This window comes from Streptomyces niger (assembly GCF_000718305.1).
GTDB lineage: Bacteria > Actinomycetota > Actinomycetes > Streptomycetales > Streptomycetaceae > Streptomyces > Streptomyces niger.
Genome location: NZ_JOFQ01000006.1, coordinates 113,972 through 170,809, shown reverse-complemented (window position 1 = coordinate 170,809; position 56,838 = coordinate 113,972). Strand labels below are relative to the sequence as shown.

Genomic DNA, 56,838 nt, shown 5'->3' with positions numbered 1-56,838 from the left:
GAGATCCCGGCGACGGGAGGAGAGCGCGAAGGGTGACGACCCGGCGGTACGGCCTCGCGCGGCACAGCGCGGCCTTCCGCCTGGTATGTGTTCGCCGACCCGCCCTCGAGGTCACCGGGATGTCCGCGCACGAATCGTCCGTACGCGGGCAGTTGGCAGGTCTTCGGACTCATGGGCACGCCTGCCGGATCGTCTCCGGCGGACACCTACTGGCCGTCGCTTCCCACGCCCTCCCGGGCCCAGTGCGTATGACGGCGGTCGTTCCCACTCACCGCTGCGGGGCAGTCCCGGATTCCCACCGGGTTCCCTCTTACGACGCATCCCGCCTGGCGGACGGGGCGAACCAGCTGCACCGGACACCCTACGGGGCGTCCCCGCTCGCCGGCGGATCACGTCCGTCATTCGGATGGTGAGCTGAGACACACGGCAAAGGCAGTGGATGGCACACGGCAAAGGCGCTGGATGACACGAGGCAAAGGCACTGGATGACACGCGGTGAATACGCCGGGCGACGAGGCCGCGCTGTTCGTCGACGGCGCCGCGGTAATGGTCAATCACTCAGTACGACACATTACGTCTTGCGTCACATCACGTCCTCGCGCCATGTCAGGCACCCGAATTGACGCGAACCCGACCTAACATGGCGTCATGGCCGTCGATCTCTTCGCAGGCATCCCCGTGAGTGACTACGCAAGGGCGCTGACCTGGTACGAGCAACTGCTCGGCGCCCCACCGGCGTTCATTCCGAACGACACCGAGGCCGTGTGGGAGCTGGCGGAACACCGGTACGTGTACGTAGAGCACCGGCCCGGCCATGCGGGCCACGCCTTCCACACCGTCTTCGTCGACGACCTCGACGCGCGCGTCGCCGGCATCGCCGGTCGGGGGCTGAACCCCAGGGACCGCGAGACCTACTCCAACGGCGTCCGCAAGGTCACGTACCAGGATCCGGACGGCAACGAGCTCGGGTTCGGCGGCGCGCCGCTCTGAACGCTCCGAATGCTCTGCCTGATGGTGGGTCGCAAGGCAGCGGAAGACATCGCAAGGCAGCGGAAGGCATCGGTAGGCATTCCCCGTTGCTCTTCCACTGCACCGCGGGCAAGGCATCGGAACGTCACTCGCCGCCGGACGCGGCACAGTACGTTCGGATGCCATGCGGATAACCAAATACACCCACGCCTGCGTAAGGCTGGAGCATGCGGGTCGGGTGCTGGTCATCGACCCCGGGACGTGGAGCGAGCCGGCGGCACTCACGGGCGCGGACGCCGTGCTGGTGACGCATGAGCACGCCGATCACGTCGATGTCCTACGCCTGGCCGGGCTCGGCGTCCCGGTCCATGCCCCGGCCGAGTCGGACGTACCGGGGCTGGAGGTGGTCCCGGTGTCGTCCGGCGCGGAGTTCCTGGCCGCGGGCTTCCGCGTGCGGGCGGTGGGCGGCCGGCATGCGCCCATTTACGGCGGTCAGCCTGCCTGCGCCAATCTCGGGTACGTCATCGACGAGGCGCTCTACCACCCCGGTGACGCGCTGCACGTGCCCGACCAGCCGATCGACACCCTCCTGGTCCCGGTCCACGGCTCGTGGATGAAGATGGCGGAGGCGATCGACTTCGTCAAGGCGATCGCCCCGCGGCGGGCGTTCGCCATACACGACGCGCAGCTCAACGACCGCGGCCTCGGCAGCGTCAACGGTTGGCTCGCCGAGGAGACCGACACCGACTACCGGTATCTGAGGCCCGGCGAGTCGGTCTGAGCGCTGACCGGGGCCTCGTCGACACCTCGGTCAGCCGCCGTGTGCGGTGAGGGCGTAGCCCTCGGGGCCTTCGAAGGAGAACTTCGGCCCGAAGGGGCTGTCGGCGAGGGGCTCCAGGATCTTGATCCCGGCGGCGACGAGCCGGTCGTGGAGCTGTTGGGCATCCGAAGTCCGGAACCAGAGCACCGTGCCGAGGCCGGGCCGTGCGGTCTCGGCGAGGTCCACGCCCGGAAGCGGCTCGCGCACGGCGAACGGGACCGGCTCGGTGTCGAAGACGACGGCGTGCGGCGGCGAGACCGCGGCTCGGCGCAGCCCCAGATGCCGTTCGCAGAAGTCCGCCGCCGCTGCCAGGTCGCGAACCTGGATGGCGACGAAGTCAGGGCCGTCGATGGTGACAGTCATGGGTTCTCTCTCCTCGGTGCGGCATTTTTATGTCAGGACTTTGACATGCCTGAGGCTAGATCGCCGCGCTGGCTATGTCAAAATGCTGACATGACAGAGAGTAAGCCGCCCGAGCCGCACGATCACCCGGAGGACGTCACTCAGCACGTGGGATACCTGCTGAAGCGCGCCCAGGCCGCCCTGCGCGGGGCCATGGACAAGGTCTTGCGTGAGCACGGGCTGACCGTTCCGCAGTACGCCACCCTCGAACTCCTGGCGCTGCACCCCGGTATGTCCAACGCCGACCTCGCCCGCGCGACCTTCGTCACCCGGCAGTCGGGAAACGTCGTCCTGCGGGGCCTGCAGGAAGCGGGGCTGATCGCCCGCCCCGACACCGCCGACCACGGCCGCGCCCGGCCCGCCCGCCTCACGGAGGACGGGCACGCGCGCCTGGCCGCGGTCCAGACCGCCGTCTACGCCGTCGAACAACGCATGGTCGAGGCGATCCCGCCGAAGCGGATGGCCGCGCTGCTCACCGACCTCGACCACATCGCGGCCGCCCTGGAGGAGTGACGCTGAGCGTCGCGTCCCACTGAGATCGCCGGGTTACGTGCTCAACGCCTGCCCGCTCGGGGTGACTTCGGGAAGGCGGCCCGCAGTCGGGCTGCGTTGAGGGGGAAGGCGGCTGCGGCGACGGCGAGGGCGCAGGCGGACTGCAGCAGCACGAACCACGTCGGCAGGGTGCCGGGGAGCACGTCGATGGCGATGATCACGGGCGGCATGACGATCGAGATGATGCGTACGCGCAGGTATGCCCAGCGTGCTCCGCGCCCGGCGAGGACGGTCAGCCAGTACGTGACGGCGGCGCTCGCCAGCACGCCCAACGACCGGCCCCACATGAACGAGGTCACCGGTCGTTCGGTCAGTGCGAGGACGACGACCGTGGCGAGGACGGCGATGCTGAGCGCGCCGTAGGCGGCGACCAGGGCCTTCGCCCTTCCGAGGGCCTGTTCGGCATACGGGGTGTGGTCGAGGTGGCCGAGGGGCTCGGAGGGGGCGAGGCGGTCGGAGTCGGCTGTGGCGTGTGTGTTGTTGTCCATGCTCACTGAAGCTAGGGAGCGCAGGATCGGCGCGGTATCGGTCTGGGCGCACTGGTGGGTGGGGCCAGCCCCACTCCTGGGCTGACCAGGGCAGTAACGGGCTCCGCACGGTGCAGAGTGGGGACACCGAACGGCAAGCGGAGGAAGAGGAAGAGACATGGGACAGCTGGGTTCGTGGGTGGCACGCGCCGGCGTGGGGTTCGTACGGGCGTGTGCCGTGACGGTCGTCAGCATGCTGGTCCCGGCCGTGTGGGCCGTCGCCGTGGCCTGGGGCATCTGGTGGGGTGCGGGCAACCCGTGGTCATGGGTGGGGCCGTTCGTGCTGGTCTGCGTGGGCACGCTGCTCCTGTCCCGGCCGGTCTGCAGGCTGGTCCGCTCTCTCGTGGCGAGGTGGACGGCCACCGTCATCCCGGCCGGATACCGGGAGGCCGGGCCGGTGACGCGAATGTCCACCGGGTACTGGTGGAACGGCTTCTCCTACGAGCGCACACGCCGCGACGCCCTCCTGGACCAGAAGTGGCGGGTCCGCTGGCGTGACCCCGCCAACTGGCGTGACCTGCGGTTCACCGCGGTCGTGCCGTTCACGGCGGGTGCGGTCGCGTGCCTTCCGCCGGCCGGCGTGGCCGTGGCGGTCCTCGGGCTGAGCCAGTCGGAGCCGGTCGCCCGCGTCGTCGGGGTGCTCGGCCTGGCGGTGGCCGTCGGCACCGCCCCGTACGCCTGGCGGCCCACCCGGGCGGTGGCCGTCCGTTTCCTGCGGCCGTCACCCGCGATGGCACTGGCGGACCGGGTGGACGAACTGTCCACCCAGCGGGCGGACACGACGGTCGCGCAGGCCGCCGAGATCCGCCGGATCGAACGCGACCTGCACGACGGGGCGCAGGCCCGCCTCGTGGCGCTCGGATTGTCCCTCGCCACCGCCGAGAAGCTGATGGAGACCGACCCCGACCAGGCCCGCGCGCTGATGCGGGACGCCCGGGCCGGCGCCACCGCCTCACTGACCGAACTCCGCGAACTGATCCGGGGCATCAGCCCGCCGGTGCTGAACGAGCGCGGGCTCGTCGACGCCGTCCGCGCCCTCGCCCTGGACGTCCCGCTCGAAGTCACCGTCAGCGCCGAAACCCCACTCCACGTGGAGGCGCCGGTCGAGACCGCCGTCTACTTCGGCATCACCGAGCTGCTCACCAACGCGGTCAGGCATGCCCGGGCCACCCGGGCCCGCGTCTCCCTCACGCAGGACGACGCCGGCCTCCGCGTCGAGGTCGAGGACGACGGTCGGGGCGGGGCCGATGCCCGGGATGGCGGCGGACTCGACGGGCTGCGTCGCCGCCTCGCGGTCTTCGACGGAGCAGTGGAGATCACCAGCCCCTCGGGCGGCCCGACCCGTGTCAGGATGACGGTGCCATGCGAATCGTTGTAGCCGAAGACCTCTACCTCCTGCGCGACGGGATGGTCCGCCTGATCGAGGCCTACGGACACGAAGTGGTGGCCACGGCCGCCACCGGACCCGAGACGCTCGACGCGCTGCGGACGTGGCGCCCGGATGTCTCCGTGATCGACGTCCGGATGCCGCCGACCCAGTCGGACGAGGGCCTGAAGGCGGCGCTCGCCGCCCGCAGCGAGATACCCGCACTGCCGGTCCTCATCCTCTCCCAGCACGTGGAGCAGCTGTACGCGCGGGAACTGCTGGCCGACGGCTCCGGTGGCGTCGGCTACCTCCTCAAGGAGAGCGTGTTCGATGCCGACCAGTTCATCGGCGCCCTGGAGCGCGTTGCGGGCGGCGGCACCGCCATGGACCCGGCCGTGATCGCGAAACTGCTGTCCACCAGCTCCCCGCAACGGGGACTGGAGCAGCTCACCGAACGCGAGCACGCCGTGCTCGGCCTCATGGCCGAGGGTCTGTCCAACCAGGCGATCGGCCGCCGCCTCTTCCTCAGTGAGAGCGCCGTCGGCAAGTACACGACCTCCATGTTCGGCAAGCTCGGCATCACCGACGACGACAACGGCAACCGTCGCGTCCGCGCCGTCCTCGCGTACTTGAACAAGCCCTGACCACCGCTTACCCGAACAAGCCCTGATCACCGCGGTACGGGCGGGGGCGCGTGCGGCCACCCGCCCGGAGACCGCCGGATCAGCGCAGCCGATACGCGCGCGTGCGCGCGTCGGTACGCGTGATCAGGCCGCGGTCCGCCAGCTGCCGCAGCTGGTACAAGGCCGACGACGGGCTCGACAGCCCCACCCGCCGGCCGATCTCCCGCACGGTCGGAGCCTCACCGTGCTCGGCGATCCACTCCCGGATGCAGGCCAGCATGCGCTCCTGCCGCTCGCTCAGCTCCTCCCGCACGACTCCGCCTCCCGCTCCTCACGGGCGCGAGCCTGTCTGCGCAGCTCAGCGCGGGTGGCCGCCGAGCGCCGCTCGGTCGCCGTCCAGAACGGATGAGCCGCGATACGGGCGGAGAGCAGCTGCAGGCGACGGCGCAGCGCCGCCGTATGCGCCGGCCGGGCGGCCAGGGCGGCGTACGTGTGGTTCCAGTCGCGCTGCGCGTCGATCAGGTCCTGGGGGAAAGGGGTGGTTCGCGCCATGGCTCGAATTAGACCATGTGTTCGATTTCCGATGCACGCGGCACCCACCCGTGCCGCCCACTGCCGCCGTGTCACGGCGTCCGGCGCCGCCGCCCGCGGCCACGCCGCCCGTGCCCGTACTGTCCGCGCAGCCCGCGCCCGCGCCGGGACACCCGCAGCGCCAGCAGTACCAGGGCCGCAAGGGCCACTCCGTGCACAGCCCGGCCGGGGACCGACCGTGATCACCGCGGAGCTGCCGTGCGGGTGGTGGTCGCCGAGGACTCGGCGTTGCTGCGTGAGGGCCTGGCCCGGTTGCTGGCCGACGAGGCGCACGAGGTGACGGCCGCGGTCGGAGATGCCGAGGCGCTGCTGACGGCCGTCGCCGCCGCTGCCCCGCTGCCGTTCCCGTCGGCCCGGGTCCCAGGGGCCCGGGCTGCGTGTGGCGTGCCCCGCGGTCCGGATCGGCTTCGGCTTGACCAGACCTCGACAGGGACTTGACAGGACTCGACCAGAATTCGACGAGGAACGGCACTCGGGCCCCTTTTCCCGTGATCGGGGCCCGATGCTCACACTCGTCCGCCGACACCTGTGCGGTGGGCTTAACGCCCGGTGATCCGGTGCGGAGACACCCACGTAATGCGCGGTTCGTACGGTCACCAGGAGTGACACCGGATCGAGCACAGCAAGGGAGGCGCCCGTGGCCGCGCCGCGCACGCGGAGTGAGGACACGACGAAGGTGCGGACGGTCTGCTCGTACTGCGGGGTGGGCTGCGGCCTGGTCCTCGACGTCGGCAGGGGACCGGACGGGCGGCGGACGGTCCTGAAGGCGACCGGGGACAAGGAGCATCCGGCGAACTTCGGCCGGCTCTGCACCAAGGGCGCGACCACCGCGGACATGCTCGCCGCTCCGGGGCGGCTGACCACTGCCCTCGTCCGGCCGGACCGCGGCGAGGAGCCGCAGCCCGCGCCCGTGGCGGCCGCCGTCGCCGAGACCGCCCGCCGCCTGCGCGCGATCGTCGACGAGCACGGCCCGGACGCGGTCGCCCTGTACGTCTCCGGACAGCTGACCCTGGAGGCGCAGTACCTGGCCAACAAGCTGGCCAAGGGCTTCCTCCGGACCAACCTGATCGAGTCCAACTCCCGACTGTGCATGGCCAGCGCCGGTACCGGCTACAAGCTGTCGCTGGGCGCCGACGGGCCACCCGGTTCCTACCAGGACTTCGACCGGGCCGACGTCTTCTTCGTCATCGGTTCCAACATGGCCGACTGCCACCCCATCCTTTTCCTGCGGATGATGGACCGGGTGAAGTCGGCGGGCGCGAAACTCATCGTCGTCGACCCGCGACGCACCGCCACCGCTGCCAAGGCAGACCTGTTCCTGCAGATCAGGCCGGGTACGGACCTCGCGCTGCTCAACGGGCTGCTGCACTTGTTGCACGCGAACGGCGACACCGACGCCGCATTCATCGCCGCGCACACCGAGGGCTGGGAGGAGATGCCCGCCTTCCTCGCCGACTACCCGCCCGCCACCGTCGCCGAGATCACCGGCATCCCGGAGGACGACATCCGGCAGGCGGCGCGGTGGATCGGTGCGGCGGGGGAGTGGATGAGCTGCTGGACGATGGGCCTGAACCAGTCCACGCACGGCACCTGGAACACCAACGCACTGGTGAACCTCCACCTCGCGACCGGCAAGATCTGCCGCCCGGGCAGTGGGCCCTTCTCCCTCACCGGCCAGCCCAACGCCATGGGCGGCCGGGAGATGGGCTACATGGGGCCCGGACTGCCAGGCCAGCGGTCCGTGCTCGCCGACGCGGACCGGGCTTTCGTCGAGGAGCTGTGGGGCCTGGCGCCGGACACCCTGCGTGCCGACGGCGTGGGCCGGGGCACCGTCGAGATGTTCCAGCGGATGACCGCCGGTGACATCAAAGCGTGCTGGATCATCTGCACCAACCCGGTCGCCTCCGTCGCCCACCGCAAGACGGTCATCGAGGGCCTGGAGGCTGCCGAATTCGTCGTCACCCAGGACGTGTTCGCCGATACGGAGACGAACGCGTACGCCGACGTCGTACTGCCCGGCGCGATGTGGACCGAGACCGAGGGCGTACTGATCAACAGCGAGCGCAACCTCACCCTCGCCCAGCCGGCCGCCGACCCGCCCGGCGACGCGATGGCCGACTGGTGGATCATCGCCGCCGTGGCCCGCGCGATGGGGTACGAGAAGGCGTTCACGTATGACAGCGCCGAGGAGATCTTCGAGGAGATCAAGCGCGCCTGGAACCCGGCGACCGGCTGGGACCTGCGCGGGGTGAGCTACGAGCGGCTGCGCACCACTCCGGTCCAGTGGCCGGCGGCGACTTCGGAGGGGCCCGACCGCAACCCGATCCGGTACGTGGACGAGGACGGCTCGCCGACCTTCCCGACCGAGAGCGGCCGTGCGGTCTTCCACGCCCGCCCGCACCTCCCGGCGGCGGAGATGCCCGATGACGACTACCCGTACGTGCTCAACACCGGCCGCCTGCCCCACCAGTGGCACACGCTGACCAAGACGGGCAAGGTGGCCAAGCTGAACAAGCTCGACCCCGGCCCGTTCGTGGAGGTGCACCCGCAGGACGCGGCCCGGCTGGGTCTCGCCGAGGGGGATTCGGTGGAGGTCGCCTCCCGGCGCGGCCGGGCGGTGCTGCCCGCGGTCGTCACCGACCGCGTACGGCCGGGCTGCTGCTTCGCGCCGTTCCACTGGAACGACCTGTTCGGGGAGTATCTCAGCGTCAACGCGGTGACCAGTGACGCCGTCGACCCACTCTCCTTCCAGCCCGAGTTCAAGGTGTGTGCGGTGTCGCTGACCAAGGTGGCCACCCCGGTGACGGTACGGGCGCCGGCCCTGGCGGGTGCGGGGACGGCGGGCGGGGCGGCAGGATCCGCGGGAACGGCAGGGGCGGTGACGGGAAGGGCGGGGCACGGCGACGGGGAGTCCGCCCCTTCTTCCGCCCTGTTCGGGCTGGACACCGCGCCGCCCCCGGTCCTGGCCGAGGCCGAACGCCGGTACCTGACCGGCTTCCTGGCCGGCATCCCGTCCGGCGCCGCGGGCGTTCCGGTGCTGCCGCCGGACGCTCCGTTCAGTCCGGAGCACTACCTGTGGGTGAACGGCGTGCTGGCAGGAATGTACTCCAGGGCGGAGGCACCGCCCGCCACCGCGTACGGCACCGATGGGTCTGCGCCCCCTTCCGCCCCGTCCGCGGACACACCTCGCCGTCAGGTCCTGATCCTGTGGGCGTCGCAGACCGGTAATGCGGAGGAGTTCGCGACCGCCACGGCCGAACGGCTCACCACGGCCGGGCACTCCGCGTCCCTCCTGCCCATGGCGGAGGCGGACCCCACCGCACTGCCGTCCGACACCGACCTGCTGCTGATCACCAGCACCTTCGGCGACGGCGACGCGCCGGACAACGGAGCCGAGTTCTGGGAGGCCCTCGCCTCGCCCGAGGCCCCGCGCCTGACGGGCCGGCGCTACGCCGTACTGGCCTTCGGCGACTCCTCCTACGACGACTTCTGCGGCCACGGCCGCCGCCTCGACGGCCGGATGGCAGAGCTGGACGCGGTACGGCTGGCCCCGCGCACCGACTGCGAACCGGACTACGAGAGCGAGGCCGCCGCGTGGCTGGACGAGGTACTCACCGCGTTGCGGAGCACTCGGCGCCCGCCATCCGCCTCGGCGTCAGCCGAGCCGGCGGCAGTCGACCCGGCATCAGCCGAGCCGGCGGCTTCCCGGCCGAGCCGGCGCCCCACGCCCGTGGCCGCCCGCCTCACCGGCAATCGTCTGCTGAGCCTGCCCGGTGCGGGCAAGGAGGTACGGCGCTTCACCTTCGACACCCGCGACAGTGACACCCCGCTGGTCTACGAGGCCGGGGACGCACTGGCGGTGCACCCACGCAACCGGCCGGAGGTCGTGACGGAATGGCTGGCCGTCACCGGACTGGACGCGGAAGCGGCCGTCGAGGTCAAGAACGTCGGAGACGACGTGCCCTTCGCCGAGGCCCTGCTGCGCCATGTCGACATCACCCGCATCACGCCCGGTCTGCTGCGCTTCGTCGCCGATCGGGCCCGTGACCCCCGCGAGCTGCGGAAGCTGCTGCGCCCCGACAACAAGGGCGAGCTGGCGAAGTGGTGCTGGGGGCGGCAGGCCGTCGACGTGGTCGCCGAGTTCGGCGTCAGGGCCGGGGCGCAGGAGTGGGCCGACGTGCTGGGACGTCTGCAGCCCCGCCTGTACTCCATATCCTCCAGCCCCCTCACCGCCCCCCACCTGGTGTCGCTGACGGTCTCCGTCGTCCGCTACGAGAATCTGAGCGGCCGCCCCCGCTACGGCGTGTGTTCCCCCTTCCTCGCCGATGCCGACCCCGACACACCGGTGCCGATCCGCGTGCAGCGGGCGCCGCACTTCCGCCCGCCCACCGACCCCGCCACGCCGGCGGTGATGGTCGGGCCCGGCACCGGCATCGCACCCTTCATGGGATTCCTGGAAGAACGGCAAGCCCGCGGCCACCGAGCCCCGAACTGGCTGTTCTTCGGCGAACAACACCGTGCGACCGACTTCTACTACGAGGAGGAGCTGGCCACGTTCCTCGCCGAGGGCACCCTCACCCGCCTGGACACCGCCTTCTCCCGGGACCAGCGCGCCAAGGTCTACGTCCAGGACCGGATGCGCGAACACGGTGCGCTGCTGTGGTCCTGGCTGCGGGACGGCGCCCACTTCTACGTCTGCGGTGACGCCTCCCGCATGGCCAAGGACGTCGACCAGGCCCTGCGGGAGATCGCCGTCGTCCACGGCGGCCTGGAAGAGGGCGAGGCCGCGGCCTACGTCAAACAGCTCGCCGCCGACAAACGCTACGTACGGGACGTCTACTGACCACCGTGGCCGGGAACCACCCGCTCGTTCCCGGCCACGGGAGGTCGGCCGATCGACGCCTCGCCTGTGCCACGGAGCTCCCCCTACTGTCGCCACGACGGATCGCCGTCGCCACCGTGTGCGACCGGCTGACTGGGAAGGTAGCCCCTCAATGGCGCCCCACCGCGGTGTGTATTTCCTGGCGAACGACGGATTCCTGGACTACGCCACCGCATTCCTCAACAGCTTCCGCCGCTACAACCCCACCCTTCCGCTGTGCCTCATTCCCTTCGCCGACGACATCGGCACGCTGTGTTCCCTGCGGTCGAGCTACGCATTCTCGGTACTGGACGACGACGAGGTACTCCGAGCGTGCGACACGGTCGGTAGGGCCCTCCGCGGTGCTCAACGCGGCCACTTCCGGAAACTCGCCATGTGGGAGGGGCCGTTCGACGAGTTCGCCTACTTCGATTCCGACACCGTCGTCCTGCACAGTGCCGACTTCGTCTTCGACCTCCTCGCCGACCACGGCTTCCTCACCGCCCACGGCAACGATCCCGACACGCGCCGGTTCGTGTGGAACGACTCCATCGAGGCAACCGGACGGCTGACCGAGGAGCAGATCTCCTTCGCCGGTGCCACCGGCTTCCTCGCCTCCCGCAAGGAGTGTCTGTCGCTCGCGGACGTCATCGGGCGGTTACCGGAAATCGGCGAGCTCGCGCCGCACATGTGCCCCGGACTCAACGACCAACCGGCGCTCAACTACCTGATGGTCACGTCCGGTTACCGATACGCCAGCCTCCACGGGCTGGCGCAGGCAGGGGCGACGGGACTCCCGGTGGAGTGGTGGGGCGGTGATCCGGTCGATGGCGTCGAAGACGGTCGGGTGACCCGGTCGGACGACCATCCGCCGTTCTTCGTGCACTGGTCCGGTCCGCTGAAACAGGCGACCGCCCCCCTCGTCAACCGCGCGCTGTGGGAGGCATACCGCGATGACGCCACACCGGACGCCCACCAGGCTTCACGGGCTGCGGCTGCGGAGACGGCTGTGGAGGTGGCTGTGGGCGTGCCGACGACCACCGACGCCCCGATCACCTGCTCTTTCGAAGACGGCACGGCACAGGGCTGGTCCTGTCGCATCGGCGGCGCCCGAGTGACGGTCAGCGACACCGTCGCGCACAGCGGAGCCCACAGCCTGCTCTGCAGCAGCCGCGCCGAACCCTGGGAGGGGCCCCGGCTGCCGCTCCCCGCCCCACCGACGCCCGGCTCCACCTACACCTTCCGGCTGTGGGCCCGGCTCGCTCCCGGCGAGGCGCCCGCAGCACTCAAACTCACCGTCGAACGCCACGCCTCCGGCAGCGTCTGCTACGACACCGTCGTCCCGGACACCCCGGTGACGGCGGGCAGCTGGGTCGAGCTCGGCGGTGCGTACACCCTCACGCACGAGGCCACCCGGCTCGTCCTCTACGCCGAAACCCTCGACGGCACCGCGCCCTTCCACATCGACGACTTCACCATGACCGTGCGAGGCCCCGCGACCGCGTCCGCCAACCATGCGAGCCCGTACGGCCTGACCAGTGTGACCGACGGTGAGCTGATCAGGACCGTGCTGCTCAACGCCGCCGCGCTCAGGGACGGTGAGCCGCTGCGGGTCCTGGAGTGGGGAGCGGGGCGCAGCACCCTGGCCCTTCCCCAACTGCTCGCCGAGGCCGGCGTGGCCTGCCACTGGACCAGCCTGGAACACCACCGCGGTTACCTCGACACCGAGCTGCTCCCGCACCTGACCGCCCGGCCCGGAGCGACCGTGCGGTACATGGAGGACGAGCCGGTCACCGACATCGAGGCCGCCACCGATGGCGTCCGTATCGACGTGCGGTGCTGGGACAGGGGACCGTTGCATCCGCACTTCGGCATCAGCCACCACGCGGACCGCGCCGCCGACCTCGACGACTACGTCTCCCATCCGGCCAAGCTCTCAGGAACCCCGGGGGAGTACGACGTCTTCCTGGTGGACGGGCGCAAGCGTCGCCGCTGCCTGCTCACCGCCCGGCAGCTCCTCGGCGACCGGACGGCCGTCCTGCTCCACGACGCCGGCCGCCCGTACTACCACTGCGCACTGGACACGTACCCGGCGGGCCGCTTCATCGGAGACGAGCTGTGGATCGGCGCCGAGGACCAGCGCCTGCTCACCGAACTCCTGCGTCGCCGCCGGCGATGTCATGAGTCGCTCTTTCATGGAGCCCGCCCTTGAGCGTCACCGTCGTCGTTCCGACCACCCTCGAACGTCCCACCGTGCGTGCCACCGTCGAGTCCGCCGTGGCCGCCGCGGTGGCGAGCGACCCGCGTGCCGAAGTGCTGGTCGTGGTCAACGGCACCCCGCCCTCCTCCGATCCGCTTGCCCACCTCGGCTCTCCTCACGTACGAGTGATCCGCATACCCCGGCGCAGCGCGCCCGCCGCCCGCAATGCCGCGCTGGACAGGGCGCTCCATGACACCGTGCTGTTCACCGACGACGACTGCCGGCTGCCGCCGACCTGGTGTACGGACCTGGCCGCCTCGTTGCGTGCGCCCGGCGAGGTCGCCGTGGCCGCGCCGGTCCGTGCCGAAGGCCAGGGCCCCTTGCTCGCCTACATGAACCACCAGCGTCTCTTCGACGCACCACCGGACGGTGCGGGCGGCGCCCGGTACGTGGTGACGGCCAACTGCGGCGTGCGGCGGGACCGGCTCCCGCACGGCATACGGTTCGACGACGTCCACTTCAACAACGCCGCCGAGGACGCCGACTTCGGGCTCAGGCTGCGCGCCGCCGGACACCCCATACGGTGGCTGGCCGAGGCGCCCCCGGTCGCGCACCGGCTGTCCGGTGCCGTGGCGGAGATCTCCCGCAGGTGGCTCCGTTACGGCCGGGCCCACGTCCGGTTGCACACCCGCAAGCTGCACCCGGGTACGGCGCTTGGCGGCGTACACCGCTGGTACGCGGCCATGCGCCACGAGACAGAGCGCATCCACCGCTGCTTCAGCGAGATACCCGACCCCGCACTGCGCGAGGCGTTCACGGCGTACGACCTCATCCTGGGGGCCTCCTTCCTGATCGGCTACCTCGAAGAGCTCGGCGCGGAGTGGGGCCGTCCCCTGATCACGGTGGACCACGACAAACTCACGGCGGGGTGGGAACGGGTGGCGATGTGGCAGGAGGAGCGGCTGATCCAGGCCACGGGAGCCGTCTCCACGGCCCCGTCCACGGAGGTCTCCTCGGTGACCCCCGCCGCGCCCGACTACCGACGGTTCGGGGTCGCCGCCGGCCGACAGCTGCCGGTGCCCGAGTGGTGCGGCGACCTGCTGCGGTCCCACACACGCCTCCGCCACGACGGCGACGACGCGGTGTGCGAACGTGACCTGGCCGCCTTCCTGCGCTCCCCGCACCCCGCCACTCCCGGCCCGACCGCCGAGGCACTCCACCGGGCCTGGACTTCCTGCCCCGGCGGCGTGCCGCGGGACGCGGACGAGGCCGATGCGGTGTTGCGCGGGGCCGGAGAGTGTTACCGGGAAGGGAGCAGCATCTTGGAGGCGTACCTGTGGCAGCGTCCACTCCCCGGGAGCCGCGCATGAGCCGCCGCAGTACCGTGGTCGTCGCCGGCGGAGCCGGATTCGTGGGTTCCCACCTGTGCCGGCATCTGCTCGACGCGGGATGCGAGGTCATCTGCCTCGACAACCTCCTCACCGGCGGCCTGCGCAACATCGCCGGGCTGGAGGAGCGCGGTCCCTTCCGCTTCCAGCGGCACGACGTCACCCGCGGCACCAGCCTTCCCGGGACCGTCGATGTGGTCTTCCACCTCGCCTCGCCCGCTTCCCCGCTCGACTACCTCCGCCATCCGCTCGCCACCCTGGCCGCCGGGTCGACCGGTACGGACAACCTCCTGCGCCTCGCCCGGGAGAAGTCCGCGCGCTTCGTCCTCGCCTCGACGTCCGAGGTCTACGGCGATCCGCTCGTCCACCCGCAGCCCGAGACGTACTGGGGCAACGTCAACCCGCTCGGTCCGCGCAGCGTCTACGACGAGGCCAAACGCTTCGCGGAGGCGTTGACGGCCGCCCACCGCCGCAGCTGCGGAACCAGCACCGGTATCGCCCGCATCTTCAACACCTACGGGCCCCGCATGCGGTCCGCCGACGGCCGCGCCGTGCCCGCCTTCGTCACCCAGGCGTTGCGCGGCGATCCGGTCACGGTCGCGGGCGACGGTCTGCAGACGCGTTCCCTCTGCTACGTCGACGACCTCGTCGAGGGCCTTCTGCTGCTGTCCGCCGCGGAAACTCCCGGCCCGGTGAACCTCGGCAACCCCTACGAGATCTCCATGCTCGACCTGGCCACCCGGGTGGTCCGGATGACCGGCTCCACCTCCTCGATCGTGTTCACCGAACGTCCCCAGGACGATCCGTCGCTGCGCCGCCCCGACATCACACGGGCACGACAGGAACTCGGCTGGGAGCCGACGACCGACCTGACAGCGGGGCTGCTCCGCACCATCTCCTGGTTCCGTTCGGCAGCGGCAACGTCCACGACGGCGTCGGCGCTGTCTTGACCCTCCGCGCGCTCGCTGCCCGGCACGGCCTCGGCTTCGGCGCCGCCCTCACCGACAGCGGCCTCACCGACCCCCGCTACCGCGCCCTCGCAGCGACGCAGTTCAGCAGCGTCACACCCGAGAACGCCATGAAGTGGGACCACGTGGAGCGGGTACGACACACTCGCACCTGGGACCCGGCCGACGCCCTCGCCCGCTTCGCGGCGCGGCACGGTCAGGAACTGCGCGGCCACCCTCTGGTCTGGCACGATCAGCTACCGCACTGGCTCACGGAGGGCCACTTCACGCCCGGCGAACTGGCCGCCCTCCTCCGTACCCACGTCACCACCCTCACCCGGCGCTACGCGGGCGCCGTCACCGCTTGGGACGTCGTCAACGAACCGGTGGAGGAGGACGGTTCCCTGTGCCGCACCCTCTGGCACGAGGCTCTCGGGCCCGATTACATCGCCCAGGCTCTCACCTGGGCGCACACCGTGGACCCCGAAGCCCGGCTCTACCTCAACGAGTTCGGTGCCCTGGACGAGAGTCCCAAGACCAAGGGTCTCCACGATCTGGCCGCCTCGCTCCTCGACCGGGGCATCCCGCTGCACGGCATCGGCTTCCAGTGCCACCTGCTGCTGGGACAGGAGGTGCCGGCCCTGGCCCGCACGCTCAACCGCTTCGCGGAACTGGGTCTGGAGGTCGCCGTCACGGAGCTCAGTGTGCGCATGCTGCCGCCGGTCACGCCCGCGAAACTCGCCGCACAGGCCGCCACCTACCGAGCCGTCGTCGAGGAGTGCCTCGCCGTGCCGGCCTGCACCGGTCTCACCGTCTGGGGCGTCGGTGACGCGGATTCGTGGGTACCGCAGGGCAGTCGCAGTCCCTACGGCACCCCCACCCTGTACGACGGGGCCTACCGCCCCAAGCCCGCTCGCGAAGCCGTCGCCCGGGCGCTGGCCGCCGCGCCGGACGGCGGCCTCGGTACGCGCGCCGGACACACCGCGGAGCGGCGGTGATCACTGCACGTGGTCCCCGGCCCCGCGCGCCGCCGTAGCGGGAAAGGAGAGGTACTCCGCCTGCCTGTCCGGTGGTGTCGGCGGCGTCGCGGCCGTGATCCAGTCGGCGAGTCGCCGGGCGAACCACGCGTGCCCCTCGGCCAGCGGATGTCCGTCGTCGGCGCGGGGGAGTTCCGCCGGTATCTCGTCGAATGCCGTGCCGGCCCGCGGTGGCAGTCCGCCCAGTACGTCGTCCGTCGGCAGCTGCCGGGCGAACTCCGTCGCGATGGGCGGGATCGGACCGTCGAAAGGGAAGGTGAAGACGTACCGCCGGTGGTATCCGCGCTCCCGGAGGTAGTGGTCGAACAGGACCCAGTCCAAGAAGAAGTCGGCGATCGCGCCCTCCTTCGACCAGAGGTGATCGAAGTAGGCGTCGGTGGGCTGATGCATTCCACGACGCCACATGCCCATGCGGTGCCAGCCCCGGTCGCTCGCGTGGTCGCGGTGGTCGACGCGTTCCGTCGCCGAGTAGTACTCGTGGCGGCGGAGCTCCGTCCAGGCGGTGATGACCAGGACCTCGGACGGTGCCAGCCCCCGTTCGGTGCGCAATGCGTCGAGCCGGTGCACCGTGCTCCTGACGGTACGTCGGTTGGACGACGCGAACCGGGCGAGATTGACGTGATCGGTGCCGAGCAGGTCGCCCAGGACGACGGGCCACGTCCGGTGTGACGGGTCCTCCAGACCCACGCCCTGGGTGTAGCTGTCGCCGTTGGCGACGATGAGGCGGATCACGGCAACCTCCTGGGAAGGCCGGGCCGGCATGGTGTACGCCGCCGCCGATGGTGCCATGGAACGGGGTGGGCGGACGATGGTGCGCCGGGCCGGCACGGCGACTTCGCGTCAGCGCGGCTGCCCGGACGCGAGCGAACGAGGTGTGTCACGAGGGATCCCCGGGGCCGCCGGGCAGGTACCGGAGGAGAAGCGCGCGGGCGACGTCGGCGAGGGGGAGTTCCTTGGACTGTGCCGTGGCCCGCAGCATGCTGGTCGCTTCGCGCGTGCTGACTCCGCGTACCGCTGCCAGGACGCCGATCGCGGTGTTGATGTCGTCGGCGTCGGTGGTGGCCCGGAGCCGCTCGGTGATCTCGGTGTCCAGGTCGGCGAGCAGCACCACGGTGGCGATCTCCGCGAACGCCTCCGCGTCTGCGGGCGGGCCCGCGGTGTCGACGGCGCGGCGGCCGCGGTAGAGGGTGAGGGTGCCGAGCGTGACGCACGTCGAACGCAACGGATACGCGAAGACCGCGGCGACGCCGGCGCCGCACGCGGCGTCCGTGAACAACGGCCATGAGGAGCCGAGCCGTGCCAGGTCGGCCACCAGGGCGGGAACGCCGGTCTCGAACGCGGTCAACGACGGGCCCTCGCCGGTCACCCACTGCAGCTCCTCGCCGCGCTGCGCCAAGGAGGAACTGACGGCCAGGTGGTACGGCATCGACCCGTTGCCGTGCAAGGTGATCGCCGCTGCGTCGACACCGGACAGCTCCCGCACCGTGGCCGAGCACACCGCCTCCGCGCAGCTCTTGGGAGGTGCCTGGTGAACGGCATGGACGATCCGATGCCACAACGCGTCACGATGCGCGGTGTCCCGCGTGGGGGCGGCGGTCGCGGCGTGCGGCAGATCGTCCGGCGCCGTCCGGGAGGCCGTCGGAGCGTGGCAGGCCCGCTCGTAGCGTGCGATGGCGAGCATGGCGCGGCGCAGCACCGCCGGTGGTTGCCGCACGCCGTCCCGCAGTGCGGCCCCGCGGTCGTTACGCAGGACGTGCTGCGCCGCGGTGATGTCCTCGACATGGTGCAGCGCGCCGATGACGCTCCCGTCGGCGTCGATCAGCGGCGTATTGACCGGGCTCCAGATCTTGGTGCGGAACCTGCCGGGGTGGTCGGAGTCGGGGATGTCGTAACGCTGCACCCCCATCTCGTCCGGAACGCCGCGGCGCAGTACCCGTTCCAGTGAGGAGTTGAGGTTGTGTACGCCGGTCGCCGTGGCGTCCTCGGGATTGTCCGGGAACGCGTCGAATATGAACGCGCCGATCAAGTCGTCGCGCGCTCTCCTGGTGGCGCGCAGGTAGGCCGAATTGACGCCCTGAATATGTAAGTCCGTGTCGAGCACCACGTAGGGGGCCGCGGTCGTCTCGAACAGCTGGCTGTCACACGTGGCACGCAACACCGCATGCACCGTTCTCACCTCGCCATGTTGCTCTGTGGTCCGCGGGTACCCTGCGCACGGCCCAGGACGCGCGACAAGACCGCGACAAGACAGGGCCCGAAAATCGGCACTGGCCATCCCTTCGCCGACCGTGCCGCTCCGCCAGTCGGGTGCCGCGACGCGCGCCCTGAGCCGTTCGGGGGCTCGTTACGGCTATCAAGAAGGTGACGCCCTTCGGCGGCGGAGCGGTGCACGCGGACGACGAGGAGAGCAGTGACGGAGTGGAGCTCGTGGACGACGACCGGGGTGATCGCCGGCCCCGGCGGCGTTGCCACGGTGGAGGCAGGCGCCGTCACCGGCGACGTCACCGTACACACCACCTGGTCCGCCGATGACGGACTTGCGCTGGTCGCCGTGCAGTACACCGGGGCCTCGGACTGGTTCACGATGGCCGGTGGTCCGGCCCATTGCGCTTCGGAGGCCGAGTCCCGGGACCTCCACCAAGCAGCGGTCGAGGCGGCGCGCCGAGGCGGAGGTGCCACTGTTCCCGCGACGTGAGCGCGGGGTCGGGGTCAGGTGAGCCGGGAGTTGTGCGGCAGCAACAGTGCCGAGTCGGTGTGGAGCGTGATGCGCACCGGCGCGCAGGCGATGTCCGTGCCGGGGGCGCTGACGTAGCGCGGATGGGCGCCTCCGCTGATCTGCCAGCGTATGCGGTGGCCGACGGCCAAGCGGTGGGCCGTGGCGCCCATTGCCACACCGACCTGCTCGGACTCGCCTTGAGCTGCTTGCAGGAGAGCCAACCCGTCGCAGATGTTGCGGGAGCGGCCTCGTGGGTCCACGTCGCACAGACGGGCGAAAAGGTAGGGGTGGCCGCTCCCGGTCGAGACCGTCAGCCGCGCGGTCACCGGACCGAGGATGTCCACGGCCTCGGCCAGTGGGGGAGTGGTGAAGGTCAGGACGTCGTCCCGGGCTTCCAGGGTGCTGTTGTCGCGCGGGCCGGCGCCGCGGGAGAGCAGCGGGCCGCCGAGGGACGGGGTGGGATCGGCCGGGTCGTAGCGGAACGAGGCCAGTGCTGCGGAGCCGGAACCGGAGTCGGAACCGGTGGGGTTCTGCTGCGCGAGACGCCCGTCCGGGGTGGGGTACCAGGCGGTGGTGGCCGGGTCCGACGGCCATTCGTCCAGGTCCCGCCAGCTGTCTTCGCCCCCGACGTGCACACGTACCCGCGTCGGCCGCAGGTCGGCGGGGTCGGTGTTCAGGTGCGCGCGCAGCCAGGCGAGGCTTTCCTGGAACACCACGGGCAGGCCCTGCTGGAATGCCGACGTGTGTGTCCAGGGGCCGACGAGCAGAGCGGTCTCGCAGCCGGCCGCACGCAGCCGGTCGTACTGCTCGAAGGATTGCTCGGCCAGCGCGTCGTACCACCCGGTGATGAGGGCGGTGGGTACGCGAAGCCGCTCCGCCGCCTCACCCACGGACGTTCCCTCCCAGTACGGGTCGTCGGCGTCCGAGCGTGTCAACACGTCGTCCAGCCAGGCGGTCTCGGGCCCCAGGCCGGACGTGTACGGCTCGTACGGAGGCTGCGCTGTGGCGATCTCGCGCACTCTGCGGCGCAGGCGCAGCAGGGCTTTGAGGAAGATCGCCGTGCCCCGGTGCTGGTAGGTCATGCCGACGCCGGAAACGAGTGCGTTCTCCAGCTGGAGGACGCCGCCGTGGAAGAAGGCGTGCGGATCGTGCAGGCCCACCTGCACGACCATCGCCTTCAGCTCCGGTGGCGGGTCCAGCGCGAGGGCCCACTGCACATGGCCCAGATAGCTGGGGCCCACCGTGCCCAGTCTTCCGTCGAACCAGGGCTGCGCACGGAGCCAGGCCACCGTCGCCCGGCCGTCGGCCGCTTCGTTGCGCCACGGTGCGAACGCTCCTGCTGAACCGCCGGTGCCGCGGCAGCTCTGGAGGACCACATGGAAGCCCTGTTCGGCGAAGAGCAGGCCGTACAGCGGGGACCACGGCAGGCCCCGCCCGTAGGGCGAGCGGACCAGGAGGGTGGGGAAGTCTCCCGCGGCGCGCGGGTAGTAGTGGTCGGTGATCAGCGGGCCGCCCTCGGCGGACGGCACCGCCAGCCCCGGCTCCCAACCGACCTCGTGTCGTTTCGCCGGGAGCCCTCGCCAGGTCGCCCTCATCATCCGCGAGGACAGCGGCGGCTTCGCGGCAGGCGGCGCCCAGCGCGATCCGGCCACGGCATCAGGCATGCGTGCTGACATCGTTCCCCTCCTCCACCCATCCGTGCATCTATCCGTACATTCATTCCGTACAGCGTACGAGAATAGATGATGCCATGATGCCGGAGATGACTGGAGAGTGCTGGACGTCCTCCGCACCGAACACGAAACTCACCGCAGGATTCCGAGGGAAGGAGCGGGCGGCCGTGCCCCGTGCCGGAGACGGAGAACGCAACGCCGCAGGCGTCGATCCCGAGCAGCTCTGGCTGCGCCCCGCCGAGTCGCGCCGAGGCCGCAAACCCTCCTTCAGCCGCGAGCAGATCACGGAGACGGCCGTAGCCCTGGCGGACGCGGAGGGGCTCGAAGCCGTCACCATGCGGCGGGTCGCGGCCGAGGTCGGGGCCGGCGTCATGTCGCTCTACAGCTACGCCCCGGACAAGGAAACACTGCTGGAGCTCATGGTCGACCACGTCAGCGGCGAACTGCCGGCCACGGACGCACGCACCGGAGACTGGCGAGCCGACCTCAAGACCATCGCCCACCTGCAGCGCGCCCTCATGTTGCGACATCCCTGGCTACCCGGCGCGCTGGCCACCCGCCGTAGCCTCGGTCCCCACACGCTGGCCTTCCTGGAAAGCGTTCTCGCCGCCCTGCGGCCCACCGGACTGGACGGTGCGGCCAGGCTGGAGGCCTTCGCTCAGCTCACCGCCTTCGTGTCCGGACACGTCAGCTACGAGATCGCCCAGGCCACGGCCGCACGGTCCGCGGACCGGAGCGCCGCCGAAGCCCGTTACCTCGCCACTGTCGCCGCCGACGGCCACCACCCGGAACTCGCCGAAGCGCTCGCCGCCCCCGGACGCCCGCTCACCCCCGAGGCCACCTTCACCCGCTTCCTCGACCGCCTGATCGACGGTCTCGACAGCGACTGATCCCGACTGATCCCCGCTCACCCGGCATCGGGCCCGATCGGCGGAGCGCGGGCACGGTCGGTTAGCGTGTTCGCGTGATCAGCATGGAGTGGGACTGCCTCACGGACCGCGAGCGCTTCAACGACTGGTACCTGGTCGAACGGGACCGGTTCGCCGACGCGGCCCGGGACGCCGACTGGAACGCCGTGTTCGAGGAGCTGGAAAAGGAACCGAGGTGGGTCAACCTCCCCCGGCCCGGAAACCGCAGCGGCTTCGCCCCACTGCATCAGGCGGCCTGGCACGGCGCGAGCATCACCGTCGTCTCCCGGCTGCTCGCGCACGGTGCCTGGCGCACACAGCGCACCCGGGACGGGCGGCGTGCCGTGGACATCGCGCGCGAGCAGGGGCACACGCATCTCCTGGAGCTCCTGGAACCGGTCGCGGTGCGGAAACTCCCCGCCCCGGTGGAGACGCTGGAGCCCTCATTCCACGCACTGCTGCGCGCGACGACCGGTAGCTGCTTCGAGGAGGTCGAGCACCTGCTGCCGCCGCTGTCCTTCCTGACGGAGGGGCCGGCCGTGGAGGTCACGTTCACGGTGGTCGGCATGATGGGCGGCTTCACCTACCGCCTGATCATGGGCGTGCTGGAGGTGCACGCCCACTCGCGGATGGACGCCGACCGCGGCGACTTCTACTGGGTGACCCCAGAAGGGTGGGAGAAGGTCAAACGGTGAACCGGACGACGCCGTCCGCCCGCGCTCAAAGCCATCGCCGGGCGGCCTCGACGCTGGTCCCACCACTGGTGTTGAAGGCGATGGCGGCCTGCGGCGCATGACGACGGATCAGGTTCACGACCTGCTCGAAGAGCGGCAACAACTGCTCCGTCCTGCGGATCCCGCCACCGACGACCACGACGTCCCACGGACGCTCGGTGAGCGAGGCGACGAGGGCGGGTTCCGCGGTCTCATCGAACACGATCAGCGCCATGGCGGCGTCGATGCCGTTCTCACCGAACCGGGCCAACTCCGCATCGAGAGAAGCGCGCAGAGCATTGCCGTCGACACCAGGTATCGCTTCCGGGTCATAACCCACAACAAGCACAGCAGACATACGAGCAACATAACGTCTCCCGCGCCAAAGCGAGGGCGGTGTACCGCGGCGGCCTCCCGGAACCGGTGCGGTGCGACCCGGCCGAGGACCTGAGCCCGGAGCCGGAGGGGCTGCTCGACGGCGCGAAGGGATACTACTGGGCGTCGCTCGGCGAAGACCGGTGCAGCGGTGGCTCCGTCGGTGCGGGAGGGGCCGGGCGCAGGAGCACGGCGCGGGCGACCTTCGGTGTGAAGAGCGCGGTGAAAGGGGACGACAGGTCGAGTACGGAGCGGAAGGCCGCCGCGGCCACGGGCTCGGTGGCGTAGTACGCCTGAACCCGCCTGAGGTACCAGTTCGCCGGACGCTGCACCAGCGGCGTACGGGTCATGGCGCTGTCCCCGACCGCTCCCGGCATCGTCTTGTCGGCGCCGGCCGAGATCTCCCATGCCTGACGTGAGGCGTCGAGGAGGGCGCGCTGGACACGCAGGGTCGTCGGTGTGCGGCGGGGGTCTGCCAGCGCGTCGCGCAGGGCCACGGCGGTCATGGCGGCAACAGCCATGCCCTGCCCGTAGATCGGGTTGAACGTGCACAGCGCGTCGCCGACGGCGAGGAACCCGGCAGGGCGGCGCCCCGGGCGATCGTAGCGACGCCGGACGTTGGCGGTGTTGCGGAAACCGTGGATGGGGGAGAGCGGTTCGGCATGCGTCAGCCAGTCGTGGATGAAGGGGTGCGGCAGACGCGTGGCCGCGTACCGGGTGAACTCCTCCTCGTCGGTGGGCGGTTCGTCACCGCGCAACCCGAAGAGGATGGCCAGATGGCGCCCGCCTTCCACCGGCAGGATGCCGCCACCGTTGGGATGCGTCGGGCTGGGGAAGACGTAGTAGGCCAGCGCGTCGGTGCGCCGACCGCCCTCCTGGCCGGCCGGCGCGCCGTCCCGTGTGAGCTCACCGCGGGTGTCGCGGTAGAGGCGGGAGGCGTACGCGAGCCCCGTGTCCAACCGCTCCACCCGGGGCGGTTCCGCGCCGATGCCCGTCAGCCAGCGGTCGGCGTGCGAGCCGCGTCCGGAGGCGTCCACGACCAGGTCCGCGGCCAGTTCACGCCGAGTGCCGTGGCCGCGTGCGCGCAGCTGCACGCCCCGCACCCGCTCGGCGTCTCCCGTCAGCCCGACGACGTCGGTGGCGTCGACCAGCCGGATCGCCGGGTTGGCGCACACCCGATCCCGTACCAACTGCTCCAACCGGGCACGCGAACCGGTGAAGATGGACTGAGTGGCGGGCAGCCGGGCGAACCAGCGTTCCTGCCACTGGACCATGTCGGCGGGCAGCCCCACCCGGGGCGATCCTGCGGCCGCCAACTGCGCGATGAAGCCGGGTAAGAGGCTCTCTATCGCCTGCTGCCCGCTCTCCAAGAGGATGTGCGGATGCCGGCCCTGCGGCACACCGGGGCGGTCCTGCGCCCAGGCCTGGCCTGCTGCCCGTTCCCCCGCAGGCTCCCCGTCCCGCTCCTCCGCACGTCCCTGTTGTTGTTCTTGTTCCTGTTCCTGCTCTTGCTCCGACGCACGTCCCCGATCGGGGAAGCGGTCACGCTCGATCAGCGTGACCTGTTGCGCGTGGTCTGCGAGGACGTGAGCGGACAGCAGGCCCGCCAGGCCGCCCCCGATCACCACCGCATGACGCGAGCGCGATACCGGTCCCGGCCCCGGTCCCGTCCTTGCCTCTGGACTCGCCTCCGACCGTGGCAGCTCCGCCGCGTCGACCGCGTCCATACCGTCCGTCATGCCCTGCCCCTCTTCCCGCCCGACCTCGGAAACGGACATCCCGACTTCCGGGACGGCTGGCTCGACGCCCGGGACGGATATCCCGACCTCCGGGATCGTTATCCCGACTTGCGGGCGGATATGCCGGCCCCCGTGACATCACGTGATGTCACCGCGAACGGGTGGACGGCACCGGCATCCGGCCCGGCGAGTCAGAGTTCCGGCGCCAGTCCCGACGCCAGTTCAGGCGCCAGTTCGGGCCCCATGTAGCGCTCCAGGAAGGCACGCGCGTAAGCCGGGTCGTCACGCAGTCGGAACAGTCGAGCCCGGCGCAGCGCTTCGACGTATCCCGCGTCCGGGGTGCCGGGCCGCGGGCCGTGCTGGAGGTGGAGCATGAAGTGGCTGAACTCCTGCACCTGCCACACGTCGGCCAGGCGCCGCCGCGAGTACGCCGCCAGCACCTCGCCGACGTCACCGATGGCGCCGCGGAAGTGCCGACCCAGGGCGGCCGCGAGGTCGGCCGCGTCGGCCATGGCCAGATTCATCCCCTTGCCCCCGGACGGCGGCACGATGTGCGCCGCATCACCCACCAGCGCGACCCGACCCAGGTGCATGGGCTCCACCACCCACGTCCGCATCTCCACGAGGGACCGCTCCAGCACCGGACCCCGCCGCAGCGTCCCCGGCGACAGCGCCAGCCGGCCGTCCAGCTCCCGCCAGATGCGTTCCTCGGGCCAGTCCGCCAGGCCCTCGTCGTCCGACACCTCCAGGTACAGGCGCGTCACCTCCGGCGACCGCAGCATCTGTCCGGCGAACCCGTCGGTGTGCTGGCCGTAGACGGTGTGCGGAGCGAAGGGCGGCGTCTGCGCCAGGACACCCAGGAGCCGTACGCCGTGCCGGACGTCGTACTCGGTGAAGGCGCCGGTGGGCAGGGCGGCACGCACCGGGCCGTACTGCCCCGCCGCCTCGACCACCACCTCGGCCCGTACCACCGTGCCGTCCGCGCACCGCACCACCGGCAGCCCCCGCTCGGTACCGAGCTCGACGACCGGGCGGCCCAGCAGCGCGGAGCCGCCCGCCGACTCGTACCCGTCCAGCAGGTCGGCCACCACCTCCTGCTGCGGGTAGACGAAGCTCGGGGTGTCACCACACAGGTCCGTGTAGTCCAGCCGGACGACCTCGCCGTCACAACGGAACTCACACGCGGTGTGCGGCAGGCCCTCGGTGCGCAGCCGCTTCGAGACTCCGAGCCGGTCCAGGAGCTGCACGGTGCGGCGCTCCAGGAAACCGGCGCGGGCCCTGGCCAGCAGCTGCTCGCAGTCGAACTTGTCGATCACCACACAGGCGACGCCCCGCTTGTGCAGCAGCGATGCCAGTGTGAGTCCGGCGGGCCCGCTGCCGACGACAGCCACCTGGGTTTCGATGGTCCCCACCACAGTGCTCCTTCGTTCGTGCTCGGCAAAAGGGTAGGGAGCGGTGACAGCGTCCGAAGCAGCGGGTCGCTCCCGGTGTGAATCAGCTGGCCTCAGTCTCGATGATCGAGGTCAGGGCGGGCGCCGGGAGTCGTCCGGACGGCTGACGAGCCGTTGTGACGCCGACCGCGAACAGGGCCGTCGCCCACCCTTCACCCCTGGCCCACCCCTGGCTCCCGCAGCCGGTCGGACACGCAGCGTGACGAGACTGTCGGACTGGAGGCGCCGTTCGTCCCGGACGCGGAGAGCCTGCGGCGGTCGGTGGCGCCGGGGCGTACCTGCAGGGCCTGGCCCTCATGGCGGGCACCTGTCGCGGCCATCCAGGGAGTGACGCAGGTCACATGCGGTGATGTCACATCGGGCCGGTCCGCCCCGTCATAGGTGTGTCATCGCAGGAACGACGCCTTGGAGCGCATCATGGAAGCTCGTCTGTCCCCCTTCACCAACCCGGTCCTGGGCAAGGTTTTCAAGCACCTGATCGCCGCGGGCAAGGCCCTGGCGGACTCGACTCTGCCCGCCTCGACGCAGGAGCTGGTCAAGCTGCGCGCAAGCCAGATCAACGGCTGCGGCTTCTGCACCGACATGCACTTCAAGGACGCCGTGCACGCCGGAGAGTCCGCGGAACGCCTGAATCTGGTGGCGGCCTGGCGGGAGGCAACGGTGTTCACCGAGGCCGAGCGCGCCGCGCTGGAACTGACGGAGGAGGCCACCCGCATCGCCGATGCGGCCGGCGGTGTCCCGGACGCGGTGTGGGCGAACGCCGCCAAGCACTACGACGAGGACCAGCTGGCCGCTCTGGTGGGTGTCATCGCGGTCATCAACGCCTTCAACCGCGGGAACGTCATGCTGCAGATGCCGGCGGGCGACTACCAGCCCGGCCAGTTCGGATGACCTGATCGCGCTGATCGACCTGACTGTCCTGACTGCTTCGGCTGGCCCGACTGCATCGGCCGGGCTGACTGCCGCGGCAAGTGAACGGGCCCGCACCGGTCCCGTTCACTTGCCGTTTTGCCACTTCGCCACTTCGCCACTTCGTCGTTTTGCCGCTTCGTCGCCTTGCGACTTCGTGGTCTTGCGACTTCGTCGCTTGGAGGCGCCGTCAGGCGGGCAGCGCGGCGAGCCAGTCGGTCAGGAAGCGGTTGACCTCGGCGGGGCGTTCCTGCTGGATCCAGTGGCCGCAGCCGTCGAGGATGTGGGAGGCGATCAGGCCCGGCAGGGTGACCGGGTAGGCGTCGATCGCGTCGGTCAGCCATGTGGTGGAGGCATCCAGGCTGCCGCCGAGGAACAGGGACGGCTGGCGCAGGGGAGCGCCGGCGTGGGCGGCGAGGTCCTCCCAGTCGCGGTTCATGTTGCGGTAGCGGTTGAGCGCGCCGGTCAGTCCGGTGCGCTCGAACTCCCCGGCGTAAACGTCGAGGTCGTGTTCGCTGAGCCAGGCGGGTGGCCGACCGGTGGGGAAGCGGTCCCGCAGCGTCCCGGTGGGGCTGACGAAGTGGGGGTCGGGGGCGCCGGGGGTGGGCATCGTGTCGGCGGACAGGGCCGCGTAGAAACCCGCGAGCCAGCCGCGCACATCGGGTTCGATCTCGGCCTCCGCGCGCCCGGGCTGCTGGAAGTAGGAAACGTAGAACTCCTCCTCCCCACCCATCTGGGCGAAGACCTCGCTGGGGCGGGGCCCGCCGGGCGGGGTGTACGGGACACTCAGCAGCCCCACCGCCGTGAAGACCTCGGGGCGGAGCAGCGCGGAGTTCGCGGCGATGGTCGCACCCCAGTCATGGCCGATGACCACCGCCGTTTCCTCGCCCAGGGCGTGCACCACCGCGACGTTGTCCGCCACCAGATCCACCATCCGGTACGCCTCCGTCGCGGCCGGCTTGGAGGAGCGGCCGTAGCCCCGCACATCGATGGCGACCGCGCGGTATCCCGCCGCCGCGAGGGCCGGCAGTTGGTGGCGCCAGGAGTACCAGCATTCCGGGAAGCCGTGGACGAGCAGTACCAGCGGCCCGCTGCCCTGCTCCGCGAGGTGGATCCGCCCGGCGGGTGAGGCGACCGACCGGTGGGTGACCTCCGCGATGTGCTGCACAGTGCATCTCCTCCAAGACCGTGTCCTTACCTGGTGCCGCTTTCGGCTCGCCGTCGATCCTGCGGGAGGGCCCGCCACCGTTTCGAGCTTTCTTGCCGTTTCGGCAACTTGGCCGGCGGCGGCTTTCGACCGGCCGGTGTCGTGCCGTCGCTACCGGCGCGTTCGCATGCACGTCTCCAGGTACCGAATGAGGTCGTCGGCCGGGCCGAGGTCGGTGCTGCCGTCGGTGACCAGACTGTGGTCGTCGTACGTCAGCCGGTACTCGAAGCGGTCTCGGGAGTCCGCGGAAATGCTGCGGGCAGGCAGCTCGGTGAAGTCGACGGCGGCCAGGAGCGAGTCCAGCTTCTTGCGCTCGGCACTCGACAGGCCACGGGCCTCGCGACTGCCCTTGCGGTCGGTGAGCCGGACCGATCCGTCGGGGCGCACCTCGATGCCGTGCTGAACGCCGGCGATGCCGCCGGTGATCGAGAGTGCCACGTCGTCGGTCCTCGGCCCGGTGTGGTCTTCGGAAGCGGCGGACCGTCCGCACCCCACCAGCAGCAGGATGATCGTGAGGAGGGCGAGCAACCGCCCGGTGTACGTGGCCATGTTCGCTCTCCCAGGGCTCGGTGGGGCCCACGATACGGGCGGGCCGGCCGCTGGGCATCGCCAACGGCGGCCGACTGACGCCGTGTCGGCACCTGGCGAACAGCCGGCCTTCGCCTCGTTGACATGTTCAGCGCTAGTCGCAATGCTGTCGGAGCGCGCTCTTCCATCGATGTAAAGCGAGCGCGGACGTGACAGGGAAGCAAGAAGAGCAGCCCGGCCGAAGCAGTAGGACCGGAACAGCAACAACTGAAAAAACAGAACCGACGGGCAGGGTCGTCCTCGCAGCCTCCTCCGACGCGACCCCGACCGGTTGTCGTCCTGGTGCCGGTGCTCTTCCGCCGGCTCGCCGTCGGAGCGGAGGCCACTCATGGGACGGATTCATGAAGCTTTCTCGTTGTCTTTCCGGCGTCGCTGCCTTGGTGCTGTCCGGCGCCCTGGCCGCCGTCATGACCGTGTCGACCGCCGAGCCCGCCCGCGCGGAGCAGACCGGCCTCCGAGCTGCGGACCCGAGCGTGATCCGGGTCGACAGCACCTACGTCTCGGTGCAGTCGACCGGCGGCGGCATCGCCGTGCGGCAAGCCGCATCGACGGCCGCGCTCGCCTCGGCGCCCGCCCGCCAGGTGTGGTCGGACACCCGTGACCTCGGGGAGGTCTGGGCTCCGGAGATCGTGCGGGACGGTGGCCGCTACTACATCTACTTCTCCGCCGGTCGCGGGTCGGCCCACCGGATGTACGCCATCAGCTCCACCGCGCCCGACAGCGGCTACACCGCCGAGACGAAGCTGGCACTGCCGGACGACAAGTGGGCCATTGACGGCACCTCGTTCACGTTCAACGGGCAGCGCTGGTTCGTCTGGTCGGGCTGGGCCGGTGACACCAACGTCGAGCAGAACCTCTACATCGCCCGGATGAGCAGTCCCACCACCCCGACCGGCGCGCGGTACGTGATCTCGCAGCCGCGGGAGAGCTGGGAGCGGGTGGTCGGCAACCCGTTCATCAACGAGGCGCCCGAGGCCATCAAGGACCCGAACGGACAGTTGCACATCGTGTACTCCGCCAACGGCAGCTGGAGCGAGCAGTACTGCCTGGCCGACCTGCGGCTGCGGGCCGGTGGCGATCCGACCTACGTGTGGGACTGGTACAAGTCCAACGGCTGCCTGTTCGGCTCCAACCGCGCCACCATGATGGCCGGCTGGGACCCGACGCTGCACGTCAACGGCCCCGGCCACCACAGCTTCGTCCTGCTCGACGGTGACATCGGCACCAGCCCTCCCGCGGGCCCGAAGTTCCCCCTCATGTTCCACGCGGTGCCGAAGGGGACGCCGTACTCGTGGGAGAACCGGTACTGGTACACCGGCACGTTCACCTGGTGGGGCAACACCACCTACAGCCGCGCCAACGTCCCCGGCCCGAACACGGACACCGGCTGGAGCATCAAGTTCTTCGAGTAGTGACCTCGTCACTCACCGGTCGCGCCGTCGGCGAGCTCGCGCACCACGTCGAGCTGGCCGACGTGTCGGGCGTACTCCTGCAGCAGGTGAAACAGAATCCAGCTCAGGGTGGGGTGGTGGTCCGGTGGATTGAAGCCGCCGCCGCTTCGTGCGGTTTCATGGAGTCGGGCGCCGGCTGCGATGGTGCGGGAGCGCGCGCATTCGTCCAGGAAAAGCTTCTTGATCTCTTCCGGCGATTCGTCCGCCGAGACGGTCCACCTTCCTGTTTCAGGGTCGGTCTCGCCCCAGACCGGGTCCACCTGTTCGCCGGCGAATCCCCAGCGCAGCCAACGCCGTTCCACGAATGCGAGGTGCTTGAGCATGGCGAGCGGGGTCCAGCCGGAGGGGAGTCTGCTGGTGCGCAGGTCCCGCTCGGACATGCCGTCGAGCTTCCGTAGCAGCGCGTCGCGGTAGTAGTCGAGATACCCGAGCAGGAGCTCGTGGGGGTCGGTCAAGGTATCGGCGGGCTCGGGGAAGTGCGTCATGGAGTGGACGCTAATGCCGGGCGGGCACGATGAGCCACCTGGTATTTCCCTTGCGGCCGGTCTCATCCTTCCGCGGAACAGGGGCGGGAGTGGTCCCGGTGCGACGCAGCGTCTTGTCAGTGGGACACTCGGGTCGTATAACGTTGTAAAGCGGCGCCGGAGAACCCCAACGACCGGACGTGCCAACGGCGTTGGTGAGGGGTCCGCATCGGTCACCGGGGGCGGGCCGTTGGAGAAGGGATCGACTTGCGGGTCAGCCTCAAGGACGTCGCCGCGCACGCGGGGGTCTCCATCAAGACCGTCTCGAACGTGGTGAACGACTACCAGCACGTGACCCCGGCCATGCGGGCACGCGTCCAGCGGTCCATCGACGCGCTCGGCTACCGGCCCAACCTCGCTGCCAGGCACCTCCGCAAGGGGCGTACGGGCATCATCGCCCTCGCCCTGCCGGAGTTCGGCAACCCCTACTTCGCCGAACTCGCCGCCGCGGTCATCGACGCGGCGGCCGAGCACGACCACATCGTGCTGCTGGACCACACCGGCGGCCGCCGCGAGCAGGAAGTCCTGGTCAGCCAGGCGTTCCGGGCGCGGGTCATCGACGGACTGATCCTCAGCCCCATCGAGCTGGCGGCCGACGACTTGCGCGACCGCGCGGAGGACGTGCCGCTGGTCCTGCTCGGCGAGCGCGAGTACGACCTGCCGTACGACCACATCGCCATCGACAACGTCGCCGCCGCCCGTACCGCCGTCCGGCACCTGATCTCCCTGGGGTGCCGGGAGGTGGCGTTCATCGGTGCCCGGCGCGGCAACAGCGAGCCCGCCGAGTTGCGGTTGCGCGGCTGGCGCGCGGAGTTGACCTCCGCCGGTCTCTCCGTCGACGACGGGCTGGTGGCCGCCACCGACGGCTGGGGGTACGGGGACGGCGCCGCGGCGATGGTGGGCATACTGACGGGCGGCCGGCGCCCCGACGCGGTGTTCGCCTACAACGACCCGATGGCCATGGGTGCGATGCGGGTGCTCCACGAATGGGGGCTACGCGTGCCCGAGGATGTCGCGGTGGTCGGATTCGACGACGTGGTCGAGGGGCGCTTCGGCGCGGTGACGCTCACCTCCGTGTCACCGGACAAGGGGGCCATCGGCCGGCTCGCGGTGGAGTCGGTACTCGCACGGCTCGGCGGTACCACCTCCGAGGTCCGGCGCATCCGGGCGGGCCACCGCATCGTGGAGCGGGAGAGCACGCTGGGACGGCGTCACGCGGCGAACGACGGGACGATCCGTGTTCCCTCCTGAGGCCGTCCGCCGGCGCGCGCTCCTTCGGCCGGCCCGGTCAACGTCCGTGTCCGGCCAGCGCAGTGGGAACGTCGCGCGTGGGGCGGTGCCGACAGTGCCTCCCGTACTGGTCAAGGGCGCGCACCTTCCTGCTCGGCGCGCCGATGCCCGGCGGCTCGACCTCCCCGCTCCGCCCCCGCTTCCGTCCCCTGCTCCGCCCGCATCTCGTGCGTGAAGGGTTTACAGCGCCCTTCCAACGATGTAAAAACCCCTTGCGGCGGACCGAACAACGTCCAGCGCCTGGGGGAGACGCACCACTTCCGCTCGTCGTTCAGCTCCCCCTATTCCTTCACAGCAGCACCCGGAACGGGGTCTTCATGCGACGTACTCACCGCCCTCACCTCCTCGCCCGTCCTGCGCTCGTGGTCGTTGCCGCCGCGGTGGTCCTGGCCGCCTCCGGCTGCGCGAAGTCGGAGGACGACGTCTCGGACAGCGACAAGTCCTCGTCGGCCGCCGAGGCCGGTCAGAAGGTCGTCACGCCGAAGCCTGGCAGCAAGAGCTGCACCATCGAGGCCTACGGCGGCAGGAAGCTGGACCTGAAGAAGGGGGCGACGGTCGGCTTCTCCCAGTCGGAGAAGGAGGCCAACCCCTTCCGTATCGCCGAGACGAAGTCCCTCAAGGACGAGGCCTCCCGACGCGGCGTCAAGCTGCTGACGGCCAACGCCCAGTCGCAGTTCTCCAAGCAGATCAGCGATGTCCAGGACCTGCTGGCCAAGGGCGTCGACCTGCTGGTCATCGCGCCGCTCAACTCCGACGGCTGGGACCCGGCGCTGAAGGCCGCCGCCGCCAAGAAGGTGCCGGTCATCACCATCGACCGCAAGATCAATGCCACTGCCTGCAAGGACTACGTCTCCTTCATCGCCTCGGACTTCGTCGAGCAGGGCCGGCGCGCCGCCGACCAGATGATCAAGGCGACCGGCGGCAAGGGAGAGGTCGCGATCCTGCTCGGCTCCGCCGGGAACAACGTCACCACCGAGCGCACCAAGGGGTTCAAGGAGGCCATCGCCAAGAAGGCCCCGGGCCTGAAGGTCGTCTTCCAGCAGACCGGCGACTTCACCCGCGAGAAGGGCCAGCAGGTCACCGAGCAGCTCATTCAGTCCAAGCCGGGGATCAAGGGCATCTACGCGGAGAACGACGAGATGGGCCTCGGCGCGGTGGCCGCGCTCAAGGGCGCGGGCAAGAAGGCCGGCGACATCAAGATCGTCACCGTCGACGGTACCCGCAGCGCCGTCCAGGGCGTCGTGGACGGCTGGATCAGCGGTGTCATCGAGTCCAACCCGCGATTCGGCCCGCTGGCGTTCCAGACGCTGGACACCTTCACCAAGGGGGAGAAGGTGCCCCAGGACATCATCATCCAGGACAGCGCCTACACCCCGGACAACGCCCAGCAGGACCTCGGCAAGGCGTACTGACGAGCAGGGCATCGGCAAGGCCTACCGGCCTGCCGGCAGGGTCCGGCCGCCCGCGGCCCTGCCCGCCCCGCCGCCTCCTTCCGTCACCGCCTGCTCCTCGCTCCACCCGCCACCCCTCACCGTCCTTGTCAGGAGGCACAGGTGTCTGCCCCGGCCGAAGTCCTCGCCGTTCGCGGCCTGAGCAAGTCCTTCCCCGGCGTCCGGGCCCTGGACGACGTGGACCTCACCCTGCGCCCCGGTGAGGTCCATGCCCTGATCGGCGAGAACGGCGCCGGTAAGTCGACCCTCATCAAACTCCTCACCGGCGTCCACCGACCCGACGCCGGCGAGATCACCTTCCAGGGCCGCAAGGTCTCCTTCGGCACACCGCTGGAGGCGCAGAAGGCCAGCATCTCGACCATCTACCAAGAGGTCAACCTGATCCCGCTGCTGAGCGTGGCCCGCAACCTCTTCCTCGGCCGTGAGCCACGCAACCGGCTGGGCCTGCTGGACTTCGCCCGCATGCACCGCGAGGCAGCGGAGACGCTGCGCACCTACGGCGTCCGGGTGGACGTCCGGCAACCGCTGCGCACCCTCGGCGTCGGTGCCCAACAGATGGTGGCGCTGGCCCGCGCGGTGGCGACCGACGCACGGATCGTCATCATGGACGAACCCACCTCCTCCCTCGAACCGCGCGAGGTGGAGACGCTGTTCTCGGTGATCCGGCGGCTGCGCGACGACGGCATCGCCGTGGTCTACGTCAGCCACCGCCTCGACGAGCTGTACGCCGTGTGCGACACGGTCACCGTGCTGCGCGACGGCCGCCGGGTCCACCACGGCCCGCTGGCCGGCCTCGACCGGCTGGCGCTGGTGTCGACCATGCTCGGCCGGGAGCTGGGCGAGGTGCGCACGGAGGGGGTGACGAAGTTCGCCGGCGATCACCGCATCGCCGATTCCCAGCCGGTACTGGACGCCGAGGGACTGACGGTCCCGCACAAGCTGCACGGCGTCTCCGTACGCATCCGGCCGGGCGAGGTCGTCGGACTGGGCGGGCTGCTCGGCTCCGGGCGTACCGAGACGGCGAAGGCCATCTCCGGCGCCCTGCCGGTGCGCTCGGGGAACGTCACGGTGGCCGGCGTCCCGCTGCGGGGCGGCTCGACCGCAGCCGCCATCCGGGCGGGCATCAGCCTGCTGCCCGAGGACCGCAAGAGCGAAGGCATCGTGCCCGGCCTCTCCGTCCGCGAGAACATCGCGCTGGCCGCCCTGCCCCGCCTCTCGCGCTTCGGGCTGGTCTCCGAGGCCCGCCTGGACCGGATCGTCGACACCTTCGTGAAGCGGCTGCGCATCAAGGCGTCCTCACCGCACCAGAAGGTCGGCGAGCTCTCCGGCGGCAACCAGCAGAAGGTGCTGCTGGCCCGCTGGCTGGCGATGACCCCCAAGGTACTGCTGCTCGACGAGCCGACCCGAGGCATCGACGTCGGCGCCAAGGCCGAGGTGCAGAAACTCGTGGACGAGCTGGCCGCGGACGGCCTGGGCGTCCTGCTCATCTCCTCCGACCTGGAGGAACTCATCGAAGGGTCCGACCGCGTGGTCGTACTGAAGGACGGTGCGGTCGTCGGCGAGCTGACCGGCGACGACGTCACCGAGGACGAGCTGATGCGGACCATCGCCGGGGACGTTCCGGCGCCGGACGTGGCCAAGGGGGTGACCACCGATGGCTGAAGCCACCCTGCACACCGCCCCGCTGGACAAGGCCCGCCTCCTCCAGTGGCTGCAGACCTACGGCGTCTACGCGGGCGTGGCGCTGCTGCTGGTCGTCAACACCGTCATCACACCGCACTTCCTGTCCGCCGAGAACTTCCGCACCCAGGCCGTGCAGGTCGCCCCGGTCATCATCGTCGCGCTGGGCATGGCCCTGGTCATCGGCACCGAGGGCGTCGACCTGTCGGTCGGTGCCGTGATGGCACTGGCGGCCTCGGTGACGGCCCTCTACCTCGGCTACGGCCTGCTGCCCGCCCTGTTGGTGGTGGCACTGTTCGCCGCCGGAGCAGGCCTGGCCAACGGGGCACTGGTCGCGTTGGTAGGAGTGCAGCCCATCGTCGCCACGCTGGCCCTCATGGTCGGCGGCCGGGGCCTCGCCCTGGTGCTGCTGCCGCAGCTGAAGGACCTCCACAACCCCGGGCTGGCCTCCCTGGGCTCCGGCGACATCGCGGGCATTCCCTACCTCATCCTGATCGCCGCCGCCCTGGCCCTGCTGATCGCCTTCGTGGTGCGCCGCACCACCTTCGGACGCCGGCTCCTCGCCATCGGCGACAGCCGCCCCGCAGCCCAGCTCGCCGGCCTGCCCGTACGCCGAGTGCTGATCGTGGTGTATGTCCTCTCCGCACTGCTCGCGGCCGTGGCCGGCGTCCTCGCCACCGCCCGGCTCCAGGCCAGCGACCCGACCTCCCTCGGCAACCTGATGGAGCTCTCCGCCATCACCGCCGTTGTGGTCGGCGGCACCCCACTGAGCGGCGGCCGGGTCAACATCGGCGGCACGGTGGCGGGAGCCGTCCTCATCCAGCTGCTCACCGCCACCCTCATCAAGCACGATCTGCCCCCCTCGTGGACACAGATCGCCCAGGCCATAGTGATCGTGTGCGCGGTCTACGCGGCACGGGGACGGGGAAAGCGATGACCGCCACGGGGACGGACACGCCCGTGACCACCGCGAGCAACGAGCCGACGGCCGCGTCCGAACCGGTGGGCTCCGCCCGCTCCGAGCGGCTGAGCGCACTGGGCCAGCAACACGGCGCGCTGGCCGTCCTGGTCATCGTCGTCCTGGCGGCGTCGTTCGGTCTGGACTCCTTCGCCACCGGCGACAACATCGCCAACATGGCGACCAGTTCGGCGTTCCTCGCCATCGTCGCCCTGGGCATGACCTTCGTGATCATCACCGGTGGCATCGACCTGTCCGTCGGCTCCCTGTTCGCCCTCGGCGGTGTGCTGGCCGCGTGGGGAGCGCGCCACGGGTCCCTGCTCGCGCTGCTGCTGCCGCTCGTGGTGTGCGGCGCTGTCGGCCTCGTCAACGGGCTGCTGGTGGCCCGCTCGCGGCTGGCACCCTTCATCGTCACCCTGGCCGCCATGCTCGGGGCGCGCGGCCTGCTGCTGGCCCTCACGGACGAGGGCGCCGACACGTACCTGATCGGCAAGGGGACGTTCCTCGCCCACCTCGGCCAGGGCACCACCCTCGGCCTGGGCAACCCCGTATGGATCACGCTGGCCCTGTTCGTCGCGGGCGCCGTCGTGCTGCGCCGTACCCGGTTCGGCCAGCACGTGTACGCGGTGGGCGGCAACGAGGACGCGGCGGCCCTGATGGGTGCCCCGGTGGCGCGTACCAAAATCCTCGTCTACACGATGTCCGGCGTACTGGCGGGGCTGGCCGGTGCGCTCAACGCCGCCTGGCTCGCCTCCGGCGTGACCATCCTCGGCAACGGCATGGAGCTGGACGCCATCTCCGCCGTCGTCATCGGCGGCACCCTGCTGACCGGCGGCCTCGGCTATCTCAGCGGTTCGCTGGTCGGTGTCCTGCTGCTCAAGGTGATCCAGAACGTCATCAACCAGATCGGGTCCCTGGACTCCTCCTACCAGCAGGTCGTCAGTGGTGCCTTCCTCGCCGTCGTGGTCATCGCCCAGACCTGGCTCGGCCGCAGGCGGCAGCTGATGTGAGAACCCCGCACACGCGCGTCTCCGCCCCCACCCCTCAAGGAGTCACGATGCGTCGCTCACCCGCACCTCGTTCCCCGGTTCCCCGGCTCCCCGGTTCGGACGGTGGGCCCGACGGGCCACCACCGCACTGGCCGCACCGACCCTGCTGGGCGGTACGGCCCTGACGGCTTCCGGCGCTGCGGCTGCCGCACCCCGGGCGTGGACCCCGAAGCCGTCGCCCGCACCCAGTGGGAGGCGGAGTACGACCGCGTCAGCGACCAGCACCGCAGCTCTCCGCCCCCCCATGACGTGGGTCAACGAGAACGAGGGCTGGGGCAGGTACGACCAGGCCCGCATCGCACGACTGGCTGTACGCGTCAGCCCGGCGCGTACGCATATGGCACGTATGGTGAATTTCTGTGTGCAACGTCCGGTTCTGTATGTCTCGTGTTTGGACGGCTTCCGGCCGGTGATCCGCAGGCTTCGTGGTCACCGCGGGCGTTGGGCAGTCGGACGACCGCGCCACCTGACAGATCCGCAGGCCAGGGCCCATACACCGGCATCACCGACGGCCGGTCCGATGCGAAGGAATCCTGACGATGGTCGACACCAACCCTCTCAAACACGCCGCGGACAAGGTCGCCGACGCACTGCGGCCCGGGTCCGGGCCGGAGGAGGGTATTCCCGGCAAGCCCGGCCCGGAGACGCCGCCGGTCCTGGAGCCGGTGGAGCCGCGTGGCCCGCTGCCGCCCAAACCCGACCAGCGCGGGCCCGAGACGGTGTCGCCGACCGGGCAGCCCACCGGTGCGGACCAGTCCGACGTCGCGCAGCGCGACAGCCGCCTGACGGACGCTCAGGGGACCCGACTGTACGAAACCGACCACTCGCTGAAGGCCGGCCCCCGCGGGCCGGTGCTGCTGCAGGACCACCACCTGCGGGAAAAGGTCATGCACTTCGACCACGAGCGCATCCCGGAGCGCGTGGTGCACGCGCGCGGCGCGGCGGCCCACGGCGTCTTCCAGGGGTACGGGACGGCGGCGAACGTCACCAAGGCGGCGTTCCTCGCGAAGGACGTGGAGACGCCGGTGTTCGTGCGGTTCTCCACGGTCCTCGGCTCGCGCGGATCCTCCGACACCGTGCGCGACACCCGAGGCTTCGCGACGAAGTTCTACACCTCCGAGGGCGTCTTCGACCTGGTCGGGAACAACATCCCGGTGTTCTTCATCCAGGACGCCATCAAGTTCCCGGACATCGTCCACGCCGGCAAGCCGCACCCCGACCGGGAGATTCCCCAGGCCCAGAGCGCGCACGACACGTTCTGGGACTTCGTCACCCTGCACACCGAGGCGACGCACCACACGCTGTGGAACATGTCCGACCGTGGCATCCCGCGCTCCTACCGGATGATGGAGGGCTTCGGCGTCCACACCTTCCGACTGGTCAACGCCGCGGGTGAGACGACCCTGGTGAAGTTCCACTGGAAGCCGAAGCTCGGCGTGCACTCACTGGTCTGGGAAGAGGCGCAGATCGCCAACGGGGTGGACCCCGACTTCCACCGCCGGGACCTCGCCGATGCCATCGAGGCGGGGGCCCACCCGCAGTGGGAGCTGGGCATCCAGACCTTCCCCGACACGCCCGACCAGACCTTCGAGGGCATCGACCTGCTGGACCCGACGAACCTCGTCCCCGAGGAACTGGCCCCGGTGCAGCCGATCGGCCTGCTGACCCTCAATGCCAATCCGTCGAACTACTTCGCCGAAACCGAGCAGGTGGCGTTCCACGTCGGCCACCTCGTTCCCGGTATCGACGTCACCGACGACCCGCTGCTGGCCGGCCGGCTCTTCTCCTACCTCGACACGCAGATCACCCGGCTGGGCGGTCCGAACTTCCCCCAGCTGCCCATCAACCGGCCGCACGCCCCCGTCAACGACATGCTGCGGGACGGCATGCACCAGACAGCGGTGCATCGGGGGGTCGCCCCCTACAAGCCGAACTCGCTCGACGGCGGCTGCCCCTTCATGGCGGGTGCGGACACCGGCGCGTTCATCGAAACGCCGGTCGAGGTCCCGGCGGCACGGAAGGTGCGGGAAGCCCCGGAATCCTTCGCCGACCACTTCAGCCAGCCGCGCCGCTTCTGGCAGAGCATGACGCCGGTGGAGAAGGAACACATCATCGGTGCGTACACCTTCGAGCTCGGCAAGTGTTACGAGCAGGCCGTCAAGGAGCGGGGCCTGAAGGTCCTGGCCAACATCGACGCCGAGCTCTGCGCACGGGTCGCGGCCGGCCTCGGCCTGCCGGCCCCGGAACCGGCGGAGACCGTGGACCCGGTGGAGCCGAGCCCCGCCCTCTCGCAGGTCGGTGCCACCTGGCCGACGGACGGCCGGATCATCGGCATCGTCACCGACGAGTCCGGAGACCTGGACGGTGTACGCGCGGTGCGTCAGGCCGTACTCGACTCGGGCATGGTCCCCCTCGTCATCGCCCCGGCCGGTGGGAAGCTCGGCACCGGCGGCGACGCCATCACGGTGCAGCGTACGTACGCCACCGCCCGCTCCGTCGAGTTCGATGCCGTCCTCGTGGCCGGGACACCCGGCACCGGCAAGGACGCGCTCGGCGCACGGGACGCCAAGGCGGCCGCCGGCCCGGCCGGTGAGCAGGCCGCCGCCACCGACCCGCGCGTCGGACTCCTGCTGGCCGAGGCCTTCCGGCACGGCAAGGCCATCGGCGGCTGGGCAGGCGCCGACGCGGTGTTCGGCACGGCCGGTGTCCCGGCCGACGCGCCCGGTGTCGTGGTCGGCGACAGCGGCACCGCAACCCTGGAGCAGGTCGCCCAGCTCCTGGGCAGTCACCGAGTCTGGGAGCGCTTCAGCCCCGCAGTGTGACGGGAAGTGCCTGTGGAGCTGCTTCCCCGGCGCACGCCGCCGCTGCGGTTCTCGCGAGGTCAGAGGCGCGCAGCAGCGGTGGGTGGTGAGGAACTGCGACGGCGCGTGGGGATTCCGCGGGGCGCGGCGACGTTTGCCGGGGGAGGGGCCGGGCACGCGTCGCTCATGCTTCGGACCGGAGGCATACCCTTGGGAGCGGCGTATCTCCGCCGGGGTGTGCCTACGGAAACACGCTTCTCCTGGGGGAACCGCGATCTCTGATCGGCAGTTTCGACCAGGCAGGAGCCCGGACCATGCTCGCCTTATCCCGTTCCATGAGCTCACCCCGTTCCATGAGCTCACCCCTCCTCCACATCGCAGCGTCCGCGTCCCAGGAGCCGACCCAGCGGCGTCCCGACCGGGCGCCCACCCGGCCGCCGAACAAGCCCGCGCACCGTGACGAGCAGCTGCGCTGAGCCTCCGTCAGGAGTAGCCGCGCCGAGCCCCCGTCAGAAGCAGCCGCGCCGAGCCTTTCCACTCCTGGCGGCCGGACATCAGCCGCCTGAGGAGCCGCGCGGCAGCAGCTGGTGCGGTGAGACCACCCGGCGGGGCGCCACCTGTGCCATTCGGCCGTAGATGCGGTCCGCCAGCAACTGGAGGGCCGTGGTGGCGATGTGGTGTTTGTCCGGGGCGACGGTGGTCAGGCCCGGAGTGGCGTAGCGACCGTCCTCGATGTCGTCGAATCCGGCCACCGCCACGTCCTCGGGCACGCGCAAGCCACGCGCCAGGATGGCGTGCACGGCGCCGAGGGCGAGTTCGTCGGTGAAGCAGAAGACGGCGTCGGGGTGGTGCGGGCCCGCCAGGAGGAGTTCCATGGCGCGCCGGCCCTCGGCCCGGTGCAAGGACTCCACCGGTACCTCCCATTCGCGGCGCGACGTCAGCCCGGCGTCGACGAGGGCCTGCCGGTGCCCTATGAGGCGCAGCTCGGCGGTGCCGTTGCGGCGGTGCGGCTGGGTGCCGATGGCTGCCGGCCGGCGTGCGCCGCGGGCGATGAGGTGGGCGGTGACCTCCTTCGCGGCGGCCACGTTGTCGATCGCGACGTGGTCCACGGCGTCCTGGGGGTCGAGCTCGCCCAAGGTGACCACGGGGGTGGCGCCGGCCAGGGCCAGGATCTCGTGGGGAGCCAACATCCACGGGCTGATGATGATGCCGTCCATCGTGTGGCCGCCGGTCTTCGACAGCAGGCGCCGCTCCCGGTCCGCCAGGCCCTGGGTCTGGTCGATGAGGACGGTCCAGCCGCGCTGCTGAGCCGCCTCGACGATCAGGCCGGCCAGTTCGCCGAAGTAGGGAGAGCCGATTTCCGGGATCGCCAGCCCGATCAGGCCGGTGCGGCCCTGGCGCAACTGGCGGGCGGCGAGGTTGGGGCGGTAGTCGAGCTCCTCGATGGCGGCGAGCACCCGCTCGCGCGTCGCGGGTGCGACCGACGCCGAGTCGTTGACCACGTTGGAGACCGTGCGGGGGGAGACCCCCGCGAGCGCGGCCACGTCCCTCAGCTTCGCTGCCACCTGCGCCTCTTCCCTCCCTGGCCGGGCGACGGTACCGGTCCGGTCCGGCCCCGGCGACATGTTCCCGGCTTCATGATCGGATTCTCCCACGGCGGCTCAACGCTCCGGAAGAACTTTCCCGCATCCTATTGCCACGTTGCAATCAACGTGGCAAAAGTGGAGGGCAACCTTTCACCTCCGTTGCGAAGGAGCACGGCGTTGAACGCTTCCGCCCCCATGCCCACCGAGATCGGTACCGCCGTACGCGAGCTGTACACCGACGGCATCACCGCGCGTAAGGGTGCCTTCCGCGCCGACTTCGCCGACACCGTGCGGGAAGACATCGAGAAGGCCTACGAGGAGGCCCGAACGCGGCCGGGCGGCGCCGTGGGTCGCGGCCCGAACCGCTACTACGTCGAGATCCACCCCGAGCAGCTGCGCGGATTCCGGGAACTGGTGGACCACCCCTGGGTGCGCTCGGTCTGTGAGGCCGTGCTCGGCCCTGACTACACCTTCGTCGAGCTGGGCTTCGACATACCGTTCGCGGGGGCGGTCAACCAGCCGTGGCACCGCGACTTCCCGTCCCCCGGCGAGACGCGGCACGAGCACCGCCTCACGTCCCTGGCCTTCAACCTGACGGCCGTCGACACGGCAGAGGACATGGGCCCCTTCGAGATCGCGCCCGGTACCCAGTGGCAGCACGGCGGTGACTGGCACCACGAGATGTTCCCGCCGCGGGAGGACTTCCCGGACTACGAGGCACGGGCCGTTCGCAAGTACCCCCGCCGCGGTGACATCTCCGCCCGCTCGGCGCTGACGGTCCACCGGGGCACCACCAACCATTCGCCGCGTCCCCGCCCCGTCCTCGTACTCGGGGCCGACGCACCCGGCGCGGGCAACGACGGCCAGCACGACATGGCCGTCACCCGCTCCTACTGGGAGGCGCTGCCCGACCACCTCCGGCGCCACCTGAGCTGCCGTGTCGTGGACGTCCTGGAACCGATCGTCCAGCAGCACACCATCGAGGGACTGGTCATGGGCGACGCCTGAGCCGTCGGCCGCTCCGGCCCCCGTACCCCGCCCGCGTTCCTGCTTCCGGGCCCGCACCTCCGAAGGAACCTCCCGTGAACGAACTCCTGCCGGCCGACGGTGCTGTCGGCCGACGTGCCACCCGGGCCCGGCAGCCCGGCCTCCTCTACGCCGTGGCCGGCATCTCCGCGCTCGGCGGGCTGCTGTTCGGCTACGACACCGGCATCATCTCCAGTGCGTTGCTCGACCTGGCGCGCGATCTCGACCTCTCCACCCGCGCGCAGGAGATCGTGGTCAGCGCCATCCTCGTCGGCGCCATGGCCGGTGCTCCGATCTCCGGGGTGCTGAGCGCTCGCCACGGCCGGCGGCGCGTCATCATCGCGGTGGCCCTCGTCTTCGCCGCCGGCGCGCTGGCCTCGGCGCTTGCGACCTCCGCGGTCACCCTGGGGCTGGCCAGGCTGCTGCTCGGCCTCGCGGTCGGCGGCGCGTCCAACACCGTCCCGGTCTACATCGCGGAAACCGCGCCGCCCGCCGTACGAGGCCGGCTGATGGTGCTCTTCCAGCTGATGGTGGCGATCGGCCAGCTGGTCTCGTACCTGTGCGGCTACGCGCTCGCCGGGCCGGGCGGCTGGCGTTGGATGTTCGGGCTGGCCGTCCTGCCTGCCGTCGCCCTCGCGGCCGGCATGCTGCCGCTGCCGGAGAGCCCGCGCTGGCTGGTGGAACGGGGGAGCCGGAGCAATGCGGAGGCGGTCCTGGCCCGGTTGCGCGGACCCGGCCACGACGTCGGCGCCGAGGCGGCCGAGATCGCCGCGCTCTGCCGGGCCGGCAAGGCCGCGCCCCGCGGGCTGCGCGCCACGGTACGGGCGCTCGGTTCTTCCTGGGTGCGCCCGGCCCTCCTCATCGCTCTGGGCATCGCCGCCTTTTCCCAGCTCACCGGCATCAACGCGATGGTGTACTACGCACCCACGCTGCTCTCCGACGCGGGCTTCGGCGATTCGGTGGCTCTGCTGACCGGTGTCGGCATCGGTCTCATGCTGGTACTGGCCGGGGTGACGGGCGCGATCGCTGTGGACCGTATCGGGCGGCGGCGCCTGCTGCTGTGGCTCCTTCCGGGCTCCGGCATCGCCATGGCGGTCATGGGGATGGCGTTCCTCGCCGACAGCGGATCCGCGTTCCAGCGTGTGACGGTGGTGGCGGCGCTGTTCGCGTACATCTTCCTCAACGGCGCGAGCATGCAGGCCGTGGTGTGGCTGATCGCCCCCGAGGTCCTGCCGCTGGCCGTTCGCGGCCCGGCCACGAGCGCGGCGACGGCGACCGTCTGGGGGTTCGACCTGCTGATCGCGGTGACCGCGCTGACCTCGGCCCAGACGTTCGGGCTCACGGCCACCCTGCTGGCGTACGCGGTGATGAACGGTCTGTGCTGGGTCTTCGTCCTCCGGCGGGTACCGGAGACCCGCGGCCGTTCGCTGGAGGACATCGAGCAGCAGCTACGGGCGGGCGTGATGCGGCCTCGGGCGGACGAAGCGGCCCGCAGCCGGGCTTCGGAGACCGCCGGGCGATGACGGGGCCTCGTGCCCACCTCTTCCGTGTCCCGCCGCGGTCGTGGCATGCTCACGCTCGTCGCTCACATGAACGGTGTTCACATTCATGGATGACGTGGAAGGCGGGCTCATGGAGATCGGTAGACGCACCCTGCTGGGCAGTGCGATCGGCGTCGCAGCGGCGGCCGCACTGCCCGCCACCGCCACAGCCGCGGCGGCCGGGCACCGCAACACGCCCCTCTGGGACGAGTTCACCGCCCGGCCCTTCACGCACCCGCAGATTCCGTACGTGGGGCGGGCGGGCTGCCGGCCGGCCCACCGTCCCGGCACCGCCCGGAGCGGCGGAGTGCGGGACATCGATGTCGTACGCGACCACGGTGCGGCCGCCGACGGCTCGGCCGACGCCGCTCCCGCCATCAACCGGGCCATCGAGACGGTGGGCCGGCGCGGCGGCGGCACCGTCACCCTCCCGCCCGGCACCTACCGCATCGACGACGTCATCCGCATCGGTCACGACAACGTCGTCCTGCGCGGGGCCGGCAGCGGCCGCACCACGCTCCACGCCACCAGGAACCTGACCGAGATCGTCGGTCCCTACGGCAGCCGGTACGGCGGCGACAAGTCCAGCTGGTCCTGGGCGGGCGGCCTCATCTGGCTCTGTCCCGAAGCCCGTTGGGACTCCCTGGTCGCGGCGATCAGGAAGCAGGACTGGCCGTTCGAGGGCTGGACGGGCAACCGGCGGGACGAGTGGCGGCCGCTCACCGCCGTACATCCGGCCCGCCGCGGCTCCTGGACGGTGACGGTCGCCGACACGGCCGGCCTCACCCGCGGTGACCTGGTCCTCCTGCGCCTGACCGACGACGCGGATCACACCCTCCTGGAGCACATGGCGGGCGGCGGACCAGGGCCCGAGGCGTACCTCTGGGACGACAAGACCAAACTCACCAGCTACGTCCCCTACGAGTGGCCGGTGCGCATCGCCCACCTCAAGGGGCGAGCGGTGACCTTCGAGCGTCCGCTCCCGCTCGACGTACGCCCCGAATGGGACCCGCGGCTCACCACCCACGTACGGGCGCTCACGGGTTCCGGCGTCGAAGGGCTCACCCTTGAAGCCGTCGAGACGCCGCAGTCCCCGCACCTGCTCGACAAGGGCTACAACGGCCTCGTCTTCCAGTGCGCGTACGACTGCTGGGCGCAGGACGTCACCGTCCGCCACGTCGACAACGGCTTCGGGTTCGTCGCGGCCTCCGCCTGCACCCTGCGGACCACTCGCGTGGCGGGGCGCGGCGCACACCACCCGTACTTCTGCCGGGAGGGCTCGCACGACAACCTCGTGGAGGACTTCACCATCGAGGAACGCACCGTCCCCGCGCCGCCCGGCACCCAGTTGCACGGCATCAACGTCGAGGGACTGTCCAGCTACAACGTCTGGACGCGCGGCCGCATGGAGATGGGTACCTTCGACAGCCACCGCGGCCTGCCCTTCGCGAACGTCCGTACCGACATCACGCTGAACAACAACGGCCGGCACGGCGGGGACGCCAGCGCCGGCCCCCTCTTCGGCGCGCGGTTCACACACTGGAACATCCGCGTCACCAATGAACGGGCCGGCCTGGTGAAGATCGACGGACTGGCCCCGTACAGCGCCACCGTCGGCGTCTCCACGGTCCGCGAGTTCGACCAGATCGACGTCCCGGACTTCGCCGGTGACCTGCACTCCCGGCTGGCGGCGTACGGCCGCCCCGACTCGGTCCGACCACAAAACCTGTACGACGCGCAACGCCGGCTCCGCCCGTGACCGACTCCGTCTGCGACGTTTCCGGGGCCGCGCTCCCGCACCCGCCCATGCGGCCCCGGAATAGCTGGACATAGCATCGGTTCCCCTATGGACACCGTCACCCTCTGGGAATTCCTCGCGCTCGGCGTCGCCGCGGCACTCGTCGGCTTCTCCAAGACCGCCGTCAGCGGGGCCAACACGATCAGTCTCGCCGTCTTCGCGGCCGTCCTGCCCGCCCGCGATTCCACCGGCGCGCTGTTGCCCTTGCTGATCGTCGGGGATGTGCTCGCGGTACTCACCTACCGGCGCCACGCCCACTGGCCCACGCTGTGGCGGCTGTTCCCCGCGGTCGCCGCGGGCGTGGTGCTGGGAACGCTGTACATGGTGTGGGCGGACGACGCGGCGGTACGCACCTCGATCGGGGCGATCCTGCTGCTCATGGCCGCGGTCACGGTATGGCGGCGACGTGCCGCGGACAAGGCGGAGGAGCGAGGAGAGGAGAAGCGGGACGGGGGCACGGCAGGCGCCGCCCGTCTGAAGACGCGCTCCTACGGTGTGCTCGGCGGCTTCACCACCATGGTGGCCAACGCGGGCGGCCCCGTGATGTCCCTCTACCTGATCTCCACCGGCTTCAAGAAGCTCGGCTTCCTCGGCACCTCGGCCTGGTTCTTCCTGATCGTCAACACCTCGAAGCTGCCCTTCAGCGCCGGCCTCGGCCTGATCGACACCCGGTCACTGCTCCTGGACGCGGCCCTAGTGCTCTTCGTGCTCCCCGGCGCCTACCTCGGCAGGCGCTGCGTCGACCGGATCAACCAGCAACTCTTCGAGCGTCTCGTCATCGGAGCGACGGTTCTCGGCGGACTCCAACTACTGCTGCGCTGACGCTCGGCGAGCCCCTCCCACCGCTGCCGGCGTCACCTGCGCAAGGTGGCGAAGACCCCCCGGGTGCGGGCGCCGTCCGGCAGGCTCCAGTGACCGATGACGTGGCCGATCGTCCCGGCTGTGGCGGCCTCGGCACCGGACGCGTCGTCCGCAGTGGGCTGCAGGACGCGGTGCACGCGGAGCACCGTGCCATCCGAAGCCGTCAGTTCGGTGCTTTCCTGAGCGTCGGCGACAGCGGGGGAGAAGTCCGCGGAGACGGTGCCCTCGCCGGAGCGGGAGTGGCTGACCTCCCGGTCGGGGGTGTCGCTGACGCTTTGCGCCTGGGCCTGCGCCCGGCCCTCCATCAGAGCCAGCAACTGGGCGACCAGCACCGGGTCGTGGCAGCCGTCATAGGCCCATCGCGGCCCCAGCACTCCGTGTTCCATGGTGCCGACGAGGGCGTGCTCGGCCCCGTCGAGCGGGGCACCGCGGTAGGTGAAGGGAATCAGGTACGAGGCCGGGGCGGGGCCGGCGGAATCGGTGACCACCATGAACTCGATGCCGACTTCGCCTCGCGGGTCGTCCAGCCGAAACCCGCCCGCCTTCGCCAGCTTCGGGCTGCCAGGGCCGCCGCCGTACCACGGGCGGGACGGCAGCCACGAGGTGAGCAGCTCCAGCTTGGTCGGCGTGACGGTGGTGCGGTGGATGACGGACATGCCTGCGGCTCTCTTCCCCTGAGTGGACGCGAACTCCCACCCTTTCGCACACGCGGGCGCCTCCGCTACCCGTTTCGATCCGCTGTCCGCGCATCATGTGCGGCGCGTCCCGGGGTGTGGCCGAAGGTGCGGCGGAAGACGTCGATGAAGGCGCTCGCCGAGGACCAGCCGCACTGGTGCGCCACGGTCGTCACCGGCGTGTCCTGGGCGAGCAGTGCCAGTGCGTGACCGAGCCGCAGGTGGGTGCGCCACTGCGGGAACGTCATGCCGAGGTCCGCCTTGAACAGGCGGGACAGCGTGCGGTCGCTGGCGCCGACCTGTCTGCCCAGGGCCGCCAGGGTGCGGTTGTCGGCCGGGTCGGCGTGCAGGATCTCGCACACCGCTTTGAGCTGCGGTGCGGAGGGCGTCGGTACGTGCAGTGGTTGTTGCGGCGAGACCCGCAGTTGGTCGCAGAGGACGGCGCGTAGGCGCCGTTGTTCGGGGCTGTCGTCCGACGGGGCGCGGGTGCAGGCGAGGATCAGCTCGCGCAGCAGCGGGCTCACGCTCAACACGGTGGGCTCGTCCAGGCCGAGCGGATTGGTGTCGGCGGGCAGGCCGATCAGGTGCAGTTCGAGCTCGCCGTGTGCTTGGTGGGAGTGCACGGTGCTGGCCGGCACCCAGATCGCCCGCGTGGCCGGGGCGGTCCACGATCCCGCGCTGGTGGTGACGGCGAGTACGCCCCGGCCCGCGTAGACGATCTGGTGGTCGTCGTGCCGGTGGGCGTCGATGCCGGTGCCGGGGGCCAGCCAGCGGGCGCTGGTCGGCGCCGTCGACTCATGGCGGATTTCCCTCATTGATTGGCAGAATATCGGAAGTACGGCAGGGCGGCCACGACCGATCATGGCGCTATGCCAAGGAACAAGTCGATCGTCCTCTTGTCGGTCGGACACGCCTGTGTGGACGTCTACCAGGGCGCCGTGGCGGCCCTGGTCCCGTTCTTCGTGGCCGAGCGCGCCTACACCTACGCCGCGGCATCGGGCATCGTGCTCGCCGCCAGCCTGCTGTCCTCGGTGGCCCAACCCCTCTTCGGTGCGTTCACCGACCGGCACCCGTGCCCCTGGCTGCTGCCGGTGAGTACCGTGTTCGGTGGACTCGGCGTGGCCCTGAGCGGCATCAGCGGCTCGTACGCGCTCACGCTGCTGTTCGTGGCGCTGTCCGGCATCGGGGTCGCCGCGTACCATCCGGAATCCGCACGCATCGCGCGGGTCGCCAGCAAGGGCCGCCACAGTTCCATGGGGTGGTTCTCGCTGGGCGGCAACGTCGGCTTCGCCACGGCCCCGCTCCTGGTCACCGCCGTGATCGCCACCGGCGGACTGCGGTTCTCCCCGCTGCTGATCCTGCCCGCACTGGTCGGCAGCGTACTGACGTTGCCGGTGCTGCGGGCGCTCGCGAAGACCCCGCGCGCCGACGCGAGCAAGGGGGTCGCCGAGGGACGGGACGACTGGCGGTCGTTCATCCGGCTGTCGCTGGCGGTGGTGTGCCGGTCGATCGCCTTCGTCGGCCTGAGCACCTTCATCGCCTTCCACGTCCGGGAGCAGACGGGCGGCGGTACGGTGGCCGGGTCTGCCGCCCTGTTCGTGCTCTACCTCGGCGGTGCCGTCGGTACGGTCGTCGGCAGCCGCCTGGCCCACCGCTGGGACCGGGTCACGGTGGTGAGCACGGCGTACCTGACCACGGCGGCCGCGGTCGCCGGGGTGGTCTTCGTGCCCGGACCGGCGATCTACCTGTTCGTGGCGCTGACCTCGATCGGCCTGTACGTTCCGTTCTCGCTGCAGGTCACGCTCGCCCAGGACTACCTGCCCACCCGCGTCGGAACGGCCAGCGGGATCACCCTCGGCCTCATGGTCAGCGTCGGCGGCCTGACCAGCCCGATCATCGGCAGCATCGCCGACGCCACCTCGCTGCGCACGGCCCTGATGCCGCTGATCGTGATGCCGGTGCTGAGCTGGCTGCTGTTCCGCACCCTGCCCGAGCCGACCGTGCCCAAGCCACTGCTGGGGGAGACCGACGAGGAAACCCCGCCGGAGGCCGAATCCCACTCCACCGAGAGCGCCACCGAGAACAGCCGCCTCTGACGTCCGTTGCGGTGCGGCCGGCTCACGTCGGTGGGATCAGGGACTTGCGGAACTGCTCGATCACGTCGTCCAGGAGGCTCGTGCCCTCCGGACGCAACTGCGGCTCACCCTCGTGGAACGTGAGGTGTTCGTTGAGCAGGAAGAAGCTCTGCACCACGTGCCGGGCGCCCAGCGAGTGGGCCACGGGCCGCAGGGCGTAGTCGAGGACGAGGAGGTGGGCCATGCTGCCGCCGGTGGCCAGCGGAAGTACCGCCTTGTCCCGGAATCCGTACTGGGGCAGCAGGTCCAGGAAGGTCTTGAGCAGGCCCGAGAAACTCGCCTTGTACGTCGGCGTGGCGAGGACGATGCCGTCGGCCCGGGCGACCCGTTCCAGGGCCTCGGCGATCGCGGGATCGGTGGTGTCGGCGCTCAGCAGCGGCGCGGCCGGCAGGGTGCGGACCTTCAGGTGCCCGGCGTGCCACTCGTACTCGGCGAGGCGCCGCGCCACGTGGTCGCCGATGGCTTCGGTCTTCGAGGTCGCGGACGGGCTGCCGGATATGACCAATATATGGGACACAGCCACCCCTGGTGTCGTGTGGTCCGGTAGGGAAATCTGACGCATACGGAGCGGGCGGGGCGCGGTACGTGAACCGCGCCCCGCCCGCCGCGCGTCAGGCCGGCCAGCCGAACGCGCTGATGGTGTCGCGCTCGCGCTGCGGCTCCGGGTCGCTGAAGACGAAGCAGCGAGTGTTGGTGACGCTGCCGCCCTCGGCCTGGGCGGTCGAGAAGATCAGCACGGGCTTCGGGGCGCCTTCCCTGGTGAGAAAGTTGGCCCGGAAGTTGATGATCGGGGAGTCCTCGTCCCAGCGGCCGAGGAAGTCGTCGAGCAGCCCCTCGTCCTCGTAGATGGTGCGAATGTGCTGGCCGACGTACTCGTTCGGCGAAGAGGTGTAACCGACGAGCGAGACGTCCGCCGGGTTGGCGTGCATGACCTGGCCGTTGACGCCGATCAGGTGAATCGCCACCGGGGCGACCTCGTAGAACTCGCGCAGCACGTCCTCCTGGTCCTTGGCGGGGGCCAGCGTGGGCAGCGGGCGCTCGTTGACGGCGCGGATCCAGGACGCGGCGTCCGAAGTGATGTCCTCGGTGCTGTTGTTGGACACCGGGAGCCGCTCGCCCAGCTCCGGTCGGCTCACCCAATGGATACGCGTGTCCGCGCCGCTGCCGGTCAGGACGGCGTTCACCCGGGCCGTCTGCTGGTGTTTGCCGTCGGCGTCGCGGTAGGTGACCTGGACGTTCTCCACCCGCTGGTCCTTCTCCAGGCGCTGGATCAGGGTCTGGAGGCCGTCCGCCGAGCCGTCGACCAGGATGCGGCCGCCGAGCTGGTCGGCCTCCCCACCCATCAGCACGGACTGGGCGCGGTTGTGCAGGACGACGGCACCGGAGCGGTCGGTGACCGCGATGCCCACCGAGCTGTTCGCGATGACATCGATCAGTTGGTCGACCGAGGGGGCGCTCCGCTGGTCGTTCGACATGGTGACTCCATTCATGTGGGGTGCTGAGGTGGTGGAGATGGTGGTGGGGTTCGGTTCGGTGGGTTCTCTCACTCCGGGAGGGTGATGCGTTCGGGATGCCGGCTGTGGTCGACGATCCGCGTGATGGTCCGCGCGACCGCCTCCCGGTCGGAGAGGTAGTAGTCGTGGCCGCCGGGGAAGGTGAACAGCCCCAGGAACGGGCCGTTCGTGAAGCGCTTCCACTGCTCCATCTCGGTCGGGCGCGCGAAGGGGTCCGAGGTGCCGGACAGCAGGGCCAGTGGCGCCCGTACCGCCCGGTGAGCGGTCCGGTACTCGCCCCGCATCCGCAGGTCCCGGTCCATCCACTGCTCCCCGGCGCCGTCCTGCCGGTCCGGCGTCCGCAGGGCGGCGAACGCGGTGGCCAGCAGCGAGCGGGGGGTACTGCCCGGCTCACGGGCGCCCGACACGGAAAGGCTGGCGGCCTCGCAGCCGGCTCCGTCCTCGAAACGCAGCGTCAGTTCATAGGCGTACAGCGCGCCCAGACTGTGCCCGAAGAAGTGGAACCGGCGTCCTGGCAGGGCCTCGGCCAGTTCGGTGGCCCAACGGTCGGCCGCCTCGTGCACGGAGCCCGGTGACTCCGCCGCGGCCAGCCGGCCACGTCCCGGCGTCTCGCAGTGCACGGCGAGCAGGGTGTCCGGGAGAAGCGCACCGATCGGGAAGTACGGCGAGGTGACGCTGCCCGCCGGCGGCAGGAAGACGATGACGTCGTCGGCCCTGTCGGCAGCACCCTGCACAACCGTGCATCGTTCGGTACTACTGCCCATCGCCGCTCCCCGCGCAGATGTCGGCCGTCGGTGTCATTGGAGGAAGTTCTGCTCGATGTCCTTGAGGGTGCGGAAGGAATCGAGGCTGACGGCGTCCGCATCCAGCGCCGTGCCACGCAGGTCCTCGATGTAGAGGACGAGCTCGACGAACTGCAGCGAGTCGACGATCCGCGAGTCGATGATGTCGGTCTCGGGTGCGAGGTCCGTCATGTCCGGGTTGCGTTCGAGGATCCAGTCGCGTACGTCGGTCCAGGTCGCTGTCATCAGCCCTCCTTGTGCTGTGCGGCGTGGGGTCCGGTGGTGTCACCGTCCGGCGGTGTCACTGCCCGGCGGGGGCGGTCAGGCCGGCGAGGGCGTTGAACGCGCCCACCCGGTCCGCCACTTCGGAGGCCAGGGCGAGGTCGCTGGGGCTGAAGGCGCCGCGGCGGTGCTTCTCCGCGCGGACGAGGACGAGGTGGCCGCCGGACAGCCCGCGGTAGTCCAGGGAGAGCACCACCGCCGAGTCGCCGTTGCCCTCCCGCAGCAGCTCCAGGTGGCGCGGGTCGGTCTTCTTGGCGAACTTCTCGTGCTCGCTGATGACGAGCTGCGGCTGCCCCGTCTCCACGGCGAGCTCGCGCAGCGTCTGCACGATGGTGTTCAGCTCGTCCGGGGCCTGGACCACTGCTTGACCGCCGGTGGGCCCGGCGTCCAGCGAGATGGCGGTGGCGAAGAACGGTACGCAGGTGCGGGCGACGGCCGGCAGCACGTCCGCCGCGTCCTTGGTGTCGCGGACGGTGGCGCTGACGTGCGCGACGAATCCCAGGTTCTCCTCGGCAGCTTTGCGCCCAGCGATGTACTTCAGGGCGGTGTTCCAGTTCTGAGCCGGGGCTCCGGCGGTGTTTTCGGGCATGGCGAATCCTCGGAAGGTGGGGTGCGGATGAAATGCGGGAGCGGGGGAGCGGCGACCGCCGACCGATGTCGTACGGGCACGGCAGCACGCGGAAGGCGGGCCCTACCGGGCAGGCCGGTCGCTCAGTGGAACCGGACGTCCGGGTCGAGCAGGCACAGCCGCCCGTCGGCGAGGTGCAGCCGGTCGTTGCTGAAGTTGAGGACGGCCGAGCGCAGGTCGCGCAGCGCCTTCTCCAGGCCGGTCGGCGAGTCCTGGAGGTAGCCGTGCTTGAGGCCGACCGCGTCGATGAGTTCCTCGACGGCGGCGTGGCACTCCTCGGCCGCCGTGATCTTCAGGTTGTTCAGCAGCAGTTGGTGGCTGGTGACCGACCAGTCCGTCCCGGACTCGGCCAGCGCCTGGGTCCGGCGGAGCAGTGCGTGCACGGTCTCCAGCCGCTGCCGGGCGCGGGAGAGGCGGGTGAGCAGCAACTCGGAGCGGAGATCGAAGCGCTTGCGGCCCGCGGGGTCACGCAGCAGGTGCAGTACCCGGGACAGCGCCCCGGAGGCGGTGCCCAGCCACGCGGCCGACCAGCCGAGATGGGCGAGCGGGCCGAAGACGGACTGCACGATGCGGTGGAAGGCGCCGTGCTCACCGATCACCTGATGGCCGGGGATGCGACCGCTGATCCTGAGCGGCAGGCTGTGGGTGGCGCGCATGCCCAAGGGGCGCCACTCCCCGGCCACCTCCACGTCCAGCTGGTGACGGTGGGCGTACACGAGGGAGACATGGTGGTCAGCGGTGGCGTACGGGCTGCGCATGGTGATCAGGAAGCCATCGGCGCTCGTACCGCCGGTCGAGATGGGGACCGCCCGGTCGACCTCCAGCGTGCCCTCCGACTCGTGCAGCGGGGCCTCGGACTTGAACAGGTCGGCGCCCTTGCCGCTCTCGGTGGTCACGGAGGCCAGATACATCCGGCCCGACGCGAGGAGCGGGATCAGTTCCTCGCGCAGCGGCGACGCGGCGTGTCGTACCACCGCCTCGGCCTGCTGACAGTGCATCACGAAAATCATGGACAGCGACATGTCGGTACGCCCGAGCACGATGCCGGCCTCGATGAGGTCGTCGAGGGTACCGCCGAGGCCGCCCTCCTCCCTGGGCACCAGCAGACCCAGCAGGCGGGTGTTGCGCAGCTCTGCCAGGGCCTCCTCGGGGAACGTCGCGTCCCGGTCGTGGCGGTCCAGGTGCTGCTCGGCGACCTGGGTCACCGCCGCGAGGCGCTCCGCGAGGTCGGGAACGCCGGCCCGGTCCGCATCCTCGGACGTCGTTGCCGTTGCCGTTGTCATTGCCGTGGTCATCAGGCCTCTTTCCGGGTGCCGGCCGTGATCGCCGTGAGCGACCGGTAGTCGATCTTTCCGTTGCGGCTCAGGGGCAGGGCATCCCATTCCCGCCAGTGTCGCGGCACCATCACCGGGGGCAGGGCCGCACTGAGCGCCTGCTTCAGCTCCTGCTGCGACACCTCGCCGCGCAGGGTGTAGTGGGCGACGAGTTCGCTGACGGCGCCCTCGTCGGAGACGGTGACGGCACAGCTCTCGACGCAGGGGTGGCGGCTGAGGGTCGCCTCGATCTCACCCAGCTCCATCCGGACGCCACCGACCTTGACCTGCCGGTCGTTGCGGCCCAGGTAGTACACGAGCCCGTCCTCGACGCGGGCGAGGTCGCCGGTGCGGTAGATCCGTCCGGTCGCCGAATCCGGGTCGAAGGGGTCGCGGAAGAAGGCACGTTCGGTGGTGGCGGGGTCGTTGAGATAACCGAGCCCGACGCAGGTGCCGCCGATGAACAGCTCGCCGCTTTCCCCCGGTTCGGCCGGCCGCCAGGCGTCGTCGTCGGTCCGGAGCAGGACGTGGAGGGTGCAGTTGGCGACGGGGGAGCCGACCGGCAGCCGGGGACGCGACAGGTCGGCCCGCGTCACCACGTGCAGGGTGACGTCGTCGGAGCACTCGGCGGGCCCGTAGGCGTTGATCAGGGACACGTGCGGGAGGGTGTCGAGCACCTGCTCCGCGAGGGCGGGGTACAACTCCTCGCCGGTGGACATCAGCCACCGCAGCCCCGGCAGCGCCGCCCCCTCCCGGCGCCGTATGTCGTCGACGAGCCGGCCGATGACGGTGGGTACCAGCTCCACGACGGTCACGCCCGCGGTGTCGAGCGCACCGAGCAGCCAACGCGGCATGCGCATGGCGGCGTCGTCGAGCACGACGACCTTGCCGCCGACCAGGAAGGGGCAGAGCATCTGCCAGATGGAGATGTCGAACACCAACGGCGCCGAGAAGGCCACCGCGTCCTCCGGGCCCAGCGACAGGTCGGCCACCTTGGACCACAGGTGGTTGAGCAGACCCCGGTGCTCGATGGTGGCGCCCTTCGGGCGGCCGGTGGTGCCGGACGTGAAGATCGTGTAGCGCGCCTCGCCGGTGCGGTCGCCGTACGGGCCTTCGTCCGGGCCGACGGGCCTGCCCTCGTCCGGCAGGCTCAGGGTGCCGATTCCCTCGGCGCCGGCGGCGGAGCGGGCGGCGGCGCTGCCGTCGGAGTAGTCGAGCAGCAGCGCGGGCCGGCTGCGGTCGAGCACATCGCGTACGCGGCCCTCCGGCCAGCCCAGGTCGATCGGCAGGTACGACGCCCCGAGGCTCTCCAGGGCGAGGAAGGCGACCGGCGTGTGCGCACTGCGCGGCCCGACCGCGGCGACCACGTCACCGGCCCGTACCCCATGGGCCCGCAGCGCATCCCGCGCCGAGGCGACCCGGGCGAGCAACTCCGCGTAGGTCAGCGAGCGTTCGCGGTCCTGGACCGCGCAGGCGTCCGGCCGGGTCCGGGCGTGCAGGGCGACGTGGTCGAGGAGCGCGGTCGCCGCATCGAGGTCCGCGGGGTTGCGCAGGGCCAGTTCCCGTGCCCGGCTGACCGCGCCCGGCGCCAGGGGCAGTACGGGCCGGAGCTGTGGGTCGGGATCTTCGGTGAGGTGTGGGGACGTGGCCTGGCTGTCCAAGGTCTCTCCTGAATCCTTCGGGGGTGGCGAGTGGTGATCGGTCAGCCGGTCGTCGCGCCGACGAGGTGGGTCTCACCTGGCGGCCGGTTGCACGGACCACACGGCGCGGTGCAGGCGCGGCAGCCGAGCGGTGGGGCTCGTGCAAGGACCGAGCGGACGGCCGTAGCGGGGACCGTTCGCGGTGTCAGCCTTGCAACCCCCTGTCGAGACGTTGTCGAGGCCGTGTCGGAAGCGAGCTCCAGAACTGCTCAACGTTGTGCATGGAAACGGCAGAGATGCAGGTCAGAGCCGATTTTTGGGATTCGCGGGGGTGGTCGGGACGACGCCGACAGCGGTAGAACCGCCTTGGATACCGACCGACAGTGGCCTACCGGCGGGGTGGTTCGGCCCGTCTCGTCGGCGTCGTCCGTGGTGGATCCGCGGCCCTCAGCAGTACCGTGGGTCGGCGGAGGGCGGGCCGAGGCGGCGGAGGCCCGCCCTGCGGTGTCGCGGTCCGCTCACGCGGCGCCGAACTCCGAGCTCAGGATCGCCAGTTGCAGGTCCTTGAGTGGGGTGCCGGGCTCGATCCCGATCTCGCTCACCAGCCGGGTGCGCAGCGACCGCAGCACCTCCAGCGCCTCGGCCCGACGTCCGCCCAGCGCGAGCGCGCGGACGTACTGCGCGTGCAGTCCCTCGTGAAGGGGGTGCATGGTGGTCTCCGCGGCCAGCTGGGCGATGGCCCGCTGGTGCAGGCCGGCCTTGATCTGCGCCTCGGCCCGAAGGGTGATGGCGTCGAGCCGGGACTCCTCGAAGAAGCGACGCTTGGAATCGAGCACGGGGCCTGCCGGGGTGTCGACCAGCGCGTCACCTCGCCACAACTCCAGCGCGTCATCGAGCAGTGCGATGCCGGCCAGGCTCTCGCCCCGCTCCAACGCCCTGGTCCCCAGGTTCTTCAATCGTTGGAAATCCAACCAGTCCAGGCGGAGGTGATCGCCTTTCAGACCGTAGCCGCCGGCTCCGGTCACCAGGATTTCCCGGGCGACTTGGGCGGAGGGGCATCCGGTGAGTTGGGACAGTGTTTTCCGGCAGTTCAGTATGTAGGTTTGCAGGGTACGGAGGCCGGTTGCCGGCGGTCGTTCCCGCCAGAGTTCGCGCATGAAGGCGGATAACGGGACCACTTGATCCGCGTGGACCAGCAGCATGGCCATAACCGTGCGTATCTTCGGTGCGATCGAGACGCCTTCGGCCGATTCGGAGACGCCCAGGCGCAGGGGGCCGAGAACTCCGCTGTG

General features: G+C 70.7%; 52 protein-coding genes, 1 pseudogene and 1 riboswitch (1 of these 54 running past the window's edge). Of the genes and pseudogenes, 29 read left to right on the top strand and 24 right to left on the bottom strand.

Features of this window, described 5'->3' with window-relative positions:
- Positions 1–137: 137 nt before the first annotated feature.
- Positions 138–363: riboswitch (cobalamin riboswitch) on the bottom strand.
- 285 nt (positions 364–648) lie between these two features.
- Both IF20_RS13325 and IF20_RS13320 read left to right on the top strand, forming a co-directional pair.
- Entirely contained in the window at positions 649–990 is a 342-nt protein-coding gene (locus IF20_RS13325) for a VOC family protein (RefSeq protein ID WP_052865343.1), read from the top strand.
- 163 nt (positions 991–1,153) lie between these two features.
- Positions 1,154–1,750, top strand: a complete 597-nt coding sequence (locus IF20_RS13320) for an MBL fold metallo-hydrolase (protein WP_052865342.1) — start codon at positions 1,154–1,156, stop codon at positions 1,748–1,750.
- 30 nt (positions 1,751–1,780) lie between these two features.
- On the opposite strand, the gene IF20_RS13315 is transcribed toward IF20_RS13320, so the two are convergent.
- Positions 1,781–2,152, bottom strand: coding sequence for a VOC family protein (locus IF20_RS13315; protein WP_052865341.1), 372 nt, complete (start codon positions 2,150–2,152; stop codon positions 1,781–1,783).
- A 90-nt stretch (positions 2,153–2,242) separates the two neighbouring features.
- On the opposite strand from IF20_RS13315, the gene IF20_RS13310 reads away from it, so the two are divergent.
- Positions 2,243–2,704 (top strand): MarR family winged helix-turn-helix transcriptional regulator, encoded by a 462-nt coding sequence (locus tag IF20_RS13310; RefSeq protein ID WP_052865340.1) that lies wholly within the window; start codon positions 2,243–2,245, stop codon positions 2,702–2,704.
- Between the two features lie 41 nt (positions 2,705–2,745).
- Here the strand turns inward: IF20_RS13310 and IF20_RS13305 are convergent, their stop codons facing one another.
- Entirely contained in the window at positions 2,746–3,231 is a 486-nt protein-coding gene (locus tag IF20_RS13305; RefSeq protein WP_052865339.1) for a hypothetical protein, read from the bottom strand.
- Positions 3,232–3,388: 157 nt separating this feature from the next.
- Between IF20_RS13305 and IF20_RS13300 the strand changes: the two genes are divergently transcribed.
- Both IF20_RS13300 and IF20_RS13295 read left to right on the top strand, forming a co-directional pair.
- Entirely contained in the window at positions 3,389–4,648 is a 1,260-nt protein-coding gene (locus IF20_RS13300; protein ID WP_052865338.1) for a sensor histidine kinase, read from the top strand.
- Entirely contained in the window at positions 4,633–5,280 is a 648-nt protein-coding gene (locus IF20_RS13295) for a response regulator transcription factor (protein ID WP_052865337.1), read from the top strand. Before IF20_RS13300 ends, IF20_RS13295 begins: the two co-directional genes overlap by 16 nt.
- Positions 5,281–5,359: 79 nt before the next feature.
- On the opposite strand, the gene IF20_RS13290 is transcribed toward IF20_RS13295, so the two are convergent.
- Both IF20_RS13290 and IF20_RS13285 read right to left on the bottom strand, forming a co-directional pair.
- Positions 5,360–5,572, bottom strand: a complete 213-nt coding sequence (locus tag IF20_RS13290) for a LexA family protein (RefSeq protein WP_234426636.1) — start codon at positions 5,570–5,572, stop codon at positions 5,360–5,362.
- A complete protein-coding gene (locus tag IF20_RS13285) occupies positions 5,557–5,811 on the bottom strand; it encodes a hypothetical protein (protein WP_052865336.1) in 255 nt (84 codons plus the stop codon). Before IF20_RS13285 ends, IF20_RS13290 begins: the two co-directional genes overlap by 16 nt.
- A 68-nt stretch (positions 5,812–5,879) precedes the next feature.
- Here IF20_RS13285 and IF20_RS39135 point away from each other — a divergent pair, with 68 nt between their 5' ends.
- From IF20_RS39135 to IF20_RS13255, 7 genes and pseudogenes are all read left to right on the top strand, one after another.
- Positions 5,880–6,032 carry a hypothetical protein gene (locus IF20_RS39135; protein ID WP_199896583.1) on the top strand — a complete coding sequence of 51 codons (153 nt, stop codon included), beginning with the start codon at positions 5,880–5,882 and terminating at the stop codon, positions 6,030–6,032.
- A gap of 25 nt (positions 6,033–6,057) precedes the next feature.
- Positions 6,058–6,186, top strand: a pseudogene (locus IF20_RS39910) (DNA-binding response regulator); the annotation flags it as partial.
- Between the two features lie 301 nt (positions 6,187–6,487).
- On the top strand, positions 6,488–10,693 hold the full coding sequence (locus IF20_RS13275) for a bifunctional nitrate reductase/sulfite reductase flavoprotein subunit alpha (protein WP_052865334.1): 4,206 nt from the start codon (positions 6,488–6,490) through the stop codon (positions 10,691–10,693).
- Positions 10,694–10,844: 151 nt separating this feature from the next.
- Complete coding sequence (locus IF20_RS13270; RefSeq protein WP_052865333.1) at positions 10,845–12,923, top strand: carbohydrate binding domain-containing protein; 2,079 nt, start codon at positions 10,845–10,847, stop codon at positions 12,921–12,923.
- Positions 12,920–14,281 (top strand): glycosyltransferase family 2 protein, encoded by a 1,362-nt coding sequence (locus IF20_RS13265; RefSeq protein ID WP_052865332.1) that lies wholly within the window; start codon positions 12,920–12,922, stop codon positions 14,279–14,281. The genes IF20_RS13270 and IF20_RS13265 overlap by 4 nt, the downstream gene beginning before the upstream one ends.
- Entirely contained in the window at positions 14,278–15,249 is a 972-nt protein-coding gene (locus IF20_RS13260) for a UDP-glucuronic acid decarboxylase family protein (RefSeq protein ID WP_052865331.1), read from the top strand. The genes IF20_RS13265 and IF20_RS13260 overlap by 4 nt, the downstream gene beginning before the upstream one ends.
- Entirely contained in the window at positions 15,246–16,244 is a 999-nt protein-coding gene (locus IF20_RS13255) for an endo-1,4-beta-xylanase (RefSeq protein ID WP_052865330.1), read from the top strand. The genes IF20_RS13260 and IF20_RS13255 overlap by 4 nt, the downstream gene beginning before the upstream one ends.
- Here IF20_RS13255 and IF20_RS13250 read toward each other — a convergent pair whose 3' ends face one another.
- Both IF20_RS13250 and IF20_RS13245 read right to left on the bottom strand, forming a co-directional pair.
- Positions 16,245–17,015 carry a DUF6071 family protein gene (locus tag IF20_RS13250; protein WP_052865329.1) on the bottom strand — a complete coding sequence of 257 codons (771 nt, stop codon included), beginning with the start codon at positions 17,013–17,015 and terminating at the stop codon, positions 16,245–16,247. It lies immediately after the preceding gene.
- Positions 17,016–17,160: 145 nt separating this feature from the next.
- Entirely contained in the window at positions 17,161–18,459 is a 1,299-nt protein-coding gene (locus IF20_RS13245; protein ID WP_234426635.1) for a PAS domain-containing protein, read from the bottom strand.
- Between the two features lie 234 nt (positions 18,460–18,693).
- Between IF20_RS13245 and IF20_RS13240 the strand changes: the two genes are divergently transcribed.
- Positions 18,694–18,978 carry a hypothetical protein gene (locus tag IF20_RS13240; protein ID WP_052865327.1) on the top strand — a complete coding sequence of 95 codons (285 nt, stop codon included), beginning with the start codon at positions 18,694–18,696 and terminating at the stop codon, positions 18,976–18,978.
- A 14-nt stretch (positions 18,979–18,992) separates the two neighbouring features.
- On the opposite strand, the gene IF20_RS13235 is transcribed toward IF20_RS13240, so the two are convergent.
- Complete coding sequence (locus tag IF20_RS13235) at positions 18,993–20,675, bottom strand: CocE/NonD family hydrolase (RefSeq protein ID WP_052865326.1); 1,683 nt, start codon at positions 20,673–20,675, stop codon at positions 18,993–18,995.
- Between the two features lie 164 nt (positions 20,676–20,839).
- Between IF20_RS13235 and IF20_RS13230 the strand changes: the two genes are divergently transcribed.
- Positions 20,840–21,562, top strand: a complete 723-nt coding sequence (locus tag IF20_RS13230) for a TetR/AcrR family transcriptional regulator (RefSeq protein WP_052865325.1) — start codon at positions 20,840–20,842, stop codon at positions 21,560–21,562.
- Between the two features lie 83 nt (positions 21,563–21,645).
- Complete coding sequence (locus IF20_RS13225) at positions 21,646–22,275, top strand: ankyrin repeat domain-containing protein (protein WP_052865521.1); 630 nt, start codon at positions 21,646–21,648, stop codon at positions 22,273–22,275.
- Between the two features lie 25 nt (positions 22,276–22,300).
- On the opposite strand, the gene IF20_RS13220 is transcribed toward IF20_RS13225, so the two are convergent.
- The 3 genes from IF20_RS13220 to IF20_RS13210 form a co-directional block, all read right to left on the bottom strand.
- Entirely contained in the window at positions 22,301–22,651 is a 351-nt protein-coding gene (locus IF20_RS13220) for a hypothetical protein (protein WP_052865324.1), read from the bottom strand.
- A gap of 133 nt (positions 22,652–22,784) precedes the next feature.
- Positions 22,785–24,296, bottom strand: coding sequence for an FAD-dependent oxidoreductase (locus IF20_RS13215; RefSeq protein WP_234426634.1), 1,512 nt, complete (start codon positions 24,294–24,296; stop codon positions 22,785–22,787).
- A gap of 302 nt (positions 24,297–24,598) precedes the next feature.
- Complete coding sequence (locus IF20_RS13210; protein ID WP_052865323.1) at positions 24,599–25,819, bottom strand: FAD-dependent monooxygenase; 1,221 nt, start codon at positions 25,817–25,819, stop codon at positions 24,599–24,601.
- Between the two features lie 456 nt (positions 25,820–26,275).
- Between IF20_RS13210 and IF20_RS13205 the strand changes: the two genes are divergently transcribed.
- Complete coding sequence (locus IF20_RS13205; protein ID WP_052865519.1) at positions 26,276–26,749, top strand: carboxymuconolactone decarboxylase family protein; 474 nt, start codon at positions 26,276–26,278, stop codon at positions 26,747–26,749.
- 208 nt (positions 26,750–26,957) lie between these two features.
- Here the strand turns inward: IF20_RS13205 and IF20_RS13200 are convergent, their stop codons facing one another.
- Positions 26,958–27,935 carry an alpha/beta fold hydrolase gene (locus IF20_RS13200; RefSeq protein ID WP_052865322.1) on the bottom strand — a complete coding sequence of 326 codons (978 nt, stop codon included), beginning with the start codon at positions 27,933–27,935 and terminating at the stop codon, positions 26,958–26,960.
- A gap of 150 nt (positions 27,936–28,085) precedes the next feature.
- The gene (locus IF20_RS13195) at positions 28,086–28,523 is read right to left on the bottom strand and encodes a protealysin inhibitor emfourin (RefSeq protein WP_052865321.1); all 438 of its coding nucleotides are present in this window, start codon (positions 28,521–28,523) and stop codon (positions 28,086–28,088) included.
- A gap of 380 nt (positions 28,524–28,903) precedes the next feature.
- Here IF20_RS13195 and IF20_RS13190 point away from each other — a divergent pair, with 380 nt between their 5' ends.
- The gene (locus IF20_RS13190; RefSeq protein WP_052865320.1) at positions 28,904–29,974 is read left to right on the top strand and encodes a glycoside hydrolase family 43 protein; all 1,071 of its coding nucleotides are present in this window, start codon (positions 28,904–28,906) and stop codon (positions 29,972–29,974) included.
- An 8-nt stretch (positions 29,975–29,982) separates the two neighbouring features.
- Here IF20_RS13190 and IF20_RS13185 read toward each other — a convergent pair whose 3' ends face one another.
- Positions 29,983–30,498, bottom strand: a complete 516-nt coding sequence (locus IF20_RS13185; protein WP_052865319.1) for a DinB family protein — start codon at positions 30,496–30,498, stop codon at positions 29,983–29,985.
- 246 nt (positions 30,499–30,744) lie between these two features.
- Between IF20_RS13185 and IF20_RS13180 the strand changes: the two genes are divergently transcribed.
- The 7 genes from IF20_RS13180 to IF20_RS40485 all read left to right on the top strand — a co-directional run bounded on the left by IF20_RS13180 (position 30,745) and on the right by IF20_RS40485 (position 40,242).
- The gene (locus IF20_RS13180; RefSeq protein WP_052865318.1) at positions 30,745–31,788 is read left to right on the top strand and encodes a LacI family DNA-binding transcriptional regulator; all 1,044 of its coding nucleotides are present in this window, start codon (positions 30,745–30,747) and stop codon (positions 31,786–31,788) included.
- A 356-nt stretch (positions 31,789–32,144) separates the two neighbouring features.
- The gene (locus tag IF20_RS13175; protein ID WP_052865317.1) at positions 32,145–33,239 is read left to right on the top strand and encodes an ABC transporter substrate-binding protein; all 1,095 of its coding nucleotides are present in this window, start codon (positions 32,145–32,147) and stop codon (positions 33,237–33,239) included.
- A gap of 141 nt (positions 33,240–33,380) precedes the next feature.
- Positions 33,381–34,940: a sugar ABC transporter ATP-binding protein gene (locus IF20_RS13170; protein ID WP_052865316.1), complete on the top strand. Its 1,560-nt coding sequence runs from the start codon at positions 33,381–33,383 to the stop codon at positions 34,938–34,940.
- Entirely contained in the window at positions 34,933–35,895 is a 963-nt protein-coding gene (locus IF20_RS13165; protein ID WP_052865315.1) for an ABC transporter permease, read from the top strand. Before IF20_RS13170 ends, IF20_RS13165 begins: the two co-directional genes overlap by 8 nt.
- Positions 35,892–36,926, top strand: a complete 1,035-nt coding sequence (locus tag IF20_RS13160; protein WP_110944124.1) for an ABC transporter permease — start codon at positions 35,892–35,894, stop codon at positions 36,924–36,926. Before IF20_RS13165 ends, IF20_RS13160 begins: the two co-directional genes overlap by 4 nt.
- A gap of 578 nt (positions 36,927–37,504) precedes the next feature.
- Positions 37,505–39,787 (top strand): catalase, encoded by a 2,283-nt coding sequence (locus IF20_RS13155; protein ID WP_052865314.1) that lies wholly within the window; start codon positions 37,505–37,507, stop codon positions 39,785–39,787.
- A 332-nt stretch (positions 39,788–40,119) separates the two neighbouring features.
- Entirely contained in the window at positions 40,120–40,242 is a 123-nt protein-coding gene (locus tag IF20_RS40485) for a hypothetical protein (protein WP_267881128.1), read from the top strand.
- Positions 40,243–40,320: 78 nt separating this feature from the next.
- Here the strand turns inward: IF20_RS40485 and IF20_RS13150 are convergent, their stop codons facing one another.
- A complete protein-coding gene (locus IF20_RS13150) occupies positions 40,321–41,331 on the bottom strand; it encodes a LacI family DNA-binding transcriptional regulator (protein WP_052865313.1) in 1,011 nt (336 codons plus the stop codon).
- Positions 41,332–41,547: 216 nt separating this feature from the next.
- Between IF20_RS13150 and IF20_RS13145 the strand changes: the two genes are divergently transcribed.
- The 4 genes from IF20_RS13145 (at position 41,548) to IF20_RS13130 (ending at position 46,539) form a co-directional block, all read left to right on the top strand.
- Complete coding sequence (locus IF20_RS13145) at positions 41,548–42,360, top strand: phytanoyl-CoA dioxygenase family protein (RefSeq protein ID WP_052865312.1); 813 nt, start codon at positions 41,548–41,550, stop codon at positions 42,358–42,360.
- 74 nt (positions 42,361–42,434) lie between these two features.
- Positions 42,435–43,901, top strand: coding sequence for a sugar porter family MFS transporter (locus IF20_RS13140; RefSeq protein WP_052865311.1), 1,467 nt, complete (start codon positions 42,435–42,437; stop codon positions 43,899–43,901).
- An 85-nt stretch (positions 43,902–43,986) separates the two neighbouring features.
- On the top strand, positions 43,987–45,678 hold the full coding sequence (locus IF20_RS13135; protein WP_234426633.1) for a glycoside hydrolase family 55 protein: 1,692 nt from the start codon (positions 43,987–43,989) through the stop codon (positions 45,676–45,678).
- An 87-nt stretch (positions 45,679–45,765) separates the two neighbouring features.
- Positions 45,766–46,539: a sulfite exporter TauE/SafE family protein gene (locus tag IF20_RS13130; protein ID WP_052865310.1), complete on the top strand. Its 774-nt coding sequence runs from the start codon at positions 45,766–45,768 to the stop codon at positions 46,537–46,539.
- Positions 46,540–46,571: 32 nt separating this feature from the next.
- Here IF20_RS13130 and IF20_RS13125 read toward each other — a convergent pair whose 3' ends face one another.
- Both IF20_RS13125 and IF20_RS13120 read right to left on the bottom strand, forming a co-directional pair.
- Positions 46,572–47,234, bottom strand: a complete 663-nt coding sequence (locus IF20_RS13125) for a maltokinase N-terminal cap-like domain-containing protein (RefSeq protein ID WP_052865309.1) — start codon at positions 47,232–47,234, stop codon at positions 46,572–46,574.
- Between the two features lie 65 nt (positions 47,235–47,299).
- Positions 47,300–48,067, bottom strand: coding sequence for an AraC family transcriptional regulator (locus tag IF20_RS13120; RefSeq protein ID WP_052865308.1), 768 nt, complete (start codon positions 48,065–48,067; stop codon positions 47,300–47,302).
- 54 nt (positions 48,068–48,121) lie between these two features.
- On the opposite strand from IF20_RS13120, the gene IF20_RS13115 reads away from it, so the two are divergent.
- Positions 48,122–49,348, top strand: coding sequence for an MFS transporter (locus IF20_RS13115; protein ID WP_052865307.1), 1,227 nt, complete (start codon positions 48,122–48,124; stop codon positions 49,346–49,348).
- Positions 49,349–49,370: 22 nt separating this feature from the next.
- On the opposite strand, the gene ssuE is transcribed toward IF20_RS13115, so the two are convergent.
- The 8 genes from ssuE to IF20_RS13075 all read right to left on the bottom strand — a co-directional run.
- Positions 49,371–49,904: an NADPH-dependent FMN reductase gene (gene ssuE / locus IF20_RS13110; RefSeq protein ID WP_052865306.1), complete on the bottom strand. Its 534-nt coding sequence runs from the start codon at positions 49,902–49,904 to the stop codon at positions 49,371–49,373.
- Positions 49,905–49,998: 94 nt separating this feature from the next.
- On the bottom strand, positions 49,999–50,862 hold the full coding sequence (locus IF20_RS13105; protein ID WP_052865305.1) for a PAS domain S-box protein: 864 nt from the start codon (positions 50,860–50,862) through the stop codon (positions 49,999–50,001).
- A 68-nt stretch (positions 50,863–50,930) separates the two neighbouring features.
- Positions 50,931–51,665, bottom strand: a complete 735-nt coding sequence (locus tag IF20_RS13100) for a thioesterase II family protein (protein WP_110944121.1) — start codon at positions 51,663–51,665, stop codon at positions 50,931–50,933.
- A 33-nt stretch (positions 51,666–51,698) separates the two neighbouring features.
- Positions 51,699–51,929: a hypothetical protein gene (locus IF20_RS13095; protein WP_052865303.1), complete on the bottom strand. Its 231-nt coding sequence runs from the start codon at positions 51,927–51,929 to the stop codon at positions 51,699–51,701.
- Between the two features lie 55 nt (positions 51,930–51,984).
- Entirely contained in the window at positions 51,985–52,554 is a 570-nt protein-coding gene (locus IF20_RS13090) for a hypothetical protein (protein WP_052865302.1), read from the bottom strand.
- A gap of 122 nt (positions 52,555–52,676) precedes the next feature.
- Positions 52,677–53,888 carry an acyl-CoA dehydrogenase family protein gene (locus IF20_RS13085; RefSeq protein WP_234426632.1) on the bottom strand — a complete coding sequence of 404 codons (1,212 nt, stop codon included), beginning with the start codon at positions 53,886–53,888 and terminating at the stop codon, positions 52,677–52,679.
- Positions 53,888–55,567 (bottom strand): amino acid adenylation domain-containing protein, encoded by a 1,680-nt coding sequence (locus tag IF20_RS13080; protein ID WP_052865301.1) that lies wholly within the window; start codon positions 55,565–55,567, stop codon positions 53,888–53,890. The genes IF20_RS13085 and IF20_RS13080 overlap by 1 nt, the downstream gene beginning before the upstream one ends.
- A gap of 497 nt (positions 55,568–56,064) precedes the next feature.
- Positions 56,065–56,838, bottom strand: partial view of an AfsR/SARP family transcriptional regulator gene (locus tag IF20_RS13075; RefSeq protein ID WP_110944120.1) — the 3' portion only. The gene runs 129 nt beyond the window's last position; only the last 774 of its 903 coding nucleotides appear in the window; its start codon lies beyond the right edge, outside the window; the stop codon is at positions 56,065–56,067.

Bases quoted from the DNA above. Each gene is read 5' to 3' on its own strand.
- IF20_RS13165 (WP_052865315.1), top strand. From the start codon at position 34,933: ATGGCTGAAGCCACCCTGCACACCGCCCCGCTGGACAAGGCCCGCCTC.
- IF20_RS13260 (WP_052865331.1), top strand. From the start codon at position 14,278: ATGAGCCGCCGCAGTACCGTGGTCGTCGCCGGCGGAGCCGGATTCGTG.
- IF20_RS13120 (WP_052865308.1), bottom strand. From the start codon at position 48,067: ATGAGGGAAATCCGCCATGAGTCGACGGCGCCGACCAGCGCCCGCTGG.
- IF20_RS13095 (WP_052865303.1), bottom strand. From the start codon at position 51,929: ATGACAGCGACCTGGACCGACGTACGCGACTGGATCCTCGAACGCAAC.
- IF20_RS13195 (WP_052865321.1), bottom strand. From the start codon at position 28,523: ATGGCCACGTACACCGGGCGGTTGCTCGCCCTCCTCACGATCATCCTG.
- IF20_RS13125 (WP_052865309.1), bottom strand. From the start codon at position 47,234: ATGTCCGTCATCCACCGCACCACCGTCACGCCGACCAAGCTGGAGCTG.
- IF20_RS13155 (WP_052865314.1), top strand. From the start codon at position 37,505: ATGGTCGACACCAACCCTCTCAAACACGCCGCGGACAAGGTCGCCGAC.
- IF20_RS40485 (WP_267881128.1), top strand. From the start codon at position 40,120: ATGAGCTCACCCCTCCTCCACATCGCAGCGTCCGCGTCCCAGGAGCCG.
- IF20_RS13085 (WP_234426632.1), bottom strand. From the start codon at position 53,888: ATGACCACGGCAATGACAACGGCAACGGCAACGACGTCCGAGGATGCG.
- IF20_RS13175 (WP_052865317.1), top strand. From the start codon at position 32,145: ATGCGACGTACTCACCGCCCTCACCTCCTCGCCCGTCCTGCGCTCGTG.
- IF20_RS13185 (WP_052865319.1), bottom strand. From the start codon at position 30,498: ATGACGCACTTCCCCGAGCCCGCCGATACCTTGACCGACCCCCACGAG.
- IF20_RS13325 (WP_052865343.1), top strand. From the start codon at position 649: ATGGCCGTCGATCTCTTCGCAGGCATCCCCGTGAGTGACTACGCAAGG.
- IF20_RS13135 (WP_234426633.1), top strand. From the start codon at position 43,987: ATGGATGACGTGGAAGGCGGGCTCATGGAGATCGGTAGACGCACCCTG.
- IF20_RS13315 (WP_052865341.1), bottom strand. From the start codon at position 2,152: ATGACTGTCACCATCGACGGCCCTGACTTCGTCGCCATCCAGGTTCGC.
- IF20_RS13305 (WP_052865339.1), bottom strand. From the start codon at position 3,231: ATGGACAACAACACACACGCCACAGCCGACTCCGACCGCCTCGCCCCC.
- IF20_RS13115 (WP_052865307.1), top strand. From the start codon at position 48,122: ATGCCAAGGAACAAGTCGATCGTCCTCTTGTCGGTCGGACACGCCTGT.
- IF20_RS13145 (WP_052865312.1), top strand. From the start codon at position 41,548: ATGCCCACCGAGATCGGTACCGCCGTACGCGAGCTGTACACCGACGGC.
- IF20_RS13225 (WP_052865521.1), top strand. From the start codon at position 21,646: ATGGAGTGGGACTGCCTCACGGACCGCGAGCGCTTCAACGACTGGTAC.
- IF20_RS13235 (WP_052865326.1), bottom strand. From the start codon at position 20,675: ATGTCAGCACGCATGCCTGATGCCGTGGCCGGATCGCGCTGGGCGCCG.
- IF20_RS13130 (WP_052865310.1), top strand. From the start codon at position 45,766: ATGGACACCGTCACCCTCTGGGAATTCCTCGCGCTCGGCGTCGCCGCG.
- IF20_RS13295 (WP_052865337.1), top strand. From the start codon at position 4,633: ATGCGAATCGTTGTAGCCGAAGACCTCTACCTCCTGCGCGACGGGATG.
- IF20_RS13285 (WP_052865336.1), bottom strand. From the start codon at position 5,811: ATGGCGCGAACCACCCCTTTCCCCCAGGACCTGATCGACGCGCAGCGC.
- IF20_RS13300 (WP_052865338.1), top strand. From the start codon at position 3,389: ATGGGACAGCTGGGTTCGTGGGTGGCACGCGCCGGCGTGGGGTTCGTA.
- IF20_RS13105 (WP_052865305.1), bottom strand. From the start codon at position 50,862: ATGTCGAACGACCAGCGGAGCGCCCCCTCGGTCGACCAACTGATCGAT.
- IF20_RS13270 (WP_052865333.1), top strand. From the start codon at position 10,845: ATGGCGCCCCACCGCGGTGTGTATTTCCTGGCGAACGACGGATTCCTG.
- IF20_RS13100 (WP_110944121.1), bottom strand. From the start codon at position 51,665: ATGGGCAGTAGTACCGAACGATGCACGGTTGTGCAGGGTGCTGCCGAC.
- IF20_RS13310 (WP_052865340.1), top strand. From the start codon at position 2,243: ATGACAGAGAGTAAGCCGCCCGAGCCGCACGATCACCCGGAGGACGTC.
- IF20_RS13205 (WP_052865519.1), top strand. From the start codon at position 26,276: ATGGAAGCTCGTCTGTCCCCCTTCACCAACCCGGTCCTGGGCAAGGTT.
- IF20_RS13320 (WP_052865342.1), top strand. From the start codon at position 1,154: ATGCGGATAACCAAATACACCCACGCCTGCGTAAGGCTGGAGCATGCG.
- IF20_RS13220 (WP_052865324.1), bottom strand. From the start codon at position 22,651: ATGTCTGCTGTGCTTGTTGTGGGTTATGACCCGGAAGCGATACCTGGT.
- IF20_RS13090 (WP_052865302.1), bottom strand. From the start codon at position 52,554: ATGCCCGAAAACACCGCCGGAGCCCCGGCTCAGAACTGGAACACCGCC.
- IF20_RS13160 (WP_110944124.1), top strand. From the start codon at position 35,892: ATGACCGCCACGGGGACGGACACGCCCGTGACCACCGCGAGCAACGAG.
- IF20_RS13190 (WP_052865320.1), top strand. From the start codon at position 28,904: ATGAAGCTTTCTCGTTGTCTTTCCGGCGTCGCTGCCTTGGTGCTGTCC.